This is a genomic window from Priestia sp. 3CA3 (genome assembly GCF_056836725.1).
Genome location: NZ_JBXENJ010000003.1, coordinates 230686 through 288356, shown reverse-complemented (window position 1 = coordinate 288356; position 57671 = coordinate 230686). Strand labels below are relative to the sequence as shown.

Below are 57671 nucleotides of genomic sequence, written 5' to 3'. Positions count from 1 at the left end.
GGCTGCTCGAATACTGGCAATGATTATATCTTTCTCGAGTCCTATACGAAAAGATTTTGATAAAAAAAGAGCAATAAAAACAAAAACGATGGTAAAAATCAGTGAAAGTGAACTCATAGAAAGGCTCCTTCAATAAATTGTTTTGTTTCAGCTTTTACAGGAGCATGAAAAAAGGTCTCCGTCTTCGCTTTTTCTACAATCACTCCGTTCATTAAAAGCCAGACTTCCTCTCCTAAACGTTTGGCTTGTTCTAAATTATGGGTAACCCAAATAATCGTTTTATTCTGTTCTTTATGTAAATGAGAAATCAGCTGTTCAATTTCATGAGCAGAAGTGGCATCCAAAGCGGAAGTGATTTCGTCTAAAAGCAAAAGGTCAGATCCGTTCGACAGCGTGCGCGCTAATGATAACCTTTGTCTTTGACCACCGGATAAATCTCTTGCATCCTGCCCTAACAAGTCAGGGGAAAGACCGGTTAAGGCACAGAGTTCTTCAGGCATAATATCCTGTTTGCCGTGCAGCTTTTGAACAAGCATCATATTATCTCGCACTGTTCCATCAATAACAGGAGCTGATTGAAAAGCGATGCCCACTTTTTTTCGCAAATCAGAAATATTCCATTTGCTAATGTCTTTTCCATATACTTCAATACTTCCTTCATCAGGTGCAGAAAGTAAATTGCACATGGAAAGAAGGGTGCTTTTTCCGGATCCTGATGGTCCTACCATCATGACGAGCGAGCCTTGCATCACTGTACCCGATATGCCTTTTAAAACACTATGTTCTTTATCTTTAAATGTTTTATGAACGTCTGTAAATGTAATGGCAGGTATTGAATTGAACGTGTTCATAGTAACTCCTTTTTCATTCGTTTTGTTTATTGTAGCATAAGCGAAAGTATAAAAAGTTATTGGGCGATATAAAAAAAGCTGTGGAAAACCACAGCTTTTAAACAGTTGTATTCACTTTTTGGCTGGCTTTTAAGGCATAATCTAAATCTTCAAGAAGGTCGTCGATTGCTTCTGTTCCAACCGACAGACGAATGAGTTCTGGCGTCACACCCGAAGCTTTTTGTTCGTCTTCAGATAGCTGTTGATGAGTGGTGCTTGCCGGGTGAATAATGAGTGATTTAGAGTCGCCAATATTGGCTAAATGAGAAAATAACTGAACCGAATCAATTAACTTAGCCGCAGCGTTTTTTCCTCCCCTGACACCAAAGGTTAAAATGGCTCCTTGTCCTTTAGGCAAATATTTTTGTGCCAAAGAATAGGAAGGGTGGGAAGGAAGCCCCGCATAATTTACCCATTCTACTAATTCATGCTGCTCTAAAAATTTCGCTACCTTTAATGCGTTTTCGCTGTGACGCTCTAATCGCAGATGGAGTGTTTCTACTCCTTGAAGAAGTAAAAAGGAATTAAAAGGTGATAAAGCAGCTCCAATATCTCGTAAAAGCTGAACGCGCGCTTTTGTAATATAAGCAGCTTCACCGGCAGCTTCTGTGTATACGAGGCCATGATAACTTGGATCTGGAGTCGTTAAGTCTGGAAATTTTCCGCTCGCTTCCCAATCAAATTTTCCACTGTCTACGATAACACCGCCAATTGCTGTTCCATGCCCTCCAAGAAACTTAGTAGCAGAATGAACGACAATATCTGCTCCAAAATCGATGGGACGAAGAAGGTAAGGGCTTGGAACAGTATTATCAATAATAAGAGGAATTCCATGTTCGTGGGCAATGTCTGCAACTGCCTCGATGTCTAGCACATTTCCCTGTGGATTTCCAACGGATTCAGCATAAATTGCCTTTGTTTTGGAAGTGATTGCACTTCTAAAATTTTCTGGATTATCGGCGTTTACAAATTTGACGGTAATGCCCAGTTTAGGAAGCGTAGACGAAAAGAGGTTATATGTTCCCCCATATAAACTGCTTGCTGATACAATTTCATCTCCTGCGGAAGCGATATTCAAAATGGAAAAGGTAGTAGCTGACTGACCTGAAGCTACTCCTAGAGCACCAACTCCGCCTTCTAACTCAGCAATTCGCTGTTCAAAAACGTCCGTAGTAGGGTTTACAATTCGAGTGTAGATATAGCCTTGTTCACTTAAATTAAATAAAGACGCAGCATGCTCCGTATCTTTAAATCCAAATGAGCTTGTTTGATAAATAGGTACGGCACGTGAAAAAGTAGCTGGGTCAAGCTGTTGACCAGAATGGATGGCTTGTGTTTCAGGACGAAATGGTTTCTTAGCAGACATTGAAACTCCTCCTTGGATATAAAACTTATAAAAAACATAGGAATAATAAACTTTAATCATAATATACGAATTCTATTGAATGATGTCAAATGATAATTAGAATATTTAGAAAATATTAATAATGTAATTTAGCATTAAGACATCTCTTTAATTGTTAAAAATACCATAAAAAATATTAAATGTAAGAAAAATGTAAATTAATTTGTATAATTATGTTAGAATATTAGGTGTTTGAGAGTTTCTTAGAGAGCCAATTTTGCTAGAAGACTTTAAAAAATAGTAAAAGGTGGGTCTTAAGAGCTACTAACGAAACAAAATAAAAGGAGTTTGATTATGAGCACAGAAGTCAATGTATCTTCGGAAGTCCAAGAGAAAGGAAAGCCTTCTATTTTTGGTTTTATTACGAGTCCGGTTGTACACTTTGAGAAAATGAAAAGCAATCCGGTCATCTGGGGACCTCTTTTACTTATCCTCATCTTAACAGCTGCAACAACGATTCTAGCCGTCTATACCCCTCAGGCACAAGAGGCGCTGCAACAGCAAAAAGAAGCTGGTATTGAAGTGAATTCAACATTTAGTATGATTGGCGGAACGGTTGGCGGAGTTATTGCAGTAGTTGCTACACTGGCATTCACAAGTTTGATTCTGTTTTTAATTGCAAAGTTAGGAACTGGAAAAACAACGTACCGCCAAATGTTTAGTTTGAATTTGTTTGTTACGTTCATCACAGTAATCGGTCAGCTAATTAATACGGGAGTCGCTGCATTAGCGCATACTTCAGCGAATGTGACGTCGTTAAATGGGCTAGTTGGTGCTAAAGGTGCTATTGGAGGCGTATTTACTTCAATCGAAATTTTCTCTATATGGGGACTTATTTTGACAGCAGTCGGGCTGCAAAAAGTAGCGAATTTATCAAAAGCTGCTTCAATTATTACCGTAATTGTTTTATTTATCTTAGGAGCTGCTATTTCAGGAGTTGGAGGAGCTGCTTCAGAAGCGCTTAAAGGAGCAGGGTTGTAAATGAAAAAAGGAATAATTATTACAGCCGTAACAGTTGTTATTGTTGCGGTTATTGGGATTAATGTATATCGTGCACAAAGTGTAGGTGGTAAAGCAGTTGATGTTCAAGTAACAACTGTAAAAGAAAAAAAGTTAAGAAATACAGTGATGGTTCCGGGTACGTTAAAGCTTGCTGATGAGCAATATGTCTATTTTGATGCTGAAAAAGGCGAGGTTGAACGATTTCACGTAACAGAAGGCTCCCGTGTACAGCAGGGAACCTCTCTTGTAACGTACGAAAGCGATGCGCTTGATTTAGAGCAAGAACAAAACAAATTAGAAAAAAAATCCAGTCAACTGCAAATTGACTCCGTAAGCAAACAAATCTCAAATTTAAATAAAAAACAAAAAGAATTGGAAAAAGAAATGAGTAAGCAAGAAGCGAAAGATCAAATTGACACAGAGCGTACGCAGCTCAATCTCGATTTAGAGACCGCTAAAATTGATTTAGAACGAAACAAACTAGAAGCCAAATCAATTGCTAAAAAAGAACGTAATTTAGACGTAGCGAGTGATATTAATGGGACGGTGCTAGAAGTAGATAAAGAAGCGGTTAATAACACAAGTGACGTTCAAAAACCGCTTATACATATTGGTAATACCGATGAATACTTGGCTACTGGTGTGCTTTCTGAGTACGACGCTTTAAAAATTAAAACCGGTCAAGCTGTCAAAATTACATCAGATGTTTTGCCTGATAAAGAATGGGCAGGTAGCGTAAAACAAATTGACTATCTACCTCAGCAGCAGGCATCAGCAGAAGCCGGCAATGATGCGGCTAATCAATATCCAGTTGAAGTAAAAGTAGATGACCAAGATATCACGATGATTAAGCCGGGATTTAAGCTGCTGCTCGAGATTGAAACAAGCAGTAAAAAAGCTTCATCACTGCCGATAAAAGCAGTTGTAAATGAAGACGGAGAAAAATTTGTATACGTCGTGAAAGATAAAAAGGCGGTTCGTAAGGAAGTAAAGATTGGAGAAACAACAAATAAATTTATTGAAATTAAAAGCGGCGTATCTTCTAAAGACAAAGTTATTACAAATCCTTCAAAGGACTTAACTGACGGTGCGGAAGTGACTGTTCAATGATTGAGCTTGTAAATATTCATAAAAGCTATCATCTTGGCAAAGAGGAAGTACCGATTTTAAAAGATATTAATTTGAAGATTTATGACGGTGAGTTTGTTGCGATTATGGGTCCTTCAGGCTCCGGAAAATCAACGCTCATGAACATTATCGGATGCTTAGACCGCGCTTCTTCAGGCTCCTATTTATTAAATGAACAAGAAATCTCTACTTACAGCGATGAGCAGCTGGCAAAAGTAAGAAATATCCATATCGGCTTTGTTTTTCAGCAGTTTCAGCTGCTGCCGCGTTTATCAGCTGTCGAAAACGTAGAGCTTCCAATGGTATATGCCGGCGTAACGCGTAAGGAAAGAAGAGCCAGAGCAGAAGCTGCGCTTGCAAAAGTAGGACTGAGTGAGCGGATGAAACATTTACCGAGCGAGCTATCAGGAGGGCAAAAGCAGCGCGTTGCTATTGCTCGCTCTATTGTTAACAATCCGACGCTTATTTTAGCCGATGAACCCACAGGAGCCTTAGATACAAAAACGAGTGCTGATATTATGGAGCAATTTTCTAAGCTAAATGCAGACGGCACAACGGTTGTAGTCATTACTCATGAACCTGAAGTGGCAGAGTACACATCGCGTACAGTTATCGTTCGTGACGGTAAGGTATTAAGTCATAGCGACAAGGAGAACGATAGCTTATGAGTTTAATAGAAAATATTCGTATGGCTTTTTCCTCGGTTCTTGCTCATAAAATGCGCTCTATTTTGACAATGCTTGGTATTATCATTGGCGTAGGGGCGGTTATTATCGTTGTTGCTATCGGCCAAGGCGGAGAACAGATGATTAAGTCAGAAATAACAGGAGCAAGCAATACAGTTGATGTCTACTATCAGCCTCCTGAAGACGAGATGCAAGCTGATGACCTTTCCATGACGGGGGAGCCGATCTTTACAGAGGATGATATTAAAGCTCTTTCGACTATTCCCGGCGTGAAGAATGTGGTGGCTTCTAGCTCAATGGGAATGGGAATAAGATATAGAGACAAAGAATCAGATACAACTGTTAACGCAATTAATGAAGGGTATATTGAGGTTAATCAGCTTGAAGTTTCAAAAGGAAGAATGTTAGACAGCTCTGACTTTTTATCAGGTAATCGAGTAGGTGTGATCACAAGCGATATGAAAAAAGAGCTGTTTGATAAAAAGGAAGCCCTTGGACAAGTAGTATGGGTTCAAGGACAGCCTATCAAAATTATTGGTGTGACAAAAAAGCCAACGGGCTTTTTAGCATTTGAAATGCCAACTATTTATATTCCAGATAATACGTATAAATCAAGCTTCGGTAAGCTTGACTACACAAACCTTAGCGTTCAAGCAAAAAGCTCTGATCAACTGAAAAAAGTAGGCAATGACGCAACGGATTTGTTAAATAATTTGCATGATGCTGAAGATGCTTACCAAGTGCAGAACTTAGAAGAAATAGCAGATAGCATTGGAAATGTAACGCGAATTATGACAACGATTATTGGATCGATTGCAGGCATTTCCCTGCTTGTTGGCGGGATTGGCGTTATGAACATTATGCTGGTTTCTGTAACGGAACGTACAAGAGAAATTGGTATTCGTAAAGCATTAGGAGCCTCTAAAAGACAAATTTTAACTCAGTTTTTAATTGAATCTATTACGCTCACGCTTATTGGTGGTTTGCTTGGCATCGGCCTTGGCGCAGGCGGAGCGTCTCTTGTTTCGCTATTTGCCGGCTGGCCGTCATTAATTTCGTGGCAAGTAGTACTTGGAGGAGTGTTGTTTTCCATGACGATTGGCATTGTATTCGGCATGCTTCCTGCAAACAAAGCGGCGAAGCTAGATCCAATCGAAGCATTAAGATATGAATAAAGACATGCGTTCGCATGTCTTTATTTCAATTTAACGAGAACCAAGAAGATTTCTCGTTTTTCTTATTTATTACTTACTAGGGTTGATACGGGCTACGTTAATAATATCATGTATTTTCTCTACCAAATCGAGCATGAGAAATCCGTTTCCTTCAGAGCTTTTTCGATATCCAAGAGGAAGCGTCCTTCTTACAAGTTGAGCATAGATTTCGGCTTCGATTAGAGAGCGGCCAAATTCCTTCTCACATAAGTTAATTAATAAAGCTAAAGCTCCTGCCACGTGAGGAGTTGCCATTGAAGTTCCTGAAAGAGTCGCATATTTACCTTCTAAAAAAGTAGAGATGATGTTAACTCCCGGTGCCACTAAATCCACTTCTTCATTGACGTTGGTAAAAGGAGCCAAGCTTAAGCTGTTGTCCACTGCTCCTACTTGAATGACTTCGTTGTAACTTCCTGGATATGAATATTCAAAAGTTTCTTCGCGATCATCACCTTCATTTCCAGCCGCAACAACGACAGAAACATCTTTATTCACAGCATTTTGAACAGCTTCGTGCAGTTCTGGAACGTCTTGTGGTCCCCCGAGTGACATGGAAATAACTCGTGCTCGCTCATTGTTAGGACCTCGCCATTCGACGGCGTAGTTAATAGCGTCAATAATCCATTCGTAATTTCCCGATCCTTCACCGGTAAGTACTTTTAAGCTTAGGATTTTTGCTTTGGGTGCCACCCCTACTACCCCTTCATTATTGAGCGCAGCAGCAATGGTACCAGACACGTGAGTGCCGTGCCCATTATTATCTTCAAATACAGAAGAATCTCCGTCATAATCCGAAGTGAAGTTTCTTCCTCCGATAATACAATCTTTTAAGTCAGGATGATTTGTGTCAACACCAGTGTCGATAACTGCAATTACAATGCCTTCTCCTTGATTGCTTTGTTCCCAAATAGCAGGTGCTTGAATTAAGCTTACTCCTTTAGGCGTTTCGTTTGTTGAGTCGATAATCGACTCAATTGTATAAGGAATTAATTTGACTTGTAACGGTTGTTGAGTCATAGTCATCCTCCTTGAAATGAATTCCATAAAAAATGGAAGTTACTTAATTATAAATTCCCAACTATTGCTATAAATTAAACGCTTTTAATGCGAATCCTTTCTTTTTGAATAAAAAGACTCACAAAAGATGTGAGAAGAGGAAAAAAGACCCTGAAGACAAGCCCGATAGAGATTTTTAATGTTATCTGTGTATTCACTTTTAATGTTTATCTCACACTATAGAAGAAAGAAACTCCAAGAAAAATCACATAGGACTGGTGACTTTTGATATAATTACAAACGGTATGACATTCTCAAAATACATGATATTTATAAATATATATTAATTTGCAAATTACGAAGGGGCTGAGGATAGTGTCAACTTTAACGTCTCAATCCGTCATTAAATGCGGAAAGTATGAGCTGAATTATGCGGATCGTACGCTTATTATGGGGATTTTAAACGTAAACCCGGATTCATTTTCAGACGGCGGAAAATACTACGATGTAGATAAAGCAGTTGCTCATGCTGAGGAAATGGTAAAGCAAGGAGCAGATATCATTGATATCGGAGGAGAATCAACTCGTCCTGGTTATACAAGAATTAGCGATGAAGAAGAGATTAAACGGATTGTGCCCGTTATTTCTGAAGTGGCTAAGCGCGTAGAGGTGCCGATTTCCGTAGATACATACAAATCGGAAGTGGCCAAACATGCGCTAGAAGCAGGAGCACATATTATTAATGATATATGGGGTGCAAAAGCCGATCCTAAAATGGCTCAAGTTGCAGCTGATTATAATGTGCCCATTATTTTAATGCACAACCGTCATGAGCCCAACTATACAAATCTGATTACAGATATGATAAGTGATTTAAAAGAAAGCATCTCCATTGCAAAAGCTGCAGGAGTTCGCAATGATCAAATTATTTTAGATCCAGGCGTTGGCTTTGGAAAAACGGCTGCCCATAATGTAGAAGCAATTCAGCATTTAGATCAGCTGACGAATATGGGCTATCCGGTGCTGCTTGCTACTTCTCGTAAAGGATTTATTGGACAAATAGTCGATGCTCCTCCTACGGAAAGAATGGAAGGAACGGCAGCTACTGTATATGCTGGGATTGCACAAGGCGTTCAAATAGTTCGTGTTCATGACGTATTAGAAATCAAGCGCTTTGTAAAGATGGCAGATGTACTGGTAGGAAAACATGTCTTTCAGTTTTAATAATCATCAAGGTAACTGCATTAAAGTCATTTCAAAACCTTAAAGTATCATGTCTATTAGGCAAAGATTCCTGAGCAGTGAAGCTCGGGGATTTTTTATGTATGTAAAGTGGCGGAGGAAAATAATGCACGATTGGATGGTTGATTTTACATAATTTAGCCTTATGATAGAAAGAGAAGATATAGCGCTTTCATATTCTGATTAAATTGTGCTGCTTAAAATGAAATAAATAACATCTTGGTATTTAGTCTTATTCAATCACCGAAATATGGAGGAGAGAATGAATGAAATTAGCATTGCTTCTTGTCATTATTATCGGCGTTGCTGCCCTTGCAGGTACAATCAGTGCTGCCAAGAAAGTAGATGAAGATTACGGGAAATCTAAAAAGAAAAGTATCGTGAATTTATCTATTATTTACGGAGTCGTATTCATAGGGTCCATCGTAGGAGTAGCATGGTATATTGCAGTGAGACCATAAATAAAGAGGTTGAGACATAACTAAATGAACCGAATCTAAAGACGAACAAATGAGATACATGAGTTGGACTGCTTATTACACCGCAGTTGATTTCCGTGCAATGCTTCGCTTTCCGCGGGCGGACGCTGAGCCTCCTCGTCGCTTGCCCTCGAATCAACTACTAGAAAAAACGAAACAGATAAAACGATGTTCACCACAACAAAAAACGAACCATTAATCAAATATGTTGATTAATGGTTCGTTTTGCAATTGAGTTAAAATACTTTTTTCCTAGCCTCTTTATTTTGATTCCAAGGTTAATTCTCCGCTTGAAACAGCTACATCGATAGGGTATTTTCCATTTCCGTATTTTCCTTTTAATACATTCTCTGTTATCGTTGCATTGTTTAACTTAAAATGGTTTTTAATGTCACCGCTGCTTATTTTTCCATTCACTTTAAAACCAGCGCTTTTTGGAAGAACCAGCACGGCATCTCCGGATCCTACATCTACAGAAACGGTCTCTTCTAGCTTTTTAAAATCCATATAGAGATCACCAGCTCCAATGCGCGCCTGAAGTTTTCCTTGATAGTTGGTTCCTTTAATTTCCCCAGAGCCGACAGCAAATTTAGCCGTTTGGGTCTCGACATTACTCAGCTGTAAATCTCCAGAATTAACATCCGTACGAAGAGAGGTGCTCATCAAGTTTGAAATGCTTGCATTTCCAGAACCTACTTTAATCGAAACATCTTTCAGCTGAAGCGCTTGTTCAGGATGTGTAGCAATTTGAAGGTCCCCCGAACCTACGTTAAGCGCAAGGTTATGGTGATAATCTTTAGGAATGTAGATTGTTACTTTTGTGTTTGAAAAAATAGAAAGCCATTGAAAGGGACTTTTTTGATACGCGACAACTAGGGTGTCTCCATTTTGCTTTACATCTACTTTTCCTTTACCTTCTACTTTTGTTTTAATATCTTGACGATCTTGCGGAACGACCGTTGTACTAATGCTTGGAGAGTCGATTTGAATACGCTGAATATCACTTGATAATGCCGCTTCAGACTTGGACGTCTTGAATGAACTTAACGACCAGGAGGAAGGTGCAAACGCAGTAGAAAAAAGGACTGCCGTACCACCTATCACTAAAATAAAAGCCAATATTTTTTTCACGTTATAACCCGCTTTCTACCTATAATTAAATTTGTTTTCTTCTACCATAAAGTGTAAAATGAAAACCGGTTAATTTCAACGAACAGCAGGATTATTTTTTTCTACGTCTCAAGTCGTAAAAATGAAATGTTTTTTGTGAGGAGTTAAATGAAAAGCGAAGTAGAGATTTAAACATACTCATCAAAGAATTAATTTCTTTATTTCAAAAACAGGAAAATAATTGAGTTAAAAGAATGATTAAATTCACTTTTTTTGTGTGGTTTTCCGATGAGTAGTTCAAAAGAAGTAATAAATAAATAGAATTTTCATACCAATTTTATTATTCTGAAAAAATTTTAAAGTGTTGATTATTAAAAAAATAAAGGGTAGAATTTGTTCATATCAATTGAATACAGCTAAGATTACGATCTTGTATATTATCAGTAATATGGTCTGATAGTCTCTACCTAGTAACCGTAAAAAACTAGACTACAAGAAAGTTTGGATATAAGCAGCAAAAAGAAGGGCGTATTATCATAGATACAGCCTTCTTTCAAAGCTCTTACTTTTCATACTTTCTGTTATTGTCAGAATTTATGAAAAGTAAGAGCTTTTTTTGTTTTTCAAATACACACCTGGGAGTGGCTTGCATGTACTTTTTATTAAATTTATTAGGCGTTTTTGTAGTAATGGGCGTCGTCTTCTTATGTTCTCCTAAAAAGAAAGAAATAAAGTGGCGTCCGATTGCTTCACTATTAGTCGTTGAAGTCCTCATTACTTGGTTTATGTTAGGAACTTCAATCGGAACATGGATCATTAATAAGATTGCTTCGTTCTTTACTTGGCTGATTTCCTGTGCCAACGATGGAATTGCCTTTGCGTTTCCATCCGTAATGGGAAATCAAACGGTTGACTTTTTCTTCAGTGCATTACTGCCTATCATCTTTGTCGTGACGTTCTTTGATATTTTATCTTACTTTGGTATTTTAACGTGGATTATTGATAAAGTAGGCTGGGTCATTTCGAAAGTTTCTCGCTTGCCTAAATTAGAAAGCTTTTTCGCTATCCAAATGATGTTCTTAGGAAATACGGAAGCATTAGCAGTTATTCGTAATCAGCTTTCTGTGTTAAAGGACAACCGTTTGCTTACGTTTGGAATTATGAGTATGAGCAGTATTAGCGGATCTATTATCGGTGCTTATTTAACGATGGTTCCCGCTACGTACGTATTTACAGCAATTCCACTGAACTGTTTAAACGCGCTTATTTTAGTGAGCTTATTGAATCCAGTTCATGTTACAGAAGAAGAAGATATGATTTACGTACCGCCAAAGTCAGAGAAAAAAGACTTTTTCTCTACCATTTCAAACAGTATGTTAGTCGGAATGAACATGGTAATTGTTATTTTAGCGATGGTTATTGGATATGTAGCTCTTACATCTGCGCTTAACGGTATTTTAGGCGTTATTGTAGACGGCTTGACTGTACAAAAGATTTTCTCTTACATCTTTAGTCCATTTGCATTCTTACTAGGGCTAACGGGACATGATGCCATGTACGTAGCTCAGCTGATGGGTATCAAGCTAGCAACAAATGAATTCGTGGCGATGATGGATTTGAAGAAAAATCTAGATACACTTCCATCGCATACGATTGCAGTTGCTACAACATTCTTAACATCTTTTGCTAACTTCAGTACGGTGGGTATGATTTATGGTACGTATAATTCTACGTTATCAGAAGGTAAATCAACGATTATTGGAAAAAACGTATGGAAACTGCTTGTGAGCGGTATCGCTGTTTCTTTATTAAGTGCTATGATTGTTGGATTGTTTGTTTGGTAAAAAGTGAAAAAGCTGTGCTTTCGTCTTCGAAAGCACAGCTTTTTTCTTGTTGTATCATCTATTCATTTGAAGAAAAACGCTTATGAATATCAACAGTAAAAGGAAATCACACTATTCAAGAAAAATTCATTTTACTTTTGCAGAAAAACATTTTAAATCTAGTGAGCATTATGTTAAGATTACAAAAGGCTGTTTCATTTAAATTGAGAACACCGCATAAATATGTAAGTAAATATGCATAGAAAACAAAGGTTTATTAATTTTTTTCTAGGTAATATCTCGTAATAAATAGGTTGAAAGGAAATGTCGTTAATATGATAGAAGGACAACAGCAAACAAATGAATTAAAAAAGACGATGAAAAGCAGACATTTGTTTATGATTTCGCTCGGCGGGGTTATCGGTACAGGTTTCTTTTTAGGAACAGGATACACGATTAGCCAAGCAGGGGCGATTGGAGCTATCCTTTCGTTTATCGTAGGTGGCTTCATTATGTACTTAACAATGCTTTGCTTAGGGGAACTTGCAGTAGCAATGCCAGTTTCTGGTTCGTTTCAGACATATACAACAAAATTTATTGGCCCTGGCGTTGGTTTTGCTTTTGGATGGTTATATTGGTTGGGCTGGGCTGTAACGGTTGCATTAGAATTTTTGTCAGCAGGTCAGCTTATGCAAAGATGGTTTCCTGATTCTCCTGTATGGATCTGGTGTGCTATATTTGCGCTTTTATTATTTTCATTAAATGCACTGTCAGCTAAAGCATTTGGTGAAGCGGAGTTTTGGTTCGCCAGCATTAAAGTGTTAGCTATTATTTTATTTATCGTACTTGGTGGAGCTGCTATGTTTGGTTTTCTTCCATTAAGCAATGGAGACAGCGCGCCGCTTTTCTCTAACTATACGGCTCACGGCGTGTTCCCTCACGGAATTAGTGCCGTGCTGATTACGATGATTACAGTTAACTTCTCATTTCAAGGTACGGAGCTTATCGGTGTAGCTGCTGGGGAAAGTGAAAACCCAGACAAGACTGTACCAAGAGCCATTAAACAAACGGTATGGAGAACGCTTGTATTTTTTGTACTAGCTGTAGCTGTCTTAGCGGGGATGATTCCGCTTGAAAAAGCAGGCGTAGTTGAAAGTCCATTTGTTGTTGTATTTGACCAAATTGGTATCCCATACGCAGCGGACATTATGAACTTTGTTATCCTAACGGCACTGTTATCTGTAGCTAACTCAGGTCTTTATGCAGCAACGCGTATGCTGTATTCATTGTCAAAAGATAACATGGCAAGTTCAGCTTTCATGAAAGTAAATAAACGCGGTGTGCCGATGAACGCCTTGCTTTTAACATTAGGCATTGCACTTTTATCTTTGCTTTCAGGATTCTTTGCTCAAGAAACAGTATTTGTATGGCTTATTTCTGCAGCGGGTTTAGGTGCACAAATTGGCTGGATTACAATCGCTGCATCACTGCTTGCATTTAGAAAAAGATATATAAATCAAGGAGGGCAAATCGAGGATTTAAAATTCAAAGTCCCTCTTTACCCGGTATTACCTTTAATCGCATTAGTATTAAATACGATTGTACTTGGAAGCATGGCATTTGATGCAGAGCAGCGAATGGCACTGTATGTCGGTATTCCACTAGCGCTGCTGTTTTATGCTTATTATCATGCACGTGTAAAAAAGAAAGTTGATTTATCTATCAGTCGTCAAGAAGTGCAGCTTAAAGACGACAAAAAGGTAATTTTATAAAAATCAAAAAGACGCAAAAGCCCAGGTTTTTGCGTCTTTTTTTATATTTTATTTGTAAACTTAAATTAAAATTAAGTTGACAAATAAAAAGAGATTATTGCAAACTTAAAGCAGCGAACAGAGAAAGGAGGGTGAACATGAAAACGAGAACAATGGCGTATGTTTCTTTATTTGCTGCTTTAACGGCGATTGGTGCATTTATAAAAATTCCTATTCCCTACATACCGTTTACTCTTCAAATTGTTCCTGTCTATTTAGCCGGGGCGCTGTTAGGACCGCGTTTAGGTTTGTATAGTCAGCTATGCTACATAGGTATTGGATTAATCGGTGTTCCGGTTTTTGCAGAAGGAGGAGGTTTAGGGTATATCTTCAAACCAACGTTTGGCTATTTAATTGGCTATGCTGCAGGGTCATTTATGAACGGCTACCTTATTCAAAAATATGACTTAAAGAAACCTTTTTCTATCTTTTTAGCCAACTTATCTACATTGGTTATTGTGTACGTATTCGGGTGCGTTTGGCTTTACGGAGCAATGAAATGGATAATTGAAAAGCCACTTTCACTGAGTGATACACTTCTTTTTGGAGCTGTTTTGCCAATGCCTGGAGATCTTTTATTGTGCATTTTATGTTCAGTGCTGATTCACCGAATGAAGCCTCAATTTAGCCGTTTATCATCAAAGCGGGCTAAAGCGGGGTAATGAAGACATAGAAAAAAGAGGAGGAAAGAAAGTGGGCAAAGCGTATTTTATTACGGGAACTGGAACAGATATTGGTAAAACGCTGGTGACAAGCATTTTGTATAAAGTACTTAGCGGTCTAGGAATAAAAACGACAATTTGCAAACCGTTTCAAACCGGCTACCAAGATGAAATCGGAGGTTATCCAGATATTTACTGGTTTGAAACAAGGCTCGGAGTAGCAAATACAGGTGTTTATCAGTTAAAGCCAGAGACGTCTCCTCACTTGGCTATTAAACTGAGCAATAGGCAAGTAGAGCCTTCAATCGTCTTAAAGCGCATTAATGAATTAAAAAAGGCATTTGACGTAGTACTCGTGGAAGGAGCGGGAGGACTTGCCGTACCTTTAATTGAAGAGGAAACAACGTTTTATATGACAAAAGATTTGATCCTAGATGCACAAATGCCGGTTATTGCTGTTGGAACAACGGAATTAGGAGCTATTCACGATGCGCTTTCTACCTTTTCATATGCAAGTGAGCATCATCTTAAAATCAACGGACTCATTTTTAATCGTTTTAATCACAGCAGTATCATTCATAAAGACAATGTTCGAACGATTGAAAAGCTGCTTCAAGTCTCTTCTTTAATGACTGTACCTGTATTTACTCATATCGATGAAGAGTTAGAAGCATATATTGAGAAATTGGTGAGGCAAAAAAGTGTGATTCAACATATTCAGGAGGTGTTTGACTGTGTCGTATCAAAAAGCTGAGCTGGAAAAATGGGATAAAGAATATGTATGGCATCCCTTTACACAAATGAAAGCTTACCGTGAATCGAATCCCCTTATCATTGAAAGAGGAGAGGGAAGCTATTTGTATGACGTAGCGGGAAACAAATATTTAGATGGATACGCTTCTCTATGGGTGAACGTGCATGGACATAATGATCCGGAATTAAATACAGCTTTACATATACAAGTGGAGAAATTAGCGCATTCTACACTGCTTGGATCGGCAAACGTTCCATCCATTTTGTTAGCTAAAAAGCTAGCGGAAATTACTCCTGGCAGCTTATCGAAAGTATTCTATTCTGATACAGGCTCTGCCGCTGTTGAAATTGCGTTGAAAATTGCCTATCAATATTGGCAAAATCTCGACTCTGCAAAGTACAAAAACAAAAGTAAATTTATCTCATTGAATGAGGCATATCACGGAGATACAATTGGGGCAGTCAGTGTAGGAGGCATGGATTTATTTCATCGCATCTTTAAGCCTTTACTGTTTGAACGCATTCCCACACCTTCTCCTTACATCTACCGTATGGACGGGTTCGAAACCGAAGAGCAAGCTTCAGCTTACTGTATTCACCAGCTGGAGAAGCTCTTGCAGAACAACGGAGAAGAAGTAGCCGGCTTGATTATTGAACCGCTTGTGCAAGGAGCAGCGGGTATTATTACTCATCCTCCCGGTTTTTTAAAACAAGTAGAGCGTCTGTGCAAAGCGTACGGGGTATTGCTCATTTGTGATGAAGTAGCTGTCGGATTCGGGCGAACAGGAACGATGTTTGCATGTGAACAAGAAGACGTAGTACCAGACATTATGTGTGTAGGAAAAGGGATCACAGGAGGATATATGCCGCTTGCTGCTACGTTAACAAGCGAACAGATATTTAATGCTTTTTTAGCTCATCCAGATGAAAATAAAACGTTCTTTCATGGACATACGTATACGGGAAATCAATTGGCCTGTACAGTAGCGCTTAGAAATATTGAACTGATAGAAGAAAGAGAGTTAATCCGTAGTGTAAAAGAAAGGTCGAAAGTTTTTAAACGTTATCTATTAAAGCTTTATGAACTGCCTAACGTGGGAGACATTAGACAAAGAGGATTAATGGCAGGAATCGAGGTTGTCAAAGACCGCCAAACAAAGTCTATTTTTGAAGATAAAAAAGTGATGGGAGATATTATTTTAGCGGCTCGCCAAAAAGGTTTAATTATCAGAGAGCTAGGTCCTGTAATTACGATGATGCCTATTCTTTCAATGACGGACGAAGAATTAAAAACAATGGTTGAAATTGTATATGAATCAATTAAAGAAGTAATCGCACGCTATACAGTGAGTTAAATAAAAAGAGACTAAGACAAAAATATTTTATTTAATTGAAAAAAGATCCGAACGATTTATCGTTCGGATCTTTTTTCAATCAATAAATGTTTTTAATACTTGATAGTCGCAGTGATCGCACATGCTGATTTTCATCTTTTAATAGAAGAGTTTGTTCGAGCAAGTTTAAGTTTTGAATATAACCTTTGACCGTTTGAACAAAACCGTTGTTTTGATAGTTAATAGTTAGTAATTTATTCGTTTTTAATGCTTTTAAAATCATACCTGTTTTCTCCCTTCTTATATCGCAGTTGACGAAAAACTACAAAATAATGAAGAAGCATTGGAGGCTTGTATTATTTATAAAAATTACTCTATTTTTTATAAATGCTCTCCTGCTACTAATAGTAGAGAATGATGGTGAAAAACAGATGAAAGATAAAGAATAAGGTTTGATTTATTGTAATGAACTGACTTTTCCTTTACAAATACCTATTTCAAATTTCTTTTTAGTGATAAAATACTGTTAGTGAAATAACTACTTCTTTTCATTAAAGGGTAAGAACGGGTTATATTGATAGAGTTTTAGTTCTCTATTTCTAGTAATGAAATAAGAGATAGAGAAATAGACTAATAAAAATCAATCAAGGAGTTTTTGTATGGATCAGAGTTTTATTTTAAATCTTTTAGAAATTTTACTCATTAACATTGTACTAAGTGGCGATAACGCAGTCGTGATTGCTTTAGCTTGTCGGAATCTTCCGGACGAGCATCGAAACAAAGCGGTTGTTTTCGGTACATTAGGAGCGGTTGTATTACGTGTAGGGCTAACGTTTGTCGCTGTATATTTATTAACAATCCCATTTTTAAATTTCATCGGAGGCCTGCTGCTTCTATGGATTGCGATTAGTCTTTTAAAAGGGGAAGATGACGGAGATATTAAAGCGAATTCAACTCTAGCAGGTGCTATTAAAACAATTATTATAGCGGATCTTGTTATGAGTTTAGATAACGTAGTAGCGGTTGCGGGTGCGGCCAACGGCAGTATTCTACTCATTATCCTTGGTCTTGTTATCAGCATTCCGTTAATCATTTGGGGAAGTCAGCTTTTAATGAAAATCATGGAAAAATTCCCGATTATCATCATTGCCGGAGCAGCGCTTCTTGGCTATACTGCTGGTGAAATGATCTTTAAAGACAAAGCGGTAGGACATGTATTAGAAGGGTTAAATCCGCATTTGCATACAATTGTTCCTATTTTGTTAGCTATTTTAGTTGTTGTTGTTGGGAAACTTAGCGGACGTTCTAAAAAAGAAACTCATTAATCCTAAAAAAGAGGCTGGGACAAAAGTATTTAAGATGAAATGAAAAACGAACCACTAATCAATTTTGATTGGTGGTTCGTTTTTTTGTTGTGGTGAACGTAGGCTTCATTTGTTTAGATCCTTCTAGCAGTTGATTGGAGGACAAGGCGAAGACTCCTGCGGGAAAAGCGGAACAGATGAGACCCCGCAGGAGCGTACGCGACGAGGAGGCTCATCGGCCGCCCGCGGAAAGCGAAGTCTTGTACGGAAATCAACTGCGGTGTCATAAGCGGTTCAGCTCATGTATCCCATTTATTCGTCTTTAGATTGGATTCATTTGGCTATGTCTCAACTTCTTTTTTATTATTTAGCTAATGGAGGTGCGGAATTAACGTCTTGTATCGTCTCTACAGGAGGATGAAATTCATTTTCCATTTTCGATACAACTACAGTTGCTACACCATTTCCAATTAAGTTTGTAATGGCACGAGCTTCCGACATGAAGCGGTCTACCCCGATTAACAGCGCGATTCCTTCAACTGGAATCATTGGGAATGCAGCAAGCGTAGCTGCTAGTGTAATAAATCCAGAGCCAGTAACTCCGGCCGCTCCTTTAGACGTTAGCATTAAAATACCAAGTAGCGTAATCTCTTGCATTAACGACAGGTCGACTCCATACGCTTGAGCGATAAAGATAGCAGCCATGGATAAGTAGATTGCTGTTCCATCTAGGTTAAATGAGTAACCAGTTGGAATGACAAGTCCTACTACAGATTTTGAACATCCGTACTTCTCCATTTTGTCCATCATTTTTGGCAGTGCAGATTCCGAAGAAGATGTACCTAATACAAGAAGAATTTCTTCTTTAATAAAAGCAATGAATTTAAAAATATTAAATCCATAAATCTTAGCAATGGTTCCAAGTACAAATACAATAAATAAGAACATAGTAATGTAAACAGATCCCATTAAGAAACCGAGTTTTTGAAGAGAGCCTATTCCAAAGTTACCGATCGTATAAGCCATCGCTCCGAACGCCGCAATAGGTGAAAGTTTCATAATCATATTAACAATGCCAAAGAAAATATCTGTACAGCGTTCAAAGAATGTAATGACAGGAGCCGCTTTTTCGCCGAGTGTAGCTGTAGCCATCCCAAATAGTACGGCAAAGAATAAGATTGGCAATAATTCACCATTTGCCATTGCGCCAAATACGCTGTCTGGAATAATTCCCATGATAAACTCCATAAAGCCATGCTCCGCTTCAGCTGCTTGCTGCGTATATTGAGTAACATCAGCTCCGCTTGCGCCATTGATATTAAAGCCAGCCCCAGGCTTGATAAAGTTTACAACGATAATTCCAATTGCTAAGGCAAAAGTAGTGACAATCTCAAAGTATAAAAGAGCTTTACCTCCAATTCGTCCCACTTTCTTTAAATCTCCCATGCTTCCGATACCGATGACCACTGTTAAGAAAATAATTGGGGCAATCACCATCTTAATTAATTTAATGAAGATATCAGCCAATACTTTTAATTTAGCTCCAAATTCAGGAAACATAAAGCCAATTGCAATACCAAGAAGGATACCAATGACAACTTGAACGGTTAGGTTTTTAAAACTTAATTTCATATGTAATGCTCCTTTCGAGAATGTTTTTGTTAACGCTTACATTATTCTTATCCTTATATTAACTGATAATTTTAACTATTTATATTTCTGGTGATAATGTTCTTTTTGGTCATTTTGGTCAAAAAAAGTGATGAACATATAGTCATCACTTTTTGCTTTCGATATTTTTTATTTGCTGAATGATATCAAGCGTTTGTTTTGTTGCATTGGCTTCAAACGATTGATAAAGAGAGTTAAACTGCTTTTTCCATTCGGCTTTCTGTGTATCATTTAAGTAATAAACGCGCATGCCAGATTTATTTTTTATTTGCTGCAGCTGTTCATCGTTCATCATTTTTGATTGAGTCCAAATCCAGTTCGTTGTTTCTACCATGGCATCACTTAATAGTTGTTTTACATCTTCAGGGAGGCTGTCCCAATATTTTTGATCCATTAAAACAGCATAGCCCAAGTATCCATGGTTGCTGATGGTCATATATTTTTGCAGCTCGTACAAACGTTTTGAATAAATATTAGAAATCGTATTTTCCTGTCCATCAAATTCCTGTCGTTCAAGGGATTGATATACTTTATTAAACGAGACAGCCTGAGGCTTAGCGCCAAGAAGTTCGAATTGTTTTTTGATTACTTCACTTGGCATAATGCGAAATGTTTGACCTTGAAAATCTGCTGGATGGAGCAAAGGTTTTGTATTGCTGGTCATTTGTTTAAAGCCGTTGCTCCATAAAGCAAGCCCTTTAATGTTTTTCTCTTGCAGCGTACTCAACAAATCCTGTCCGATTTTCCCGGTAAACACTTGTTTTGCCTCGCTGTAATCATCGAAAATGAAGGGGAGATCAAAAAGTTGCCACGTAGGGGAAAGGTCGGTTAGCTTTGAAATAGAAGGCGCAATCATTTGTACATCGTTTCGGCGCAGAGCGGCAAGTTCTTCGTCGTCTGAATACAACACACCGTTTGAATATACTTCAATTTTAACTTTACCATCCGATTTTTGATTAACGATTTCAGCGAATTTTTGAGCGGCTAAGCCTTTTGGAGTGTTCTCAGCTACAACGTGGCTAAAATTAATCACAATTTGCTTATTTAATCCTTTTTGCTCATCGTCATGATACACATTATCCTGATTTATAACCGTATACTGCAAAAAAACATAGATCATCAAGAAAACGCTAACAATGATACTTGCCCCTATAAACATCTTCAAAATGTCCAACCCCGCGATTCAATAATTTTTCTCTACAAATATTCTAACACGCAATTTCTCAACGTGGTAAAATTAAAATAAACTTCAATCAGCAGTAGGTGTTCCGCTATGATGCGCTTATCGATGCAAACGAAAATGACGGGGTTAATCTTTTTTATCGTGGTCTTTTCGTTGTTTTTAGCAAGTATTGTCGTGATTAATAATTTTGTGCAGTCAAAAGAAAATGATTTAGAGCAAAGGGCTTTGATCACTTCGAGAACAGTTGCTGAAATGCCTGAAATTCGAGAAAAAATTGAAAAAGATAGCAAGAACATTAATCAAATTGTAGAGCCGATTCGCATTATTCACGGTGCTTATTATGTAGTGGTGATGAATATGAATCACGAACGTTTGTCTCATCCTTTGCAAAGCATGATTGGGAAAATTTCTAAAGGAGAGGACGAGGGCCAGGCGTTTGCAGAACATACTTATACTGATAAAGCAAAAGGAGAAGGCGGGATGGTCATTCGTTCTTTTGTTCCCGTTGTAAACGATCAGCATGAACAAGTAGGAGTCGTTGTCTCAGGCTACCTTCTTCCGAAATTTACAGAGGTTATTTTAAGTTTGAAAAAAGAAATTTTTCTCATCTCAGGTCTCGCTCTTTTTTTTGGAGGATGGGGAGCGTGGGCGCTTGCATCTCGTATTAAAAAAGAGATGTTTGAGCTTGAGCCTCATGAAATTGCTCGTTTGTTTGTAGAACGAACGGAGACTTTTAATGCCATGCATGAAGGAGTCATTGCCATTGATAAAGAGGAGAACATCACTATTTTTAATCATAAAGCGAAAATTATGATGGATGTACCTGATGAGGTAATTGGGAAAAAGATCTATGATGTGATTCCAGATACAAGACTGCCAGAAATTCTGCAGCTTAATCAGCCTGTTTATAATCGAGAGCTTCAAGTTCGCAATTTAAATATTTTAAGCAATCGTGTGCCGATTAAGGTTAATAATCACACAGTCGGTGCGGTCGCTATTTTTCAAGACAGAACAGAAGTTAAAAAATTAGCTGAAGAGTTAACAGGGGTTAAATCATTTGTAAGCGCTCTTAGAGTTCAAAACCATGAATACATGAATAAACTTCATACCATTGCAGGGCTTATCCAACTTGGAAATAAAGACAAGGCTCTTCAGTACGTTTTTCAAGTGTCTGAACAGCAAGAAGAGCTCACCCAATTTCTTCATAAACATATTAAAGATGAAAGTATATCGGGATTGCTGTTAAGCAAAGTCAGCCGTGCCAAAGAACTTGGAATTGAGTTAGCTATCGATCGCCACAGCGAGCTTCATTCATTTCCTCCTTACTTAGATCATCATGATTTTGTAATTATTATTGGTAACTTAATTGAGAATGCTTTTGATTCGTATCAGCATATGGAGCGTCGTGAACGGAAGATCTATATAAGTATGGAACAAAGTGACGGCATTCTTTCTATATTAGTTGAAGATAACGGATGCGGCATGAATAAGAATCAAATAGAGAGAATCTTTGATGAAGGTTTTTCAACTAAAGCAAAGGAAAATAGAGGAATTGGTTTGCATTTAGTAAAACAAATTGTTGAAAAAGGAAACGGTCAGATCGAAGTAGAGTCAGAATTAGATGTTGGAACCACTTTTATCATTACATTCTTTTTATAGGGGGAGTGGGAAATGAATAAAAAAGAATGGACAGTGCTTCTCATAGAAGACGATCCTATGGTACAAGAAGTGAACCGCCAATTTATTGAACAAGTTGAAGGGTTCATCGTTATCGCGGCAGCTTCGGATGGTTTAGAGGGTATACAGCTCATTAAACAGCATCAGCCTGATTTAACAATCATTGATATGTATATGCCTAGTCAAGATGGCTTAACCACCTTACAGCAAATTCGAGCAAATGGCTATAAAACAGACGTGATAGCAGTTACGGCTGCAAGTGATATTGAAACGGTACGGAAAGTTCTTCAATACGGCGCGGTGGATTATATTATGAAGCCGTTCAAGTTTGAGCGAATGAAGCAAGCGCTTGAACAGTATCGTTCTTTTCAAGTTAAAATAAGTCAAAAAGAACATATTACTCAGTCTGAATTAGATTCTATGCTGTTTCAACAATTCGAAGAAAAACCCGATTTGCTTCCAAAAGGGCTAAATGCGGTTACGTTAAGGAGGATACAACAATATCTTTCCGAACAAAATCATCCGATTTCTGCTGAAGAAGTGGCGGACGGGGTAGGAATTGCGCGTGTTACAGCAAGAAGGTATTTAGAGTTTTTAGAACAGGAAAACGAGCTGAAATTATCAGTTGAATACGGCAGAGTGGGGAGACCTATTAATCGCTATATGTTAAAAATAAATTAAATCATACAGAACAGCTTTTATTTGGAAAAGCTGTTTTTTTGCGTTAGAAAGTATATCTTTTTCTCTCCTAGAACAAATTAAGGTATACAGTTTTCGCTATCCAAAGAATATTTCGTGCGGTCATTAATCCATGAAATGTCCCTGAAAAAGGATTAATGGCGGAAAAATTGGGGAATATGCACTTTGACATTTAATTTTAGCACAGGAAGGTTTTGAAACATGGACATATTTTTAGCCGTCTTACCAGCCATATTTTGGGGAAGCATTGTGCTTTTCAATGTGAAATTAGGCGGAGGACCTTATAGTCAAACGCTTGGAACCACATTGGGAGCTTTGATTTTCTCCATCGGTATTTATATTTTTGTACACCCTACGCTTACACCTTTAATCTTTGGTGTTGGAGTTGTATCCGGGTTATTTTGGGCAGTTGGACAAAGTAATCAGCTGAAAAGTATTGATTTAATTGGAGTTTCTAAAACGATGCCTATTTCAACGGGGCTTCAGTTAGTTTCCACTTCATTATTTGGAGTAATTGTGTTTCACGAGTGGTCTACAAAAACGTCAATCATTCTTGGTGTGCTCGCTCTTATCTTTATTATTGTAGGGATTGTTTTAGCATCACTTCAAAGCAAAGAAGAGAAAGAGGCTGAAGAAGGAAAAGGAAACTTCAAAAAAGGAATTGTTATTTTATTAATTTCAACCGTTGGTTATTTAGTTTATGTTGTAGTAGCCCGTCTATTTAATGTAGACGGATGGTCGGCTTTATTGCCTCAAGCAATTGGTATGGTTATTGGAGGAGTATTGCTGACGTTTAAGCATAAGCCATTTAATAAATATGCAATTCGCAACATTATCCCAGGTCTTATTTGGGCCGCTGGTAATATGTTTTTATTCATCTCACAACCTAAAGTAGGCGTAGCGACAAGCTTCTCGCTTTCCCAAATGGGAATCGTCATTTCAACTTTAGGCGGAATCATCATTTTAGGTGAGAAGAAAACGAAGCGTCAGTTAGTTGGGATTATTATTGGAATTATACTGATCATCATAGCAGGAGTCATGTTAGGGCTCGCCAAAAGCTAACTAGGAGGGTATTAACAATGTATAAAGATTTAGAAGGAAAAGTAGTGGTCATAACAGGTTCATCTACAGGTTTGGGAAAATCAATGGCGATTCGTTTTGCGACAGAAAAAGCTAAAGTAGTTGTGAATTATCGTTCTAAGGAAGACGAAGCTAACAGCGTTTTAGAAGAAATTAAAAAAGTTGGCGGAGAGGCTATTGCCGTTAAAGGTGACGTAACAGTTGAGTCTGATGTAATCAATTTAGTTCAATCTGCAATTAAAGAATTTGGAAAGTTAGACGTTATGATTAATAACGCAGGACTAGAAAATCCGGTTTCATCTCATGAAATGTCTTTAAGCGATTGGAATAAAGTAATTGATACGAACTTAACGGGAGCTTTCTTAGGTAGCCGTGAAGCGATTAAATATTTTGTTGAAAATGATATTAAGGGAACAGTTATTAACATGTCGAGTGTTCACGAGAAAATTCCTTGGCCATTATTTGTTCATTATGCAGCAAGTAAAGGCGGTATGAAGCTTATGACTGAAACACTGGCATTAGAATACGCTCCAAAAGGTATTCGTGTAAATAACATTGGACCGGGAGCGATTAATACACCGATTAACGCTGAGAAATTTGCTGATCCTGAGCAGCGTGCAGATGTAGAAAGCATGATTCCAATGGGATACATCGGAGAGCCGGAAGAAATTGCAGCAGTTGCTGCATGGCTAGCTTCTTCAGAGGCGAGTTATGTAACAGGAATTACGCTCTTTGCTGACGGCGGTATGACACAGTACCCATCATTCCAAGCAGGACGCGGATAAGAAAAAACGCACTCTATGATAGAGTGCGTTTTTTAGTTTTCCTGAGCTTTTTTTTGGTTCTTAGGAGCTGACTGGTGTTGAATGCGTAAGAAAAGCAAGATTAAAACGATAACGCCAGTGATGCTGTACATCCCAAGAATAAGGGGCTGCTGTGTATCTGTTCCGGAAGTAATGCCGTGATACAGTGCTAGCAAATAGCCTGGAAAAGCAAGAAAATGAATGGCTTTCCAGGCTTTTCTCCCAAGCTGTTTTATAAAGTCGGATGTAATAATTAGTACCAATAAAATGTAGAGTGAAATAGTACCAAGACCTGTGCTAATCGGTTTGTAATCGGAAGTGAACGGAATTAAAATGTCAGAAAGTGAAAAATGAACAGATTGATCAAATGATAAAACAAGTCCGTGAATCATGCCAAACAATAACCCAAACCACCCTGATGATTGATGGACCAGCAAAAGCTGTTTTTTTCGTTTTGGTTTAAAAAACGAAAAGCTGTGAGAAATGCCAGCGGCAACCGATACAAACATTAGTAAATAAGAAGTTAAGCCGGCTGCCCGAATGGTGTTCCATACGGGAAAATGAGCACTAAATTGCGCGAGGAGAGTAGCCATAATGGTATACCTGACCTTTCACATGTTTTTCGATTAGTACGTTGCCTTCTTTTGTAACCGCAATTACTTCTAAAGAAGGGTGATGCATTTTAGCTAACCTTAATCCAGCGTCCCAGCCGAGAATAAGTATGCACTTTGCATAGACTTCAGAAATGGTTAAGTCTTCTGAAACGACCGTTACTTGCAGAAGCTCTGATGAACTAGGCTTGCTGATTCTGCCGTCAATAATATGATGGTGAGTGTGTCCGTTCACTTTCCACGAACGCTTGCCTACACTGCTTGTGGCAATACCGCTGTTGCTTTTTACTTTAATGGTCGTGAGATTTTTTGATGCATCAAATGGATAAGAGAGAGAAATGGACCAGTGCTTGCTAGCGGGCCCCCACGTTACAATATCTCCGCCTCCATCGATTGCTCCAAGTGAAGTTCCTTTTTTCTTTAATTGATTCGCCATTTGCTGAATGCTCCAACCTTTTGCGATTCCTCCTAAATCCAGACCGATATTAGAAGCAAGCTGAATACTTCTCATTCCTTTATGAATCATAATAGGGTTAACAGCATCAAAAGCTGCTACTTCTTGAGGTAGCTGATTGTTAGGCAGTTGTTCAAAGCTTTGGTCATATCCTAGAGTTTGAATAGAATGATACAGAAATGGGTTGAAAATTCCGTTTGTCTCATTGTAATAGTAATAGGCTGCTTTTACAGCTTCATACAGCATTTTTGACGGTAGAAATAATCTTCCGTTCAGCGAATTAAGCTGTGAAAGCTCGCTTGTTGGAAGAAAGCGGCTTAGGGTTTCTTCTACAAGATAACACCAGCTCTCTACTTTTTGGCTGACAGGTGTTTCAAGCTGATATACATTAAATGTGGTATTCATCGCTTTAAATGAGTAGCTCATTTCATCACATCCTTAAGAAGGTCTTGTTTGCATAGAAGAATCATTATTGTTGCCCCAATTATCCTGACCACTTGTGGAATCATCATTTGACCACTGATCTTGCTGATTACTCGAATCATCGTCTGACCACTGATCATCTTCACTGCTTGAATTATCGTCTGACCATTGATCACTTTGTTTGCTAGAACTGTCATTTGACCATTGATCTTGCCCGTTAGTTCCATTGTCCGTATTGGATTCAGATCCTGAATCTGGAAATAGATCCGTCTCATCTTCCGTTTGAGTTTGCGATGAATTATTGGCGGATGTATCGTTATTTAGTGCTGTAGATGTTGAATTTGTTTGATCATATTTTTGAGAAAGCCCTACAAATGTTGTAAATGCAGCAACGCTCGATAAACCAACCATCCATTTTGTCCATTTATTAGCTGCCATTGATATGCTCCTTTTATCTTTCCTATTTTGCAACTGAACACTGAAGAAAAACTGAAGTGGAAGGTAACATACATCGTTCAATTGTTATAGTTCAATATAGACAGAAAAAATGAAAAAATAGTGAAATAGGCTGGTGGAATTTAAATTGACGAATTTTTTTATGAGAGGAATAGAAAGAAGCCTTATTCCATGCAGAATAAGGCTTCTAACTAATTAATAAATGGTAGAAAGTTCACATGTGTTAACAATGGTATGTAAAAACTGCTGAAATGTTTTTAACGATCGTTCGATTAAAGCTGTGTCTATATCTCGCACAATAAAAATTAAGTAAGATTCTCGATTGTGTGATGGCCATTGCTTCAAATGCTGCGGAGGATGAATAATATGTTGAACGCCATTTAACACAACGGGTCCTTCTTCTCCAACGTCCAGCATGCCTTTTACCCTCATTACCTTTTCACCGTTCGCGTGAAGTAACATGCTCAGCCATAGCCCGAATGCTGTCCAGTCCAGAGGCTGTGAAAACGAAAACGAAATAGAAGATACATTTGAATTGGGATGTGTAACAGGTGAAGGTAAAGAATGAATAACTTTTAAGCGATCTACATTAGATGCTTCTTGGATAATAAAAGGATCTACCTTTCCATGTACAGCAGGTATGATTACACACGATGGATTTAGAGACTGAATATGTGTCAATATAGCATCGTGCTCTTCGGGTGAACAAATGTCTGTTTTGGTTAAAATAATTTTATCAGCAACGGTAATTTGTTTAATTATTTCTGGATTGTTCTGAAGCTGCAGTATACCATTTTTTGCATCTACTGTAGTGATCACACAATCAACTATGTACCGATGCTGTAAAAGAGGGTTGGTTAAAATCGTAAATAAAATAGGAGAAGGATCTGCCATTCCCGTGGTTTCGATCACGACACGCTCAAAATGAGATTCTCCGCTTTCGTCTGCATATAACAGCTCTTTCAGCTCTTCTTCTAGGTCTGCTCGCGAATTGCAGCATATGCAGCCTCCTTTAAGTAAAATCGTTCGTTCCTCAGCCTGACGCAAGAGGTGATGGTCGAGACCAATTTTTCCGTATTCGTTAACAATAACTGCTGTATTGTTATTAATAGAGGGTTCTTTTAAAATATGCTGTAACAAGGTTGTTTTACCGGATCCTAAGCATCCTGTTACAATTGTTATCGCTTTTTTTCCATGAGCTTTCATTGAGCGGAACTCCTTTCTGCTATTTTATCCAATAAACTTCCATCTAGTGGATCAATAGGGTATCCGATCATTGCTTCTACATGATGCCAAATTGTTCCGAGGTCATGAACAATTTCAGCATTGCCTTTTGCATCTCGTAAAATAAACTTGCTGCCGTTCCATTCCTCTAACGTCAGGCGATAATGGCTCAGAAGTTGATTACAAAGGTTGGCGCGGTGAAGGCGGCTACGCTGTCTAATCCGCTGTTGATTTCCAACTGTTATTTCTGTATCTGTGGAATCTGTGTAATCGGTCCAATGGACTTGCATAATAAATTCGCCGCATAAGATGCACATGTTTATTCCTCCCTGTAAAGTAGGAGATCCGTTCAATATGAACGGATCCGGCTTTTTATAATTGTTTAGCTTCAACCGCTTTTTTGCGAGGGTTTCGTTTTGCGAAATCATCTGCAATTTCATCGAATGTCACCCATCTAACACCTTCATGAGAACTGATATGTTGAATTAAACGTTCATGCATTTTTAGTACCTGAGGACGTCCGCTCACATCAGGGTGAATAGTCATCGTGAAGACTCCATAGTCCATATTCTCATATACCCAATCAAACTGATCTCTCCACATTTCCTCTAAATCGCGCGGATTTACAAAGCCATGGCTGTTAGGTGACTTTTTAATAAACATCATTGGAGGAAGATCGTCTAAATACCAGTTAGCAGGAATCTCTATTAAATCCGTTTCTTCTCCTCTTATGAGCGGTTTCATCCATTCATTTGCTTTTTTTGCATAATCAATTTTTGTCCAGCTGTCACCAATCCTTACATAATAAGGAGAAAAGTCATTATGCATTAAGCTGTGGTCGTACTTAATGCCATGTTTGTGCAGCAGTTCATTTGTTACATTAGAAAATTCCCACCAAGGTGCTACATAGCCTGTCGGCTTTTTACCCGAAAGTTTTTCAATTAATTTAATCGATTTTAATAAGACTTCTTCCTCTTGTTGAGGAGTCATTGCAATAGGGTTTTCATGAGAATAGCCATGTGCTCCTACTTCATGTCCTCGTTTGACAACTTCTTTCATTTGTTCGGGAAACGTTTCGATAGAGTGACCCGGAATGAACCAAGTGGTTTTTAGCTGATACTTATCAAATAAATCCAATAATCGAGGTGCTCCCACTTCTCCTGCAAATAACCCCCGAGATATATCATCTGGAGAATCTTCGCCTCCGTATGATCCCAACCAACCAGCGACAGCATCTACATCTACTCCATAAGCTACTAAAATTTCTTTTTTGCCCACAGTGAACCACTCCTTCTTCTTTATGATTTCTTATTAAGAGTTGTTGCAAAAAGTGTGCCAAGTATAAAAAAGGAACAATCAGCGTTTTAATAAGAAGCTATGGTAGAAAAACAGGAGGAAATATGCGTAAAAGCATAAAAAATATGTTTTTTTGCATAGATTTCAGAAGATTCTTAATGATATGATATTATTTTTAAGAGTAATTGAAAAATCTGATGGTTGGGGTGAGTGTAATTTGTCGAATTCAAATCTTCATATGGTACAGCATACATCTATACGAGCAATAGAAGAGTTAATTGAGGAATTTCCCTTTTCTATTGTTATTTATCAAAAGGATTTACAAATTAGAATTGCAAATAAAAGTGCAGAGTCACTTCCAAATGTTTTCTATCAGAGTGAAGAGACAAAGCAACAAGTCCGAAGGTGCTTCAATCAAGAGAACAACGCCGAAGAGCATATTCAAGTAATAGAAGGTCACAAATATATACAATTTTTCTATATGAGCGAACTAGAGTTAGTTTCGGTCTTAATAATGGATGACTACATAACTGAATATGAAAAGTACAAATCGGAAAGTATGGACTTAAAAGCTATTTTTGAAACTTCTTATGACGTAATGTACGTGTCAGATGGCGAGGGAAATACGATTAGAGCAAGTTCAGCTTGTTTGGAACTATGGGGAAAAAAAGAGAACGAATTAATAGGAAGAAACGTTATTGATCTGGAGAAAGAAGGAATCTATACACCGTCTATTACACGATTAGTATTAGAACAAAAGAAAAAAGTTTCTGCTATTCAGACTACTAAAGAAGGCAGAAGACTTATGGTTGTAGGAACGCCTATAAAGAATGAACAAGGAGAAGTTATCCGGGTTATTAATGCCTCAAGAGATATCACTGAAGTGAGTCAAATGCAGTCAGAAATCAGTGAGATGAAGCGGTTAATTGCAGGTTACAAACAAGAACTTATGGAACTGAAAAAAGATAAAACAGAAAAGGTAAAACTGATTTCTTACAGCAAAAAAATGGAGAAGACTCTAGAATTAGCTAGACGAGTTGCCAATGTAGATTCTACTGTGCTTATTCTAGGTGAATCAGGGGTTGGAAAAGAAATGGTCGCCAACCTCATTCATGAAACGAGTGATCGAAAAAACAGTCCATTTATAAAAGTCAACTGTGGAGCTATTCCTGAGAACTTGTTAGAATCAGAGCTTTTTGGCTACGAAGGAGGAGCTTTTACAGGAGCAAAAAAGGAAGGGAAAATGGGACTTTTTGAGTTAGCTAACAAAGGAACGTTATTTTTAGATGAAATTGCGGAGATGCCTCTAGCCCTTCAAGTGAAATTACTAAGAGTTCTTCAAGAACGAGAAGTGATGAGGGTGGGAGGAGTGAAGCCAGTTGCAGTTAATGTGCGAATCATTGCAGCCACCAATCGAAACTTGCATGAAGACGTTCAAAAAGGGAATTTTCGTGAAGATTTATACTACCGACTAAACGTTATACCACTGTCGATTTTACCGCTTCGCGAGCGCAGAGAAGATATTTTGCCTTTAGCTTCTTATTTTATTGAACAGTTTAATCAAAAATATTTAACGAAAAAGACGCTGTCAGCTGAAACGGCCGAAGCGTTTGAACTATATAACTGGCCAGGAAATGTAAGGGAGCTTCAAAATATTGTGGAAAGACTCATTGTGATGTCAGATGGAGATGAAATTCAGCATTTGCATTTGCCAGAAGAAATTACAAACTTATCATCTAATAGAGATAAGGTACAGGTGCTAGACATCCTTCCTCTGAAAGAATGCATGGAAATGGCTGAAAAACAGCTCTTGCGTCTAGCTAAACAAAAATATTCCTCTACAGTAAAAATTGCCGATGCACTGCAAGTAAATCAATCAACCATTAGTCGAAAGCTTCAAAAGTTAAACGAATAGTAAGGGTTCAAAAGAAGTCTATCTTTTCCTTTTAAGGAGGTAGACTTCTTTTTTATTATGCAACGCCGCATATATTGCAGAATTTTATATGTTCCTCTGCATACAAAACAAGTTCTTAACGAATATAAAACAGCTACGCCGCTCTTTTTCTAAATTGGCATGCATCTTGCAATTAGGAAAATAAGCTAGCTAATTGATAAAGGAGAGGATAGGATATGGTTGCTATTAAAAAAGAAGTTGAAAAAGGTAAACAAGCTCCTGCTGGTTTTATGAAGGCAGTTGTTTATCAAGGTCATAAACAGGTTGGGCTTCAATACAAAGAAATTCCAAAGGCAGAAGCGGGAGAAGTAGTCATTAAAACAACGTCTACTACTATTTGCGGAACAGATATTCATATTTTACACGACGAACATAAAGTAGAAAAAAATCGAACGTTAGGACATGAGCATGTAGGAGTTGTTCATGAGGTAGGGGAAGGAGTAACAGGAATAAAAGTAGGAGAACGCGCTATGTGCGGATCTTGTACACCTTGTGGTTCGTGTTATTATTGTCAAAAAAATTTATCTTCTCAGTGCATAGGGCCAGAAGGGGATTTTAAAACTCCAGGAGGATGGCGCTTAGGAAATACGATAGATGGAACGCATGCAGAGTATTTTAAGATGCCTTTTCCACAGTACAACTTAACTAAAATTCCGGATGAATTATCCGATGAAGATGTACTGCTGTTAACGGATATCGCTTCAACTGGAATTGCTGCAGCTGAAAACGCACAAATTCAAATAGGAGATATAGTGGCAGTCTTTGCGTGTGGCCCTGTAGGGCTTTGTTCTATTGCAGGGGCCAGATTAAAAGGAGCTAGCCTCATTATTGGAATAGATGGGAATTACCAGCGCCTAGGCTTGGCTAAAAAGATGGGAGCAGACGTGACGTTAAACTTTAACGAAGTGAACGTAGTGGAAGAAATAATGAAGCTATCAGGAAATAAAGGAATAGAAGTTGCTATTGAAGCTCTAGGAAAAGAAGAAACGTTTCAACAGTGTTTAAAAGTAATTAGACGCGGAGGCTGTATTTCAAGCGTAGGCGTATATTCGGGGCATGTTGAGATTCCAATTGAACATTTTGCAAGCGGAATGGGAGATCACCGAATTGTAACGACTTTGTGTCCCGGCGGAAGAGAACGTATGCAGCAGCTTATGAGCCTAGTTATTCAAGAGCGTATGGATTTAAAGCCGATGATTACACATCGATTTACTATTGATGAAGCAATTGAAGCTTATAGATTATTTGAACATGCGGAAGACCAAATTATTAAACCGATTATTACGTTTTGAATGTAGGAGGAGTAATAAAATGAAACATCAAACATTTATCGCAGCTGCTGTTCAAATGAATTGTGAGCTTGGAAATCCAGGCAGTAATTTGGAAAAAGCATATCATTTAATTGAACAAGCAGTTTTAAAAGGTGCTTCATTTATTGTATTGCCAGAACTATTTAATACAGGATATCGAGTAGAGGAAAAAGACTGGCAATATGCTGAGTATATTCCGGGTTATACGAGTGAATGGCTTGTTCAGACTGCACAGAAGTTCAATGTGACAATAGCCGGGTGCATTTTAGAAAAAAAGAATGATCGTATATACGATACATGTCTAGTAGTAGACAGAGACGGAATTCAAGGAACATATAGAAAAATTTACTTATGGGATCAAGAAAAGCAAAGGTTTCAAAAAGGGGACAGATACGAGGTCACTCAATTAGGTGAAGTAACATTGGGCATGCAAATATGCTATGAAGTAGGATTTCCAGAAGGTGCGCGCGTGCTCACGTTAAAAGGAGCAAACGTGTTGATTTATTCTTCTGCATTTGGCTCCTTAAGAAGGTATGCGTGGGATATAGCGACTAAAGCAAGGGCTTTAGAGAACGGCTGCTTTGTTATTGCATCAAACCGTACGGGCACAGAAAAGAATGAAACAGTGTTTGGAGGAGGAAGTCGAATTATAAACCCTCAAGGAAAAGTATTAACAGAAGCTACAAAAGAAGATGAAGTCATTGTGGCAGAAATTGATTTAGTACAAGTAGAAGAACAGAGGAAAGCAATTCCCTATCTTTTAGATTTACAGAATGACATGTATAAAGAACCGTCAAAGTAATGTCTGTAGAAAACTAACTATTTTATTAATAGGAGGAGTGCTAGTTGAAAAACTCATTGATTTCGAAAGATATTGTACCAACATTAGCAAAACAGCGTGTCATTTCAGGGTTTGGTTTCTTTAATATTTGGGTGGGGATGGCTGTTATTATTGCAACGTTTCAAATTGGTGCAAATGGAATTGACTCTATGTCTTTATGGAAGTTAGCAGGAGCAATCTTACTTGCTAATATTATCATTGCCATTATTGGAAGCTTAAGTGGGGATATTGGAGTAGAGCACGGTCTTTCATTTGCTGCTTATTTACGCGCTCCTTTTGGAATTAAAGGTGTTCATATTCCGGCAGTTAGTAAAGGGATTATCGCGTCAATCTGGTTTGGCATTCAAACCTATTTAGGAGCTACAGCAATCAATTACATTTTTCATAGTTTAACAGGATTTGATTCTTGGTTCTTTTGGTATGTAGCATTTGCTGTTGTACAAATTATTAACACAGCAATGGGAATCAAAGCAATTGATCGTTTTGCAGTTGTTGCTGCACCTTCTATTATTTTAATTTCAGTGTGGATTTTCTTTAAAGTGGCAGGAATGGCAGACGATAAAGGAATTGATGTGTACAGCTATGTTGGGACAAAAGATACCACCACTTGGTTTTTAGTGATGGCTGCTAATATGGGATTTTGGTCAGCACTCGCGGTAGATATTCCCAATATTACAAGGTATGTAAAAGCACCTAAAAATGAACGAAGCTGGCTGAAGCGAAATAAAAATAATTATATTCCGCATCTTACAGCTCTTCCTATCGTACAAACTTTTATGGGTGTAATTGGAGCCGTTAGTTTTCTCGGGACGGGTCTTTGGAATCCGATTGAAGTTATTCAACAAACTTCTACAGGATGGGTAATGGCTGTTGTGCTTATTATGGTGGTGTTAGCTCAGTGGTCTACTAACTCTGCTGCTAATCTTATCCCAGCTTCTTTAACATTTGTTAATGCAGGTTCTCGCTTTAAGGTGTCATACACAGTGGGCATTATTCTAGCTGGAGTGGTAGGAACACTGTTTCAGCCTTGGGCAATTTTAGATCAATTATTTATCTTTTTAGGGTATTACGGGGCTGTTTTATCTGCGCTTGCAGGAATTATGTTATGTGATTATTACATTATCAGAAGGCGCCGTTTGAATGTAGAAGAACTATATGCAGAGGAAGGTCAATATAAATTTGATGGTGGCGTAAACTGGGCAGGTATGATTTCATGGATCATAGCTGGAGGAGCGGCTATCTACTTTTTAGATTATATGTATATTGTTGGTTTTCCACTAGGAATAGCTTGTTACTTTGTATTAATGAAAGCATGGTATTTAAAACGTCACCCTCAAAAAGAAATTGATAGTCGTTTCTCTGACGACTATTTAGGTACAACAGTAGGAAGAGATTGGCATATTGAAGTGCTGGAAGAAGCGATCCAGCCTTCTTTAAATGAAGTTGGAGTAAAGAAAGGGGATTTAGCATGAAGCTGCAAGGGAAAACAGCAATCATTACGGGAAGCGCAAGAGGAATTGGAAAAGGTATTGCCCTTGCTTATGCCAAAGAAGGAGCAAACTTAGTGTTAAACGTCTATGGCGTAGATCAACAAGAAATCGAAGAGCTCAGTAGGGACGTAAGTTCTTATGGCGGACAAGTTGTCATTATTGAAGGAGATATTACAAAGAAAGAGATCGTTGAAGAAATGGTTCAAACAGCCCTTTCACGTTTTCAGACCATTGATGTTTTAGTAAATAATGCAGGGATTTTAACTCAAAGTCTATTGAAAGATATGGAAGAGGCTCAGTGGGACCAAATGATAAATATTGATTTAAAATCAGTATTTCTAACCACAAGAGCAGCTGTTCCGTATATGATAGCGCAAAAATCAGGAAGAATTATTAATATCGCGTCTCAAATTGGTCAAAAAGGCGGCGTAGAATTAAGCCACTATGCTGCTGCAAAAGCAGGAGTGATTGCTTTTACAAAATCCATTGCGCTCGAACTTGGAAAATATAATATTACAGCTAATTGTATAGCGCCTGGACCAATACAAACACAGCTCGTAGACGATATTAATGAAGAGTGGAAATTGCAAAAGCAAAAGGAATTAGCTGTTCCTCGATTTGGCACAGTGGAAGAAGTGGCGCCAACAGCTGTTTTGTTAGCGAGTTCTCCAGATGGAAATATCTATACAGGGCAAACGTTGGGACCAAATAGTGGAGATGTTATGCTGTAATAAAAAAATGGTGCTGTCGCTACAGCACCATTTTTTAAATTAGCGATAAATCTTACTAATCGATACGTAATAAACCGTTAACTGTACAAGAGAAAGAAGCAAAAGAACGGCAATGGGATAGAAGCTAAAAGAATTAGGTAACAGCGGATAAAAAGCGATTAAGATAGCGCCTATAGGAATAGAAAATAGAAGAAAAACAAAGGCTTTTTTACAAGCTTCTGCTGTTATCATCTTTTCACGTTCATCTTCCTCTGCAAATTCAAAAGGAAATAATAAAGGCGAAACGTTCTTCGTCTTTTTACGCGCTCGGTAGTAAAAAAAGGACACGATTAAAAGCACAATTAAAGAAGCGAAAGAGCCTATAGACATGGTAATTTCCCACGGGGGTTCAGGGTGGTTCATAACTTCACTAAATTGAATATTTAGGCTTAAAAAATCATATAAAAACCAACCTACGCATAGCAGAGACACTACATTCAACAAATAAGATTTAATAACATTACTCAACATTTTTCTCCTCCTTTTGAAGTGTAAAAACATCTTCCATTTTTAATTGAAAGACATCACAAATTGTTAAACCAAGTAGTAGGGAAGGAACGTAATTTCCCTTTTCAATAGCTGCAATGGTTTGGCGAGTGGCTCCAACTTTTTCAGCTAAATCTCCTTGCGTATATCCATGTTTAGCTCTAAGCTCTTTTACGTGATTAATAAGAGTCAATATGATCACCCGCTGCCTTTTTAATAAATTTGTTAAGTTGATTTAACATTATGTAAAGTTAATTTAACATCAATTGGATGATTTTTCAATATATAATGGATAAAAAATACAAAAAAGATCCTAGAAGAATTCTTCAGGATCTTTTTTGTTAATAAATTTCTTTAATGCCAGACAAACGAATGGAAAAAATGTTTTGTTTTTCATCTCGTAGGGAGAGGGTTTGGTCGGTTAGGTTTAAATTTTGGATTTTTCCTTTGAAGGTTTGAAGCAGGCCATTTTCGTAATAATTCACGGTTACATGTTTGTTTTTCTTTAACGCTTTTAAAATCATTTATTCATCTCCTTTCATGTGTGCATCTGTTATGAAAAGAAAGCTGTGGCTTAAGCATAAGAATTTGGAGAATGCTCAAGGCAGAATTATTATTATACAGCAAGATGAGAATAGTTTGTAGATAAATTGTGAAAAAATGCACAAGTTTGCAGTGCGGGTGTTGCAACAGAATACAGTATATGAGGAGAGGAGGGGTTTTATGATAAAAAAGGTGATTTTAGTTTATTTATTTGTGGGTATTAGGTAAACTAGTAGATGAATTTAAAGAATCTATCTATAGTTGTGAAGGCTAGGATTTCATTTAATTTTCATTTTCTATGAGTATAATGATAAAGGTTTTCTATATGTTCTTTGTGAATCTACTCATAAACTAATCGAGAAAGGAAAATCAAAATGAAGCGAATCGTTTCTAAGCCGCTGCACTATTTCATATTAGCCGCTGTTTTAATGTGGATAAAGTCGTATGTGGCTTATAAAACTGAATTTAACTTAGGCGTAAGCGGCGTAATGCAGCAAATGCTGCTGTTTATAAACCCTGTAAGTTCAGTGCTGATTTTTTTAGGAATCGGCTTATTTTTTAAAGGAAAGAAAGCAGGAGCTTGGATTCTTGCAGGCAGTTTCATCATGACGCTGCTGTTGTACAGCAACATTCTCTATTATCGTTTTTTTAACGATTTTGTAACTCTTCCCACACTGTTGCAGACAAGTAATGCAGGAAGTATGGGCGGAAGCATTATGGATTTATTAAAAGCACATGATGTTTTTTATTTTGTTGATTTTATTATTTATCTTTTCTTCTTTTTTAGTAAAAAAATTGACTGGCATAATGAAAAAGTATCGGTTAAGAATGCTGTAACCATTCTTTCTTTAGGATTCATGGTTTTTTCTGTCAACTTAACATTAGCAGAAATTGATCGCCCGCAGCTTCTATCTCGAACTTTTGACCGCAATTATCTAGTAAAGTATTTAGGCGCCTATAATTATACGATGTATGACGGTGTTCAGACTGCTCAAAACTCTAAACAGCGAGCTTTTGCAAGCAGCAATGACTTAACGAACGTCGTTAATTTTAAAAACAGTCACTATGCGGAGCCTAATTCCGTTTACTTCGGAAAAGCTAAAGGGAAAAATATTATTAAAATTCATTTGGAATCATTTCAGTCTTTTTTAATTGATTACAAATTAAATGGCCAGGAAGTGACACCGTTCTTAAATTCGTTGGCCCATGGAAATGACTTTACGTATTTTGATAACTTCTTTCATCAAACAGGACAAGGAAAAACATCAGATGCTGAGCTGATGATGGACAACTCTCTATACGGCCTTCCTCAAGGTTCTGCCTTTGTACTAAAAGGAAGCAATACGTATCAGGCAGCACCAGCTATTTTAGATCAAAAAGCTGGCTATACGAGCGCTGTACTGCACGGAGACTATAAGACGTTTTGGAACCGTAACGAAATTTACAAGCAGTTCGGTGTGGATAAGTTTTTTGATGCAAGTTATTACAATATGACGGGTGAAAATAAAATTAATTATGGCTTAAAAGACAAACCGTTCTTTAAAGAATCTGTTCCAATGCTGCAGTCTTTACCACAGCCGTTTTATGCGCATTTAATTACGTTAACAAACCATTTTCCATTTTTACTTGGAAACAATGAGGCAAGCATACAGCCAGCTAACACGGGCGATGCGACAGTTGACCGCTATTTCCAAACGGCTCGTTATTTAGACGAATCATTGCAATCTTTCTTCCAAGAACTGAAAGCTTCTGGGCTTTATGATAATTCTGTGATTATGATTTATGGAGATCACTACGGTATTTCTGAAAATCATAATGCGGCAATGGAAAAAGTAATGGGAAAAGAAATTACACCTTATGAAAATGCTCAGCTGCAGCGTGTACCTCTATTCATTCACGTTCCTGGAGTAAAAGGCGGAATTAATCATACGTACGGTGGAGAAATTGATGTTGTGCCAACTCTTCTTCATTTAGTAGGGATTGACAGCAAAGAGTTTATCCAATTTGGTACAGATTTATTTTCTAAAGGTCATGATGATGTAGTAGCGTTCCGCAATGGCAACTACGTATCTCCGAAATATACACTAGTGGATGGAACGTATTATGATTCTAAGACAGGCCAAGCGCTTAAAGAAAATAATCAAATGAAAGCTTATAAACAGAAGGTAGCGAAAGAACTGGAGTTATCTGATCAAGTGCTTTATGGAGACTTACTTCGTTTCCACAAGCTAAAGGATTTCCAAACAGTCGACCCTTCGAAATATATGTACGGGAAAGAAGAAACATCAGCTAAATAAAGCTAAAATCAAAAGAACATGATGACTTCTGCAAAGCAGAATGAGCATCATGTTCTTTTTTACTGTAAACTATTCATCAATAAATTTCTTTAATTCCCGATAAGCGAATAGAGAAAGTATTTTGCTGTTCATCTTTTAATGAAAGCGTTTGGTCTGTTAAATCTAGGCGCTGTACTTTTCCTTTAAACGTTTGAAGCAAACCGTTTTTATAATAGTTAATTGTAACGGCCCCGTTTTTTCTTAATGCTTTTAAAATCATTTTCAAAACTCCTTCCATATTTAAAATGTGTATGATTAACGAGCTGTAACATTCATTTTCATTTGCATATTTTTATTATACACAAAAATAGAAAGCGTTTTCACTAAAAGTTTGAACACTTTGTGAAAACTTTAACAGAGAATGTGACAAATACATACAGAAACTGATTTATTTGTCGTATTCATCATAAAACACATTTATGAAAGGAGTGTTAAGAACGTGTTAAAACTTTATGGATGGAAAAATATTATAAGATGTCGTTTGAAATGTCGTAGTGAATCCATTCACCGTGCGTTACATTTCCTCCCATTTTTCTGTAAAGCGTTTGAGCTCTTGTATTATCATAAGCCGTTTCCCAAGACATGGCTGCATACTGATGTTCTTTTGTATACTGGTGACTAATCGAAAATAACTTTTCCCCAATTTTTTGACCTCTTGCTTTTTCAGTAACGTACAAGTCATTTAAAATCGCTACAGGCTTTACACGCGTGGTGCTAAATGTAAAATAAAGCGTTGAAAAACCTACTGCCTCGTCATTTTGAGTCGCGATAAACTGGACGCCAGTATCGGGACGTTGAAACAAATGATCAATTAAATTTCTCAGCTGTTTTTTGGCAGGCTGAGGGCGCTTGTAAAAATCAACAATGTATTCGTTCATTAATGAAATAAGTGCTTCCATGTCAGCAGCATTAGCTTGACGAATTGTAATAGTAGTAGTCATTAAATCTTCTCCTTTTTAATTAGATGATCTACAATTATAGTAAAAGAAATGTATCCCCTCTAAAAGAGCCAGATTTAAAAAATAAGATAGGGACAGATGAAAGGAGCTAGCGTGAAGTTCACACCTTTATTAAACCGAAGGAATGATATGCCTTTATATCACCAGCTATATGAATATATAAAAAAAGAAATTGTATCCGGCAGGGTGAAAGTAAATGACAAACTGCCTTCTATCCGGTCTCTTGCTGATTACTTAAACGTAAGTCGAAATACTGTAGATATGGCCTATCAGCAGCTTTTAGCTGAAGGATATGTAGAAAGCAAGCCCAAAAGTGGACTGTACGTAACGAATACACAGTTTGATTTACTGCAAACAGATAGAAAGCCGACTGTATTTTTACAACCTCACTCAGAAACAAAGTCGTGTACCTATGATTTTCGGTATGGAAAAGTTGATAGCCGTTTGTTTCCCTTGAATGAGTGGAAAAAACGATACAATGAAAGTCTTCAAACTTATAAAGAAGCGCTGTTCACGTACCAAGAAACTCAAGGAGAAGAATCACTGCGAGAAGAAATTGCGACGTACCTTTATCAGTCAAGAGGAGTGGTTTGTTCGAAACATCAAATTATTATCGGAACAGGTACTCAGCAATCACTCAGTTTGCTAGCGCAGCTGTTAAAGCCAAGCATCAGAGATATTGCCTTTGAAAATCCTTGCTATGACGGGGCTAGCTTTGTATTTAAACAGCATGGATTCTCCTTAAAACCTGTGTCACTTAATAACAGAGGCATAAACATCCAAGAGCTTTATGATAGCCAAGCACGCGCTGTTTATGTCACACCATCTCATCAGTTTCCATACGGAATGATCATGCCTGTTTCAAGAAGAATAGAGCTTCTTACATGGGCGAATGACTGCAATGGATTTGTTATTGAAGATGATTATGACGGAGAATTTCGTTATAAAGGAAGTCCCATTCCTTCATTGCAAAGCTTGGATACTAAAGGGCGCGTCATTTATACAGGGACATTTTCAAAATCTTTTATGCCTTCTTTAAGAATCAGCTACCTTGTATTACCGGAAGTGCTTCTAAAGGAATATCATGAACGTTTCTCTTTATACGAGCAAGCTGTTCCAGCCCTTCATCAGTGGACGCTCGGACTGATGATGAAAAACGGAGAGTGGAGTAAGCATTTAAGAAGAGTGAGAACTGCTTATCAACTCAAACACGGTACTCTTTTAGCAGCTTTACAGAAGGAGTTTAACAAAAACATCACGGTGTCAGGAGAATATGCAGGTTTGCATATCCTTGTCCGCGTGCACAACGATATGAACGAACAGCAGTTAATTAACGCAGCTCAAAAGCAAGATGTCTCTGTCTACGGCACTTCTCGTTATTGGCTTACGGAATCACCTCAACAAAAGACTCATCTATTATTAGGTTTTGGAAGTTTGGAGAGAGAAGAAATAGAAGAAGGAATAAGGAGGTTGAAAAATGCTTGGTTATAAGCCTCTCCTCATTTCTTCGATTTCTTGACAAAAGCTGCCTAGTCCTTTAGACTTTTTTGCATATATTTTAAATTATCTGAAAGGAGGATAGGGTAATCGAAGCTAACTGCTAGTGGACAACCCTAGATTAAACAATGAATCCTATCCAACAAATTTTACATACATTTCCTGTGATTGTACTAGATGGTGCAATGGCAACTGAACTGGAGAGATATGGCTGTGATTTGAACGACAGCTTATGGTCTGCAAAAGTGCTTATGGAGCAGCCGGAATTGATTAAGAGAGTGCATCAAGATTACTTTGCAGCAGGAGCTGACTGTGCAATTACTGCAAGCTATCAAAGCACGTTTGAAGGTTTTGCAAAACGTGGTTTAAGTGAAGCAGAGGCGCGCGAGTTAATTCAAGCATCTGTAAAAATTGCGGCTGAAGCAAGAGATGAATTTTGGCAGCAAGAAGAGAATTGTCTTAATCGCCCAAAACCAATTGTCGCCGCTTCGGTAGGTCCTTACGGAGCATTTTTAGCAAACGGATCGGAATATACTGGACAGTATGACGTAACAGAAGAAGAGTTAATGGAATTTCATCGTCCTCGTATGAAAGCATTAATTGAAGCAGGAGCAGATGTGTTAGCTTGTGAAACCATTCCTAATCTAATGGAAGCAAGAGCCATTGCGAGGCTGCTAGAAGAATTTGAAGGAGCGTACGCATGGATTACGTTCAGCGCAAAAGATGACCTGCACATTAGCAGCGGAACATTAATCTCGGAGTGTGCACGCTATCTGGATTCCTATAAGCAAGTAGCAGCTATTGGAGTTAACTGTACGCCGCCTCAATATATTTCTTCACTTATTAAAGAAATTAAATCTCAAACGGATAAGCCAGTCATTGTGTATCCAAATTCAGGAGAGCATTATGATGCTGAATCTAAAACATGGAACGGGACATCTGCAGGCGAAACGTATGGCTGCAGCGCTCACAGCTGGTATGAAGCAGGTGCTCAGTTAATCGGAGGGTGCTGTCGCACAACTCCAGATGATATCAAAGGCATCACAAAATGGGCTAGAAAATAACGGATTGAAAAAAAGAGAATGTGAGAAAAGCTGTTTCGCTAACCTTAAACACGAACGATCTATCAAAAATAGATAGTTCGTGTTTTTTTATGGTCATGGTGAACGTAGGTTTCGTGTGCGCAGTTCCTTCTAGCTGTTGGCTGGAGGGCAAGGCGAAGACTCTCGCGGAAAGCGGAGCCTTGCACGGAAATCCACAGAGGTGTCATAAGCAGTCCAGCTCATTTATTCCCTTTTTCCATCTTTAGATTGAATTCATTTTGTTATGTCTCAATTTCTTTTTTCTTGTAAAATAAAAGAATACAAGTTGAAAAATCTTTATTAGAACGAAAGAAGGGATGATGAAAGTGAAAGATATTAAAAATATTTATTGTGTGGGCCGAAACTACGCACTGCATGCAAAAGAATTACATAATGATATTCCAACATCACCTTTTTTATTTTCCAAACCTACTCACGCTCTTGTTGAAGCAGCTGGACAATCAATCACTCTTCCTCGCGACCAAGGAGAGGTGCACTTTGAAACCGAACTGATTCTTCATATTGGACAACTTTACAAAGAAGGCATAACAGTGGATGAACTTGTTGACGAGATGACGATTGGATTAGATTTGACGCTTCGGGATGTGCAGAGCGAATTAAAACAAAAAAAGCACCCTTGGCTGCTTGCAAAAGGATTCAAACATTCAGCGGTCGTGGGAAACTTTATTCCGTTTGAAGGAGTAGAAGCATCTAAGCAGAAAGACTTTTCGTTAGTGAAAAACAATGAACGCGTTCAGCTGGGAAATATCAAAGATTTGATTTTTGACTTACAAACGATTATTGATTTTACAGGAAAACATTTTGGTCTTGATAAAGGAGATCTTATTTTTACAGGTACACCTGAAGGAGTAGGTCCGCTTTCACATCAGGATCATCTTTCACTTAAATGGGGGCAGCAAGAGCTTGGTTCTTGCATCGTTTCCCTTCGTTAACAAAAAGAGCTTGAAACAAAGGTAGTTTAGTTGAAGGAAGATCCGAACGGTGAATCGAGATTCTTGATAGAGAATCCAACCCGTTCGGATTTTTTATTGCGATGGTAAATGTAGGCTTCGGAATGAATTTAATAACCAATGGGAAAGCTGTTTTTATCTCCTATAGGAAACGAGGTCCTCATTATGGTGCTCTTAATCCTTACAACGGTGATTTCTATTCTGAGTGTACTAGTTATGCCAAAGCGCATCAGCTGGATAGAAATATACACAACGTCTTTGTTTGTTATGTTTTTAGGATCGGTAGCAGATATATATCTTGATGTTAAATATGATCTTTATGGATTTTTTACAAAAGGAGTAGATTTTGAATATCTTTTAGTCTTTATTTTTATTTATCCTGCGACGAATAGTGTATTTTTAAATTTTTATCCTGGGAGCAAGAGCTTGGCTAAAAAAGCTTTATACATTACAGTGTGGGTAATTCTTACAACACTGTTTGAATACATTTCTGCCCAAACAGAAGTGTTTTATTATAACGAATGGAAGACGCTATACTCGTTTTTTTGCTATCCTTTTCTTTATATAGCAATGGCTTTAAATTTAAAAATGATACGCAGGCTCCAGGTTATCGATAAGCAAAAATAGAAATAAAAAAAAGTAATGATAAATCATAAAAAAATGATATTTTATTAATGGCTACATATGTAATATAGTAAAAATAGAAAATAAACGAGGCAGCATATAAGCAGGGTTAAAAAACATCAAAACGGGAATCTTGACATTAACTTCATGTTTTTAACCATGTATTGTGAATGAATATACTTAATGCTAAATAATATGTTGTAGAAGGAATTTAGTAAAGGAGGCAAGAAGATGTTTAAGCGTAGTGAAAAAATCCAAATTCATGGCGTAACGTTTCATGGAGTCATGAGTGCGAAGCAAAAAGCGGCCCTGCACGAAATTGCTAATGTAACAGACGAAAAAGACTGGGATGGGCTAAAAGGTGTGTACTGCTTAGGCAGTGTAAAGGTGCAAGGAAAAGATGTGTTAGGTGTGTACTATGGCCAATTTAATGATAACCTTCCAAAGGAGAAGCGCAAACTTCAGTTTGAAATTGACTATATTAAATATACAGTAACGGAATGTCCCATTGTCTTTATCGATACAACAAAAAACAAAAAGCCTCATCAATTTGCTTTTATCATTCTGCATGAATTAGGCCATCATGTGGATCGTATGACAAATGGAACGCTTTTAAAAGAAGGAAATAGAACGCAAGAAATGTTTGCTAATACGTATGCCTTAGAAAAATATTCAAAAATAGAAAAGTTCCAAACAAAGAAGTTAAAAAAGATTCCATTTTTAGAGGAATCTCTTACTCAGTGGAATAAAACTCCTCATCCTGGAGCGTATTCTCTTAGAGTTCAAATTGAATAATTCACGAGAATAGTTCCTCTCTCTCCGTTTTTTATTTTCCTACCTTTTTCCTCTTCCTGTCTTTTATCCTCCCAATGAACAAAAAGGATTTAATTACCCATAAAGTTTTAAAAGTTTTTATAGTACGAATTATTTACACTATACCCTCCTGTAAATTATGATTATTTTAAGAAAAAACAGAAAATTTTAAAGTTTTAAGGTACAACTTAATAGTGAACAAGCGATGTTGTAATCGTATAGACGAACTGGCATACATATGCGAGTCATACATACAAACGAATCGCTTCCACTGTTATGAAAGCGGATTCAAAAATAGGAGGGGTAATAATGTTAGCTATTCTTGGGTTTTTGATGGTTTGTACATTTATGTTTCTGATTATGACAAAACGATTAACGCCGCTTATTGCTTTAATGGTTATTCCAGTATTGTTTGCAATCATAGGGGGATTCACAAGCGGTATTGGAGAAATGGCTTTAAATGGTGTAAAAGAATTAGCACCTACAGGCGTTATGTTAATGTTTGCTATTTTATATTTTGGGATTATGATTGATGCTGGTTTGTTTGATCCAGTTGTAGGAAGAATTTTGAAAATCGTAAAAGGTGATCCACTAAAAATCACAATTGGTACAGCTATTTTAGTTCTTATTATCTCATTAGACGGAGACGGAACAACAACATACATGATTACGCTTTCAGCGATGCTTCCGCTTTATAAAAAGCTAAACATGAAGCCAATGATTTTAGCCTGTATCGCCATTATGGGTAGTGGAGTTATGAACTTAACACCTTGGGGTGGACCTACTGCTCGTGTGATGAGTGCATTGAAGTTAGATGCTTCACAGGTGTTTACACCACTGATTCCAGCCATGATTGGCGGAGCTGTTTGGTTGTTATTCACGGCTTACTATTTCGGGAAAAAAGAGCGCCAGCGCTTAGGTGTTATTGATATTCAAGACGTTACAAATGCTCAAGTAGCTTTTGCAGAAGCAGCAGCCGCTGAAGGAATCGAGTACAAGCGTCCGAAGCTTTTATGGGTAAACTTTGCTTTAACAGCTCTATTATTAGTAGGACTTATCACAGCAGTTATGCCGCTTCAAATTCTATTTATGATTGGATTTGCAATCGCTATCATGATTAACTATCCAAATTTAGAAGTTCAAAAAGAGCGTATTACTGCACATGCTGGTAACGTACTTGCTGTTGTGTCTCTTGTATTCGCAGCAGGCGTATTCACGGGTATTTTATCAGGTACCAAAATGGTAGATGCAATGGGTAATAGCTTAGTAGGATTAATTCCAGATGCGTTAGGGCCTTACATGTCTGTGATTACTGCCATCACAAGTATGCCATTTACATTCTTTATGTCAAATGATGCTTACTACTATGGGATTTTACCAATTATTGCTCAAGCAGCTTCAGCATACGGTATTGATGCTGCAGAAATTGGCCGTGCTTCATTGATTGGTCAACCTGTTCACTTACTAAGTCCTTTAGTTGCTTCTACGTATCTATTGGTCGGTATGGCAAAAGTCGAGCTTGGTGAATTTCAGCGCTTTACTTTAAAGTGGACGATTGGAACAGCTATGGTGATGCTTTTAGTAGCTATTATTACAGGAGTTATTACGCTGTAAAGATCAGGAAACTAAAAACTTATCAATTCCGCTTTTGGGATTGATAAGTTTTTTTGTCTAAAAAGCTTTTGGAATAAGGAGCGGATATACAAAAAATTTTGATAAAATAAAAGAAGAATAGAACTATAAGGTAAAGGCTGAAGGTGCGATGAAATGAAAAAATGGTTTCAAGTATCGCTGCAAACAAAAATCGTAGGTTTATCCGCAGCATTAATCATAACTGTTATTGTTCTTTTAGCGAGTATTTTCTCTTACATGCAGTTTGTAGAATCTAAAAGGCAAGCCGAGCAGCTGGCTCTTCAAGCAGCCAAATCAGTATCATTTATGCCGGAAGTCAAAGCTGCTTTTCAAAAAAAACAGCCGAGTCGATATATTCAGCCGCTTGCCGAGCAAGTGAGGGAACAAATCGGAGCAGCAAGTATTGTGGTTCAAAACCGTGAGCAAATCATCTATTCTCATTCTAATCAAAAATGGATAGGAAAGAAAAACAAAGAGGCGGTTAACGATAGAGCACTATTATTCGGCGGATATTATACGCTGGACGGAGAGGGAACCACAGGTCCTGCTATTATGGGGAAAGCGCCTATTGTCATCAGTCACGGAAAGTATACGGAAGTCGTGGGAGTGGTGACGGTTGAGTTTTTAAAATCTCATGTTCATGCTCAGCTCATTACGCGTATTCAGCAAATTATCCTATTTTCACTAGCTGTTTTATTGCTTGGTATGATCGGGGGTATTTTTTTAGCTAAAAGTATTAAAAAAGATACTCTTGGTCTTGAACCCCATGAAATCGCTTCTTTGTACCGTGAACGAAATGCAATTTTACTTTCGATAAAAGAAGGAATTATTGCTATTGATCATCAAGGCTTTATTACGATGATGAATACATCAGCTAAAAATATGCTGGGGTTACAGACGGAATATTTACATCATCATATCGTTGAAGTATTTCCTTATACGAATATGATTGAAGTGCTAGATACGGGAATAGCCCGAAGCGACCAAGAAATTTTTTTGAATGAAAAAACGTTTATCTTAAACTTAACACCCATTATTGAACATCAGCGAATTGTAGGAGTGGTCGCTAGTTTTCGTGATAAGACAGAATTAAAAAGCTTAATCAATACGATTTCAGAAGTACGAAAGTATTCAGAGGATTTACGAGCTCAAACGCATGAGTTTACGAATAAGCTGTATGTTTTGTCGGGTTTGCTGCAGTTAGGGCAGTACAAAGATGCATTGGAGTTTATTCAAAAAGAATCAGCCGTACACCAAACGCAAAATCGTATTCTATTTGATCAGATATTAGATTCCAAAGTTCAAGCAATATTGCTTGGGAAGATTGGAAAAGCATCTGAAAAGAAAATTCATTTTTCGGTTGATTCGGAGAGTACACTCGATACGCTCCCAGAACATATTGAAATTTCTCATCTCATTATCATTATTGGGAACTTAATTGATAATGCATTTGAAGCCGTGAGTCAGCGGTCTAAAAAAGAAGTGTCGTTTTTTATTACCGATATTGGTCATGATTTAATTATTGAAGTGATGGATAACGGACCCGGTATATCAGAAGAAGTACTAAATCAAATTTTCACAAAAGGGTTTTCAACGAAAGGTACAGACAGAGGGTACGGACTGGCAAATATAAAGAAAATGGTAGATGAACTTGGAGGATCTATTGAAGTGTATAATCAGCCAGAAGGAGGAGCCATTTTTTCAGTTTACCTTCCAAAAAACTGAATCATGAGAAGTAAGGGGAGAGTCGAAATGTTACGAGTCGCAATTGCAGAAGACGATTTTCGAATTGCTCAAGTTCAAGAGCGATTTTTATTAGAAGTAGATGGTGTAGAAGTCGTAGGCAAAGCGTTGAATGCAAAAGAGACGCTTGAAATGCTAAAGGAGAAGAAAGTTGATTTACTTCTTTTAGACATCTATATGCCAGATGAAATGGGAACAGATTTACTCCCAAAAATCAGAGCCCAGTTTCCACAAGTTGATGTTATCGTGGTAACGGCTGCAACAGAAAAAAACATTGTAGAAATCTGTTTGAGAAACGGCGTCGTTAATTATTTGATTAAGCCGGTTATGATGGAATCCTTCATTAATGCTATTAAACAGTATCAAGAGAAAAAGGAACTGTTTAGTACGCATGAAGAAGTTGATCAATCATTTATTGATGCGTACTTTGGACATGTCAGAACAAAGCCAAAAGCGGATAAATCTCTTCCTTCAGGTATTGATGGTATCACATTACAAAAGTCAAAAGACATTTTAAAAAGCATCAAAGGAATTACGATCGAAGAGATGGGGCAACACATGGGAGTATCTAGAACGACAGCTAGACGATATTTAGAGTATCTAGTATCAACCGGTGAATGTCACGTTGAATATGATTATGGGATTATTGGAAGACCGGAGCGCAAGTACTATTTAGCGTAGCATTAGCCTTGAAGGATGGTATATATGATCAAAAAGCTCATGATAGTGTTTATAAGTGCATTGCTTGTTAGCTGTTCTACTCCCTCTAAAAAAGACCGCATTAGTATGGAAAAAATTGAAATTGTGGCAGCCGGTGCAAAAGGCGGAGGAGCAGATGCAACAGTAAGAGCCATTCAACAAGTGCTAACGGAAAAGAAGATTGTGAAGGTACCCGTTTCTGTTAGTAATAAAATAGGTGGGCAAGGTGAAGAAGGATGGAAATATATTAAACAGAGAAAAGAAGGAAATATTGTTTCCGGGAATTCCAGTTTGCTGATTACAAATAATTTGCTAGGGCAAAGTCAATTAACCTATAAAGACTTTACTCCGCTCGCTATTTTAACATCTGAATGGGAGGTCATCGTAGTTCCTGTTAACTCTCCTATATACAATTTAAAACAGCTCATACGCACGTTAAATCAAAGTGAATCCAGTATGAAAGTGGGAATATCACCTCGATTAGGAAACGACGATCATTTATCGTTCATGCAGCTAAATAAAAAAGCAGGCGTAGACTCTTCCAAGCTTGAGTTTTTCGTTTATAACAGCAGTCATAAAGTAATTGATGCGCTCGTTCATCATCAGCTAGATGTAGCACCCATGTCATTATCAGAAGTAAAAAAGCAGTATGAACAAGGGCAGGTAAGGATACTCGCCGTTTCTTCTCCTAAAAGGCTAGAAGAGCTAAAAGAGATACCGACGTGGAAAGAAGCGGGAATTGACGTAACGTTTAGCCATTGGAGAGGTCTAATGGGACCGCCTAATATGACCAAAGAACAGGTAGCATATTGGAATAAGGCCGTGTATGAAATGGTTCATACAAAAGAATGGGAACAGCTTCTTAAAGATAATGATTTAACCTCTTTTTATAAAAATAGCAGCGGTGCTAAAGTCTTTCTTGAGCAGCAAAGCAAGCTGTATTCTGACTTAATGGGCGGAGCAAATGATGAATAAATACAATAGAAAAAGGTTGGGACAAAAGGATTTTAGATGGAGTGAAAAACGAACCATTGATTAAAGTTTTTAATTCTTGGTTCGTTTTTTTGTTGTGGTAAGTGTAGTTTCATCTGTTTCGTTCCTTCTAGCAGTTGATTGGAGAGCAAGACGAAGACTCCTGCGGGAAAAGCGGAACAGGCGAGACCCCACAGGAGCGTGAGCGACGAGGAGGCTCACCGGCCGCCCGCGGAAAGCGAAGTCTTGCACGGAAATCAACTGCGGTGTCTTAAGCAGTTCCGCTCATATATCCCATTTGTTCGTCTTTAGAATTAGATTCATTTCGGTATGTCTCAACCTTTTTCTGTCAGTGTACATCTTTTAAATTCAAGTTTTGAATGAACTCAATAAAAGCTTTTACAATGTTAATTTTTAAGGAGTCCTCATGATAAAACATCCATGTGCTGCGCGTTAAAGGTACTTGATCTTTAGTTTTTAACGTGTATCTGTAAATCTCTGCAGCATCGTCAAGCAGCATACTCGGCAAAATCGCATAGCCCAGTCCGTTTACAACCATCTTTTTACATGTTTCTGCTTTATCTACTTCAATGCTGACAAGGGGAGGCTGAGAGTAATTTTCAGCCCACCAGTTATCAACGGATGTTTTTAAAAAACGATCTTGATGATAATCAATTCGAGGTAGATTGGGAAGATTGTTTATGTCGACAGGCTGTGCAGACGCAATGCAAATTGTTTCTTTAAAAAGCAGCTCTTTTTGATCTTGCCAGTTATAATCACCTTTTACAAACGCAATATGAACATCGTGCTTATAAAGCAGATGAGCCATGTCGCTGCTCCATCCGGTTGTGACTTTGAATTCAACATCAGGAAATCGCTCTTTAAATAAACGCAATAGCCCAGGGAGCTTGTAGTCAGTGAAAAAGTTAGACACGCCTAGACGTAAAGTTCCGGTTAATTGATCATCCATGTTTAACACATTTTCTTTTATTTTTTGAACCGTAAGCAGCATTTCTTCTGCGCACTTCACTAAATATTCTCCCTGCGGTGTAAACTGAACTCCGCGGCGCCCTCTATTTACAATCTGAACATGAAATTCCTTCTCCATCTGCTGCAGTCTATGCGTAAGCGCAGGCTGAGATATAAATAGCTCCTTGGCTGCTTTTGTAATATTTTTCTCACGGTACAATACTTGTAGAATAAGCCAATCTCGATCGTCCATACTATCCCTCCAGGAATAAAAAAAATGAATGGTTTATAATAAAATTTCGATATTTTAATTATTTCTAAAATTATACTATAGTTAAGAAGAGAAATGTTCGGTGTAAGAAAGAAAAGCCTTGTAGAAGGAAGGAAGTAGGTATGAACGCAAGAGTTGTTTTTTTACAATCTATATTTTTTATTCTATTAACAAGCGTGGGAGGATTTCTTTTATCGTTAACAGGCTTATCCATTGGCTGGATGCTTGGGACTCTCATTTTAGCTGCTATTCTAGCTTTTCGAAAGCCGCGTTTTTTATCTCAAACAAGCAAAAAAGGCATTCCAAAATATTGGCTGTACGCTGGACAGTGCATTTTAGGGATTGAATTAGGTCAAAAGATTAACTTATCTGTGGTGACTACGTTTCAATCTCACTGGTCCACCATTACGATTATGCTTTTGCTGTCCGTTGTTTTTTCTCTTTTATCCGGTTATTTGCTATGGAAGTTCAGTTCCACAGACTTATTAACAAGCTTTTTCGGTACGACTCCGGGTGGAATGAGCGCCATGCCAGGCATGGCTGAAGAAGTAGGAGCCAATACGGCAGTTGTAAGCATCATTCAAACGATGCGCGTGTTTTTAGTTGTGCTTGCTGTTCCTTTATTTGTAGTCTATTGGGGAAGTAATACAGGACGGCATGCAGTGTCCGTTACCCCGAGTGTTTTTGAGTGGGGATCACTGTTGTGGACAGGCGTTTTAATTGTTACAGCAGTAGTCGGCTATTATATAGGGAAAAAACTAAAATTTCCTGCTCCTTGGTTAGTAGGAGGAATGCTTACTGTTGCAATTGTTCAAACAGCTGCCTCATCGTACGTGGGGTATAATCTTCAAGCATACTGGCCTCATTCTGTGATGATTTTATCGCAAATTTTTATTGCTTCAAGCATTGGTTCTCGCTTTCATAAGGAAATGTTCATTGGCGTAAAAAAAATTATGGTTGTGGCGCTTATTAATACAATTGGTTTAATCGCCGCCATGTTTGTATGTGCACTATTCGTTTCCAAAATAACTGGAATTGAGCTTATCACGTCTATTTTAGCGTTTGCTCCTGGAGGCATTGCAGAAATGGCGACTACATCCATTGTACTGCAGGCTGATTCGACGTTAGTAGTAGCGGTCCAAGTGCTTCGTATTTTAACAATTTGGCTGCTTCTGCCTCCGCTGTTTCGCATGTTTCATCAGTGGGGAGAAAGAAAAAGAATACATTCACACGTTTCATAATAAATATGTGAATGCACTAGGTAGAGTAAGAGAGAGTTTTAAAGAGGGAAATGGGGGGAGAATAGATGAGTAATAAAGAAATGGTGGTCAGTCAGTTCGGGGGGAATGCCGGAAAGTATGTCAAAAGTAAAGGTCATGCAAAAGGCAAAGATTTAGCGGTTTTAGCGGAAATTGCTGAAGAAAATAGAGGAGGAAAGCTGCTTGATGTAGCGACAGGAGGAGGACACGTGGCAAATAAGCTAGCACCTGTCTTTCAAGAAGTAACGGCTTTTGACTTAACTCCTCAAATGTTGCAAAGTGCTGAAGGCTTCATTAAAGAAAATGGTCATGAAAATGTATCGTTTGTTCAAGGAGATGCTGAGGATATGCCATTTCAAGATGACGAGTTTGATACGGTAACGTGCAGAATTGCACCGCACCATTTTCCTAATATTAAACAGTTCATCAAAGAGGTATACCGAGTGTTAAAGCCAGGAGGACAGTTCTTGCTCATTGATAATGTAGCACCGGAAGTGAATGCGTATGACGAGTTTTATAATCGAGTTGAAAAGACAAGAGATCCAAGCCATTATCGTGCTTATAAAAAAACAGAGTGGCTTTCTATGCTTGAAATGCAAGGATTCCGTACAGAAGTGCTGACAACTTTTCCAAAGCGCTTTTTATTTGATGACTGGTGTGCGATGATGAATGTTCCCCAAGAGACAAAGCGTGAGCTTACTCAATATATGCTGAATGTACCAAGCGGATTTAAACAGTTTTTCGAAATCAAAACGAATCAACAGGGAATTGAATCGTTTCAAGGAGAAGCAATCTTTGTAGCGTGCTACAAACATAAATAAAAAGAAGCCAACTCCGGTGAGTTGGCTTCTTTTTTTACTTATGCTCGTTGGTTTGAACGATTTCCAAAATATTGCGTAATACGGTCTAAAATAATTGCTAAAATAACGATTGAAATTCCAGCTTCAAAGCCCGTGCCGACTTCAAGTCGAGAAACTGCACGATATACTTCTGCACCAAGTCCCGGAGCACCTACAAGAGAGGCAATAACGACCATTGAAAGAGATAGCATGATGCTTTGGTTAATTCCTGCCATAATTGTTTTTGTAGCTAATGGAAGCTGTACTTTAAATAATTTTTGTTTTGTTGTTGAACCGTAGGCATTTGCTGCTTCTACTAAGTCAGCGGGTACTTCACGAATACCTAGGTTCGTTAAGCGAATCGTTGGAGGCATTGCAAAGATAACAGATGAGATAACACCTGGCACCACACCAATTCCAAAGAAGAAAAGTGCTGGAATCAAATACACAAATGCCGGCATCGTTTGCATAAAGTCTAAGATTGGCGTAATAATCCGAGCTGTCTTTTCGCTTTGAGATGCCCAAATGCCTAGCGGGATTCCTACTATAATTGAAATTAATACGCTTGTTAAAACGAGGGCTAGTGTGTCCATTGTTTCTTGCCAGTAGCCAAGATTAAGAATAAATAATAGACCAATCATCGATAAAATAGTAAATGACCATTTTTTACTTGAAAACCAAGCAATGATTCCGACAATTAAGATTAAAATTAATGCTGGTGGAAAGGTTAGCACTAGTACAATAAAACTTACAATACCATCGACAATAGCTGAAATAACATCAAAAAACCCTTTGATATTATCATTTAAAAACGTGACAAAATGGTCAATCCAATTGCCAACGGGAATTTTAGGAATACTATTCATTTACGTTCACCTCATTACTATCAGTACCGGCAAGTGCTTCAATCACTCGCTCTTTTTTAATGATGCCGCGCAGACGATGGTTTTCATCTACAACCGGTAGCGGGAAACGGCTGATAACCATTTTGTCGTACAAGTTTTCTAGTAGCGTATCTGTCGTAACAGTCGGAATATCCGTATCTAATACGTCTGCTGTCAGTTTATCTTGTTTAATGGCGCGGCTGATATCATCTGCCGTTACAACTCCTAGAAGAGTTTTTTTCTTGTCTACGACGTAGATGCTTGAATAACCAGCTTCTTGCATAATTTTAAGAGCCACGCGCGGACCACGGTCTACGGTAATGGATTCGGCACGATTCATCACGCTTTCAGCTGTGTATACTTTAGCTACATTAACGTCTTCGACAAAGCGCTCTACATAATCATTGGCAGGGTTTGTCATAATTTCTTCAGGTGTTCCTACTTGAACAACACTGCCGTCTTTCATTAAAACGATGCGATCTCCGATTCGAAGAGCTTCATCAAGATCATGGGTAATAAAAATGATTGTTCGCTCCATTTTTTCTTGAAGCTCCAGCAAAAAATCTTGCATGTCTTTACGAATAAGCGGATCTAGTGCACTGAATGCCTCATCCATTAATAAAATGTCAGGGTCATTGGCAAGTGCTCGAGCTAGTCCGACGCGCTGCTGCATACCGCCGCTCAGTTCACCGGGATATTGATTTTCGTATCCTTTTAAACCTACTAATTCAAGCGCTTCTTTTGCTTTCTTTTCGCGTTCGGCTTTTGGTGTACCTTGAACTTCTAATCCGTATTCTGTGTTATCAAGAACCGTACGGTGAGGGAATAAAGCAAAGTTTTGGAAAACCATGCTCATTTTTTTTCGGCGCATGTCGCGAAGTTCCTCTTTGTTCATTTTTACTACATCGTCACCGTCTAAAATAAGAGATCCAGATGTTGGTTCAACAAGGCGGTTAAACATGCGAACTAAAGTGGATTTACCGCTTCCAGACAGGCCCATAATGACGAAGATTTCACCGGATTTGATTTCGAAGTTTGCTTGATTAACTCCAATTGTCATTCCTGTTTCTTCTAGAATTTCTTTTTTTGTTTTTCCTTTTTGAAGTAAATCAATCGCTTTTGACGGATTCTTACCAAACACTTTGGTTATATTTTGTACTTTTAATTTTACGTGTTCCATATGTCCACCTCAATTGTTGTTTTCTTTTACGTTCATTACTTTTTCGTCCAACTATCGATTAACTTTTTATGTTTTTTTACCCATTTCTGTGCTGCTTCTTCAGGGTTTGAAGATTTTTCAACTTGTGACAGAAGAGGACTGATTAATTTATCGTTCATCTGTGCATTATTCATCCATTTTATGACTTGAGGATTTGTCTTTTTAAATTCCTTGCTTGTCATTGTGTAAATGTTGTCAGGGTCTCCAAACGAGTTTTTAGGATCTTCTAAATATTTGATGTCAAAGTCTGCAAAAGCCCAGTGAGGATTCCACATAGTAACAACAATTGGTTTTTTTGCCTCATAGGCTTTGCGCAGTTCACTTAGCATAGCTGCCTCAGACGATTTTACAAGCGTATAGCTTTTAAGGTTATAATCTTTTAACGCTTGTTCGGCTAATCCGTTAATGCTGGAGCCTGGGTCAATTCCAATAACTTTGTTATCGACATCAGAAGCAACCTTAGCAAGGTCTTCTGTTGTGTTCACGTCTTTCATATAGGCGGGAACCGCAAATCCTAAGCGCGCATTTTTAAGCCAAGGGTCTTCAATGTTTACTTGATCTTTATACTTTTTGTAAAAAGGCGCATCTGTTGTAGGAAGCCATGGTGCAAACGAAATATCAATGTCGTTATTAGCTGTTCCTACCCAAACACCGGCTTTCTCTAAGAAAACAGTTCTAACCTTATAACCTCGATCTTCTAAAATCTGTTTCCATACGTACGTGTAGGCAATGTTTTCAGTATAGTTATTCATGCCGATGGTAATGGTTTTTTTATCTTTAAAGGCGCCATTACCGTTGCCGCAAGCTGAAGTAATAACTAGAAGAAAACAAATCATGCTGATTAAAAATAGTTTCTTCATGCAATGTAACTCCTTTATAAAGTTTTAAATCAATATGACTGATATGTAGAACGGATGCTAAACACAACGAAGTGTATACCCGGTTTTTTTAGGTGGTAAACATAAAAAATATAAAATGTGAAATAGAGTGGGTGATTTTTCGGCGTTATAAAGTTATTTTTAGCTAAAAATGTACATCGTAGTTAAGAGAAAATATGGGAAATAAATGGATAAAATAAGTGACTGTAGAATCAGTCTTACATGTTATCACTCTTTTTTTTACTCCGTCAACTTCAAGTCAAGAGTAATTCGGCAATTGAGCCGTATAAACCGATACGAAAAAATATCTTTTTAATAAAGTTATTTTTTAGGAAGAATAGGTGATTAAAGAGCTTTGCATCAGCTTTTACCTTGAATTGTAAAAGGAAGAAAGATAACAGTGAGACATATAAGAAACGTGAGAGGAAATTGATAAAATAAAAAAATATTTTTGAAGCCAGCATACGGATAAATTTTTGATTGAATTTAAAGATTCAGAAAATTTTATCTTGCATAATTTCAACTTCTTATAGTAAAATGAATGAAAGTCATTCATTTTATAGGTGGAGGGAAAAAGTTGGTTACAAGCACAAGTGAAAAATACGATAAGATTTTACAGGCAGCGATTGAAGTCATATCTGAAAAAGGACTTGATAAAACATCAATTTCAGACATTGTAAAGCGTGCAGGCGTAGCACAAGGGACTTTTTATCTTTATTTCAGATCTAAAAATGCTCTTGTTCCGGCTATTGCAGAAAACTTACTTTCTTTGTCACTTGAAAAAATCAAAGAACGAGCTAAAACAGCAACGGATTTTTTAAGTACATTAGAGGTAATGATTGACGAAACGTATAAAACAACAGATGAATATAGGGATGTTCTTGTTTTATGCTATTCAGGGCTCGCTTTTGACTATTCATTAGAAACATGGGAAGCTATTTATTTACCTTATTACAACTGGTTTGAAGAGGTATTAAATCAGGCTGTTAGAAAGGAAGAAGTCATCAAGCAGCTTAACGTTAAATGGACAGCTAAGACGATGATTAATTTGATTGAAAATGCTGCTGAACTTTTTTATATCGGGCGAGAGCAAGATGTCACACTTGAGCAATCAAAGGAAGAACTTTTTCAATTCTTAAAGCGTTCTCTTGTGCCATCCGTGTAATATTAGCACTGCTGATATTACAGCTACTAAAATGACTGACATTCATTCA

General features: G+C 37.8%; 59 protein-coding genes and 1 riboswitch (1 of these 60 running past the window's edge). Of the genes, 36 read left to right on the top strand and 23 right to left on the bottom strand.

Features of this window, described 5'->3' with window-relative positions:
* The 3 genes from AC1VNJ_RS10835 to AC1VNJ_RS10825 all read right to left on the bottom strand — a co-directional run.
* Positions 1-117, bottom strand: partial view of an ABC transporter permease gene (locus AC1VNJ_RS10835; protein ID WP_482640792.1) — the 5' end (the start) only. 639 nt of this gene lie to the left of the window's left edge; 117 of the gene's 756 nt are visible here — the first part of the coding sequence; the start codon lies at positions 115-117; its stop codon lies beyond the left edge, outside the window.
* Positions 114-851, bottom strand: a complete 738-nt coding sequence (locus AC1VNJ_RS10830; protein ID WP_048020062.1) for an ABC transporter ATP-binding protein — start codon at positions 849-851, stop codon at positions 114-116. Before AC1VNJ_RS10830 ends, AC1VNJ_RS10835 begins: the two co-directional genes overlap by 4 nt.
* Before the next feature lie 97 nt (positions 852-948).
* On the bottom strand, positions 949-2256 hold the full coding sequence (locus AC1VNJ_RS10825; RefSeq protein WP_482640791.1) for a homocysteine synthase: 1308 nt from the start codon (positions 2254-2256) through the stop codon (positions 949-951).
* 333 nt (positions 2257-2589) lie between these two features.
* On the opposite strand from AC1VNJ_RS10825, the gene yknW reads away from it, so the two are divergent.
* The 4 genes from yknW to AC1VNJ_RS10805 are packed head-to-tail and all read left to right on the top strand — an operon-like array spanning position 2590 to position 6286.
* On the top strand, positions 2590-3276 hold the full coding sequence (yknW, locus tag AC1VNJ_RS10820; protein WP_482640790.1) for a YknW family membrane protein: 687 nt from the start codon (positions 2590-2592) through the stop codon (positions 3274-3276).
* Complete coding sequence (locus AC1VNJ_RS10815) at positions 3277-4407, top strand: efflux RND transporter periplasmic adaptor subunit (RefSeq protein ID WP_482640789.1); 1131 nt, start codon at positions 3277-3279, stop codon at positions 4405-4407.
* Complete coding sequence (locus AC1VNJ_RS10810; RefSeq protein ID WP_482640788.1) at positions 4404-5093, top strand: ABC transporter ATP-binding protein; 690 nt, start codon at positions 4404-4406, stop codon at positions 5091-5093. The genes AC1VNJ_RS10815 and AC1VNJ_RS10810 overlap by 4 nt, the downstream gene beginning before the upstream one ends.
* A complete protein-coding gene (locus AC1VNJ_RS10805) occupies positions 5090-6286 on the top strand; it encodes an ABC transporter permease (RefSeq protein WP_028412099.1) in 1197 nt (398 codons plus the stop codon). The genes AC1VNJ_RS10810 and AC1VNJ_RS10805 overlap by 4 nt, the downstream gene beginning before the upstream one ends.
* A gap of 69 nt (positions 6287-6355) precedes the next feature.
* On the opposite strand, the gene AC1VNJ_RS10800 is transcribed toward AC1VNJ_RS10805, so the two are convergent.
* Entirely contained in the window at positions 6356-7342 is a 987-nt protein-coding gene (locus AC1VNJ_RS10800; RefSeq protein WP_080754379.1) for a S8 family peptidase, read from the bottom strand.
* A gap of 354 nt (positions 7343-7696) precedes the next feature.
* Here AC1VNJ_RS10800 and folP point away from each other — a divergent pair, with 354 nt between their 5' ends.
* Both folP and AC1VNJ_RS10790 read left to right on the top strand, forming a co-directional pair.
* Positions 7697-8545, top strand: a complete 849-nt coding sequence (gene folP / locus AC1VNJ_RS10795) for a dihydropteroate synthase (RefSeq protein ID WP_098625977.1) — start codon at positions 7697-7699, stop codon at positions 8543-8545.
* 284 nt (positions 8546-8829) lie between these two features.
* Positions 8830-9024 carry a hypothetical protein gene (locus AC1VNJ_RS10790; RefSeq protein ID WP_013055532.1) on the top strand — a complete coding sequence of 65 codons (195 nt, stop codon included), beginning with the start codon at positions 8830-8832 and terminating at the stop codon, positions 9022-9024.
* A gap of 279 nt (positions 9025-9303) precedes the next feature.
* On the opposite strand, the gene liaG is transcribed toward AC1VNJ_RS10790, so the two are convergent.
* Positions 9304-10173: a LiaG family protein gene (gene liaG / locus AC1VNJ_RS10785; protein ID WP_482640787.1), complete on the bottom strand. Its 870-nt coding sequence runs from the start codon at positions 10171-10173 to the stop codon at positions 9304-9306.
* Between the two features lie 389 nt (positions 10174-10562).
* Positions 10563-10664: riboswitch (purine riboswitch) on the top strand.
* A gap of 138 nt (positions 10665-10802) precedes the next feature.
* Between liaG and AC1VNJ_RS10780 the strand changes: the two genes are divergently transcribed.
* From AC1VNJ_RS10780 to bioA, 5 genes are all read left to right on the top strand, one after another.
* Positions 10803-11996 (top strand): NupC/NupG family nucleoside CNT transporter, encoded by a 1194-nt coding sequence (locus tag AC1VNJ_RS10780; RefSeq protein WP_482640786.1) that lies wholly within the window; start codon positions 10803-10805, stop codon positions 11994-11996.
* Between the two features lie 314 nt (positions 11997-12310).
* Positions 12311-13747: an amino acid permease gene (locus AC1VNJ_RS10775; RefSeq protein WP_013055535.1), complete on the top strand. Its 1437-nt coding sequence runs from the start codon at positions 12311-12313 to the stop codon at positions 13745-13747.
* A gap of 137 nt (positions 13748-13884) precedes the next feature.
* Positions 13885-14448 (top strand): biotin transporter BioY, encoded by a 564-nt coding sequence (locus tag AC1VNJ_RS10770; RefSeq protein WP_033578115.1) that lies wholly within the window; start codon positions 13885-13887, stop codon positions 14446-14448.
* A gap of 31 nt (positions 14449-14479) precedes the next feature.
* Positions 14480-15202, top strand: coding sequence for a dethiobiotin synthase (bioD, locus tag AC1VNJ_RS10765; RefSeq protein WP_482640785.1), 723 nt, complete (start codon positions 14480-14482; stop codon positions 15200-15202).
* Entirely contained in the window at positions 15183-16556 is a 1374-nt protein-coding gene (gene bioA / locus AC1VNJ_RS10760; RefSeq protein ID WP_028412105.1) for an adenosylmethionine--8-amino-7-oxononanoate transaminase, read from the top strand. The genes bioD and bioA overlap by 20 nt, the downstream gene beginning before the upstream one ends.
* A gap of 79 nt (positions 16557-16635) precedes the next feature.
* On the opposite strand, the gene AC1VNJ_RS10755 is transcribed toward bioA, so the two are convergent.
* Complete coding sequence (locus AC1VNJ_RS10755; protein WP_013081858.1) at positions 16636-16818, bottom strand: YolD-like family protein; 183 nt, start codon at positions 16816-16818, stop codon at positions 16636-16638.
* A 376-nt stretch (positions 16819-17194) separates the two neighbouring features.
* Here AC1VNJ_RS10755 and AC1VNJ_RS10750 point away from each other — a divergent pair, with 376 nt between their 5' ends.
* Together AC1VNJ_RS10750 and AC1VNJ_RS10745 are read left to right on the top strand one after the other, a co-directional pair.
* The gene (locus AC1VNJ_RS10750; RefSeq protein WP_028412106.1) at positions 17195-17860 is read left to right on the top strand and encodes a TerC family protein; all 666 of its coding nucleotides are present in this window, start codon (positions 17195-17197) and stop codon (positions 17858-17860) included.
* Positions 17861-17990: 130 nt separating this feature from the next.
* A complete protein-coding gene (locus AC1VNJ_RS10745; protein ID WP_165802478.1) occupies positions 17991-18128 on the top strand; it encodes a hypothetical protein in 138 nt (45 codons plus the stop codon).
* Positions 18129-18202: 74 nt separating this feature from the next.
* On the opposite strand, the gene AC1VNJ_RS10740 is transcribed toward AC1VNJ_RS10745, so the two are convergent.
* Positions 18203-19471: a dicarboxylate/amino acid:cation symporter gene (locus tag AC1VNJ_RS10740; RefSeq protein WP_013055541.1), complete on the bottom strand. Its 1269-nt coding sequence runs from the start codon at positions 19469-19471 to the stop codon at positions 18203-18205.
* A gap of 145 nt (positions 19472-19616) precedes the next feature.
* The gene (locus AC1VNJ_RS10735) at positions 19617-20675 is read right to left on the bottom strand and encodes a DctP family TRAP transporter solute-binding subunit (protein ID WP_033578117.1); all 1059 of its coding nucleotides are present in this window, start codon (positions 20673-20675) and stop codon (positions 19617-19619) included.
* 108 nt (positions 20676-20783) lie between these two features.
* On the opposite strand from AC1VNJ_RS10735, the gene AC1VNJ_RS10730 reads away from it, so the two are divergent.
* From AC1VNJ_RS10730 to gdh, 4 genes are all read left to right on the top strand, one after another.
* A complete protein-coding gene (locus AC1VNJ_RS10730) occupies positions 20784-22352 on the top strand; it encodes an ATP-binding protein (protein ID WP_034269535.1) in 1569 nt (522 codons plus the stop codon).
* A gap of 12 nt (positions 22353-22364) precedes the next feature.
* Positions 22365-23051: a response regulator gene (locus tag AC1VNJ_RS10725; protein WP_063248281.1), complete on the top strand. Its 687-nt coding sequence runs from the start codon at positions 22365-22367 to the stop codon at positions 23049-23051.
* 219 nt (positions 23052-23270) lie between these two features.
* Complete coding sequence (locus AC1VNJ_RS10720) at positions 23271-24131, top strand: RhaT/GlcU family sugar-proton symporter (protein ID WP_028407570.1); 861 nt, start codon at positions 23271-23273, stop codon at positions 24129-24131.
* 17 nt (positions 24132-24148) lie between these two features.
* Positions 24149-24934 carry a glucose 1-dehydrogenase gene (gene gdh, locus AC1VNJ_RS10715; RefSeq protein WP_033578120.1) on the top strand — a complete coding sequence of 262 codons (786 nt, stop codon included), beginning with the start codon at positions 24149-24151 and terminating at the stop codon, positions 24932-24934.
* 32 nt (positions 24935-24966) lie between these two features.
* On the opposite strand, the gene AC1VNJ_RS10710 is transcribed toward gdh, so the two are convergent.
* The 6 genes from AC1VNJ_RS10710 to AC1VNJ_RS10685 form a co-directional block, all read right to left on the bottom strand.
* Complete coding sequence (locus AC1VNJ_RS10710) at positions 24967-25545, bottom strand: ferric reductase-like transmembrane domain-containing protein (protein WP_033578121.1); 579 nt, start codon at positions 25543-25545, stop codon at positions 24967-24969.
* A complete protein-coding gene (locus tag AC1VNJ_RS10705) occupies positions 25520-26443 on the bottom strand; it encodes an FAD:protein FMN transferase (RefSeq protein WP_482640784.1) in 924 nt (307 codons plus the stop codon). Before AC1VNJ_RS10705 ends, AC1VNJ_RS10710 begins: the two co-directional genes overlap by 26 nt.
* A 12-nt stretch (positions 26444-26455) precedes the next feature.
* Entirely contained in the window at positions 26456-26878 is a 423-nt protein-coding gene (locus AC1VNJ_RS10700) for a hypothetical protein (RefSeq protein ID WP_033578123.1), read from the bottom strand.
* Between the two features lie 213 nt (positions 26879-27091).
* Positions 27092-28102 carry a CobW family GTP-binding protein gene (locus AC1VNJ_RS10695; RefSeq protein WP_482640783.1) on the bottom strand — a complete coding sequence of 337 codons (1011 nt, stop codon included), beginning with the start codon at positions 28100-28102 and terminating at the stop codon, positions 27092-27094.
* A complete protein-coding gene (locus AC1VNJ_RS10690; RefSeq protein WP_049162977.1) occupies positions 28099-28437 on the bottom strand; it encodes a hypothetical protein in 339 nt (112 codons plus the stop codon). The genes AC1VNJ_RS10695 and AC1VNJ_RS10690 overlap by 4 nt, the downstream gene beginning before the upstream one ends.
* A 55-nt stretch (positions 28438-28492) precedes the next feature.
* A complete protein-coding gene (locus AC1VNJ_RS10685) occupies positions 28493-29398 on the bottom strand; it encodes a polysaccharide deacetylase family protein (protein ID WP_049162979.1) in 906 nt (301 codons plus the stop codon).
* Positions 29399-29633: 235 nt separating this feature from the next.
* On the opposite strand from AC1VNJ_RS10685, the gene AC1VNJ_RS10680 reads away from it, so the two are divergent.
* From AC1VNJ_RS10680 to AC1VNJ_RS10660, 5 genes are all read left to right on the top strand, one after another.
* The gene (locus AC1VNJ_RS10680) at positions 29634-31331 is read left to right on the top strand and encodes a sigma-54 interaction domain-containing protein (protein ID WP_482640782.1); all 1698 of its coding nucleotides are present in this window, start codon (positions 29634-29636) and stop codon (positions 31329-31331) included.
* Positions 31332-31546: 215 nt separating this feature from the next.
* A complete protein-coding gene (locus AC1VNJ_RS10675; RefSeq protein WP_482640781.1) occupies positions 31547-32662 on the top strand; it encodes a zinc-binding dehydrogenase in 1116 nt (371 codons plus the stop codon).
* A 19-nt stretch (positions 32663-32681) separates the two neighbouring features.
* The gene (locus AC1VNJ_RS10670) at positions 32682-33482 is read left to right on the top strand and encodes a carbon-nitrogen hydrolase family protein (RefSeq protein WP_049162981.1); all 801 of its coding nucleotides are present in this window, start codon (positions 32682-32684) and stop codon (positions 33480-33482) included.
* A gap of 44 nt (positions 33483-33526) precedes the next feature.
* Positions 33527-34993, top strand: a complete 1467-nt coding sequence (locus AC1VNJ_RS10665) for an NCS1 family transporter (protein WP_033578128.1) — start codon at positions 33527-33529, stop codon at positions 34991-34993.
* Positions 34990-35742, top strand: a complete 753-nt coding sequence (locus AC1VNJ_RS10660; RefSeq protein WP_033578129.1) for an SDR family NAD(P)-dependent oxidoreductase — start codon at positions 34990-34992, stop codon at positions 35740-35742. Before AC1VNJ_RS10665 ends, AC1VNJ_RS10660 begins: the two co-directional genes overlap by 4 nt.
* A 39-nt stretch (positions 35743-35781) precedes the next feature.
* On the opposite strand, the gene AC1VNJ_RS10655 is transcribed toward AC1VNJ_RS10660, so the two are convergent.
* The 3 genes from AC1VNJ_RS10655 to AC1VNJ_RS10645 all read right to left on the bottom strand — a co-directional run bounded on the left by AC1VNJ_RS10655 (position 35782) and on the right by AC1VNJ_RS10645 (position 36791).
* Complete coding sequence (locus AC1VNJ_RS10655) at positions 35782-36252, bottom strand: DUF2178 domain-containing protein (RefSeq protein WP_033578130.1); 471 nt, start codon at positions 36250-36252, stop codon at positions 35782-35784.
* Positions 36242-36460 carry a helix-turn-helix transcriptional regulator gene (locus tag AC1VNJ_RS10650; protein WP_013081870.1) on the bottom strand — a complete coding sequence of 73 codons (219 nt, stop codon included), beginning with the start codon at positions 36458-36460 and terminating at the stop codon, positions 36242-36244. Before AC1VNJ_RS10650 ends, AC1VNJ_RS10655 begins: the two co-directional genes overlap by 11 nt.
* Positions 36461-36608: 148 nt before the next feature.
* Positions 36609-36791 (bottom strand): YolD-like family protein, encoded by a 183-nt coding sequence (locus AC1VNJ_RS10645; RefSeq protein ID WP_013081871.1) that lies wholly within the window; start codon positions 36789-36791, stop codon positions 36609-36611.
* 393 nt (positions 36792-37184) lie between these two features.
* On the opposite strand from AC1VNJ_RS10645, the gene ltaS reads away from it, so the two are divergent.
* Positions 37185-39107 (top strand): lipoteichoic acid synthase, encoded by a 1923-nt coding sequence (gene ltaS / locus AC1VNJ_RS10640; protein ID WP_098625989.1) that lies wholly within the window; start codon positions 37185-37187, stop codon positions 39105-39107.
* Positions 39108-39183: 76 nt separating this feature from the next.
* Here ltaS and AC1VNJ_RS10635 read toward each other — a convergent pair whose 3' ends face one another.
* Entirely contained in the window at positions 39184-39384 is a 201-nt protein-coding gene (locus AC1VNJ_RS10635) for a YolD-like family protein (protein ID WP_074893948.1), read from the bottom strand.
* A 229-nt stretch (positions 39385-39613) separates the two neighbouring features.
* Positions 39614-40087, bottom strand: a complete 474-nt coding sequence (locus tag AC1VNJ_RS10630) for a GNAT family N-acetyltransferase (protein WP_482640780.1) — start codon at positions 40085-40087, stop codon at positions 39614-39616.
* 111 nt (positions 40088-40198) lie between these two features.
* Between AC1VNJ_RS10630 and pdxR the strand changes: the two genes are divergently transcribed.
* The 10 genes from pdxR (at position 40199) to AC1VNJ_RS10580 (ending at position 50413) form a co-directional block, all read left to right on the top strand.
* A complete protein-coding gene (gene pdxR / locus AC1VNJ_RS10625; RefSeq protein WP_482640779.1) occupies positions 40199-41596 on the top strand; it encodes a MocR-like pyridoxine biosynthesis transcription factor PdxR in 1398 nt (465 codons plus the stop codon).
* Between the two features lie 134 nt (positions 41597-41730).
* On the top strand, positions 41731-42666 hold the full coding sequence (gene mmuM / locus AC1VNJ_RS10620; protein WP_033578133.1) for a homocysteine S-methyltransferase: 936 nt from the start codon (positions 41731-41733) through the stop codon (positions 42664-42666).
* A gap of 338 nt (positions 42667-43004) precedes the next feature.
* Positions 43005-43637 (top strand): fumarylacetoacetate hydrolase family protein, encoded by a 633-nt coding sequence (locus AC1VNJ_RS10615; RefSeq protein ID WP_033578134.1) that lies wholly within the window; start codon positions 43005-43007, stop codon positions 43635-43637.
* A 183-nt stretch (positions 43638-43820) separates the two neighbouring features.
* Positions 43821-44282, top strand: coding sequence for a CBO0543 family protein (locus AC1VNJ_RS10610; protein ID WP_482640778.1), 462 nt, complete (start codon positions 43821-43823; stop codon positions 44280-44282).
* A 228-nt stretch (positions 44283-44510) separates the two neighbouring features.
* Positions 44511-45074 carry an ImmA/IrrE family metallo-endopeptidase gene (locus tag AC1VNJ_RS10605; protein WP_028412123.1) on the top strand — a complete coding sequence of 188 codons (564 nt, stop codon included), beginning with the start codon at positions 44511-44513 and terminating at the stop codon, positions 45072-45074.
* 327 nt (positions 45075-45401) lie between these two features.
* Positions 45402-46706 (top strand): CitMHS family transporter, encoded by a 1305-nt coding sequence (locus AC1VNJ_RS10600; RefSeq protein ID WP_028412124.1) that lies wholly within the window; start codon positions 45402-45404, stop codon positions 46704-46706.
* A gap of 153 nt (positions 46707-46859) precedes the next feature.
* Positions 46860-48449, top strand: coding sequence for an ATP-binding protein (locus AC1VNJ_RS10595; protein ID WP_482640777.1), 1590 nt, complete (start codon positions 46860-46862; stop codon positions 48447-48449).
* A 27-nt stretch (positions 48450-48476) separates the two neighbouring features.
* Positions 48477-49148, top strand: coding sequence for a response regulator (locus tag AC1VNJ_RS10590; protein WP_028412126.1), 672 nt, complete (start codon positions 48477-48479; stop codon positions 49146-49148).
* Positions 49149-49172: 24 nt separating this feature from the next.
* On the top strand, positions 49173-50141 hold the full coding sequence (locus AC1VNJ_RS10585; RefSeq protein ID WP_028412127.1) for a tripartite tricarboxylate transporter substrate binding protein: 969 nt from the start codon (positions 49173-49175) through the stop codon (positions 50139-50141).
* Positions 50142-50275: 134 nt separating this feature from the next.
* Positions 50276-50413 (top strand): hypothetical protein, encoded by a 138-nt coding sequence (locus tag AC1VNJ_RS10580; RefSeq protein ID WP_165573233.1) that lies wholly within the window; start codon positions 50276-50278, stop codon positions 50411-50413.
* 74 nt (positions 50414-50487) lie between these two features.
* On the opposite strand, the gene AC1VNJ_RS10575 is transcribed toward AC1VNJ_RS10580, so the two are convergent.
* On the bottom strand, positions 50488-51360 hold the full coding sequence (locus AC1VNJ_RS10575; RefSeq protein WP_482640776.1) for a LysR family transcriptional regulator: 873 nt from the start codon (positions 51358-51360) through the stop codon (positions 50488-50490).
* Positions 51361-51500: 140 nt separating this feature from the next.
* Here AC1VNJ_RS10575 and AC1VNJ_RS10570 point away from each other — a divergent pair, with 140 nt between their 5' ends.
* Both AC1VNJ_RS10570 and AC1VNJ_RS10565 read left to right on the top strand, forming a co-directional pair.
* A complete protein-coding gene (locus tag AC1VNJ_RS10570) occupies positions 51501-52619 on the top strand; it encodes an AbrB family transcriptional regulator (protein ID WP_028412129.1) in 1119 nt (372 codons plus the stop codon).
* Between the two features lie 65 nt (positions 52620-52684).
* The gene (locus AC1VNJ_RS10565; RefSeq protein ID WP_028412130.1) at positions 52685-53458 is read left to right on the top strand and encodes a class I SAM-dependent methyltransferase; all 774 of its coding nucleotides are present in this window, start codon (positions 52685-52687) and stop codon (positions 53456-53458) included.
* Between the two features lie 38 nt (positions 53459-53496).
* On the opposite strand, the gene AC1VNJ_RS10560 is transcribed toward AC1VNJ_RS10565, so the two are convergent.
* Genes AC1VNJ_RS10560 through AC1VNJ_RS10550 form a run of 3 tightly spaced genes read right to left on the bottom strand, consistent with a single transcriptional unit; the run spans position 53497 to position 56439 of the window.
* The gene (locus AC1VNJ_RS10560; protein ID WP_013081885.1) at positions 53497-54342 is read right to left on the bottom strand and encodes an ABC transporter permease; all 846 of its coding nucleotides are present in this window, start codon (positions 54340-54342) and stop codon (positions 53497-53499) included.
* Positions 54335-55540: a quaternary amine ABC transporter ATP-binding protein gene (locus AC1VNJ_RS10555; RefSeq protein WP_013081886.1), complete on the bottom strand. Its 1206-nt coding sequence runs from the start codon at positions 55538-55540 to the stop codon at positions 54335-54337. Before AC1VNJ_RS10555 ends, AC1VNJ_RS10560 begins: the two co-directional genes overlap by 8 nt.
* Positions 55541-55575: 35 nt before the next feature.
* Positions 55576-56439: a glycine betaine ABC transporter substrate-binding protein gene (locus tag AC1VNJ_RS10550; protein WP_028412131.1), complete on the bottom strand. Its 864-nt coding sequence runs from the start codon at positions 56437-56439 to the stop codon at positions 55576-55578.
* A gap of 595 nt (positions 56440-57034) precedes the next feature.
* On the opposite strand from AC1VNJ_RS10550, the gene AC1VNJ_RS10545 reads away from it, so the two are divergent.
* On the top strand, positions 57035-57622 hold the full coding sequence (locus AC1VNJ_RS10545) for a TetR/AcrR family transcriptional regulator (RefSeq protein WP_028412132.1): 588 nt from the start codon (positions 57035-57037) through the stop codon (positions 57620-57622).
* Positions 57623-57671: the final 49 nt, after the last annotated feature.

Excerpts from the sequence above, each read along its gene's own strand:
- AC1VNJ_RS10830 (WP_048020062.1), bottom strand. The coding sequence starts at position 851 with ATGAACACGTTCAATTCAATACCTGCCATTACATTTACAGACGTTCAT.
- AC1VNJ_RS10825 (WP_482640791.1), bottom strand. The coding sequence starts at position 2,256 with ATGTCTGCTAAGAAACCATTTCGTCCTGAAACACAAGCCATCCATTCT.
- yknW (WP_482640790.1), top strand. The coding sequence starts at position 2,590 with ATGAGCACAGAAGTCAATGTATCTTCGGAAGTCCAAGAGAAAGGAAAG.
- AC1VNJ_RS10815 (WP_482640789.1), top strand. The coding sequence starts at position 3,277 with ATGAAAAAAGGAATAATTATTACAGCCGTAACAGTTGTTATTGTTGCG.
- AC1VNJ_RS10810 (WP_482640788.1), top strand. The coding sequence starts at position 4,404 with ATGATTGAGCTTGTAAATATTCATAAAAGCTATCATCTTGGCAAAGAG.
- AC1VNJ_RS10805 (WP_028412099.1), top strand. The coding sequence starts at position 5,090 with ATGAGTTTAATAGAAAATATTCGTATGGCTTTTTCCTCGGTTCTTGCT.
- AC1VNJ_RS10800 (WP_080754379.1), bottom strand. The coding sequence starts at position 7,342 with ATGACTCAACAACCGTTACAAGTCAAATTAATTCCTTATACAATTGAG.
- AC1VNJ_RS10790 (WP_013055532.1), top strand. The coding sequence starts at position 8,830 with ATGAAATTAGCATTGCTTCTTGTCATTATTATCGGCGTTGCTGCCCTT.
- AC1VNJ_RS10780 (WP_482640786.1), top strand. The coding sequence starts at position 10,803 with ATGTACTTTTTATTAAATTTATTAGGCGTTTTTGTAGTAATGGGCGTC.
- AC1VNJ_RS10775 (WP_013055535.1), top strand. The coding sequence starts at position 12,311 with ATGATAGAAGGACAACAGCAAACAAATGAATTAAAAAAGACGATGAAA.
- AC1VNJ_RS10770 (WP_033578115.1), top strand. The coding sequence starts at position 13,885 with ATGAAAACGAGAACAATGGCGTATGTTTCTTTATTTGCTGCTTTAACG.
- AC1VNJ_RS10755 (WP_013081858.1), bottom strand. The coding sequence starts at position 16,818 with ATGATTTTAAAAGCATTAAAAACGAATAAATTACTAACTATTAACTAT.
- AC1VNJ_RS10750 (WP_028412106.1), top strand. The coding sequence starts at position 17,195 with ATGGATCAGAGTTTTATTTTAAATCTTTTAGAAATTTTACTCATTAAC.
- AC1VNJ_RS10740 (WP_013055541.1), bottom strand. The coding sequence starts at position 19,471 with ATGAAATTAAGTTTTAAAAACCTAACCGTTCAAGTTGTCATTGGTATC.
- AC1VNJ_RS10730 (WP_034269535.1), top strand. The coding sequence starts at position 20,784 with ATGATGCGCTTATCGATGCAAACGAAAATGACGGGGTTAATCTTTTTT.
- AC1VNJ_RS10725 (WP_063248281.1), top strand. The coding sequence starts at position 22,365 with ATGAATAAAAAAGAATGGACAGTGCTTCTCATAGAAGACGATCCTATG.
- AC1VNJ_RS10720 (WP_028407570.1), top strand. The coding sequence starts at position 23,271 with ATGGACATATTTTTAGCCGTCTTACCAGCCATATTTTGGGGAAGCATT.
- gdh (WP_033578120.1), top strand. The coding sequence starts at position 24,149 with ATGTATAAAGATTTAGAAGGAAAAGTAGTGGTCATAACAGGTTCATCT.
- AC1VNJ_RS10710 (WP_033578121.1), bottom strand. The coding sequence starts at position 25,545 with ATGGCTACTCTCCTCGCGCAATTTAGTGCTCATTTTCCCGTATGGAAC.
- AC1VNJ_RS10705 (WP_482640784.1), bottom strand. The coding sequence starts at position 26,443 with ATGAGCTACTCATTTAAAGCGATGAATACCACATTTAATGTATATCAG.
- AC1VNJ_RS10700 (WP_033578123.1), bottom strand. The coding sequence starts at position 26,878 with ATGGCAGCTAATAAATGGACAAAATGGATGGTTGGTTTATCGAGCGTT.
- AC1VNJ_RS10695 (WP_482640783.1), bottom strand. The coding sequence starts at position 28,102 with ATGAAAGCTCATGGAAAAAAAGCGATAACAATTGTAACAGGATGCTTA.
- AC1VNJ_RS10690 (WP_049162977.1), bottom strand. The coding sequence starts at position 28,437 with ATGTGCATCTTATGCGGCGAATTTATTATGCAAGTCCATTGGACCGAT.
- AC1VNJ_RS10675 (WP_482640781.1), top strand. The coding sequence starts at position 31,547 with ATGGTTGCTATTAAAAAAGAAGTTGAAAAAGGTAAACAAGCTCCTGCT.
- AC1VNJ_RS10670 (WP_049162981.1), top strand. The coding sequence starts at position 32,682 with ATGAAACATCAAACATTTATCGCAGCTGCTGTTCAAATGAATTGTGAG.
- AC1VNJ_RS10660 (WP_033578129.1), top strand. The coding sequence starts at position 34,990 with ATGAAGCTGCAAGGGAAAACAGCAATCATTACGGGAAGCGCAAGAGGA.
- AC1VNJ_RS10655 (WP_033578130.1), bottom strand. The coding sequence starts at position 36,252 with ATGTTGAGTAATGTTATTAAATCTTATTTGTTGAATGTAGTGTCTCTG.
- AC1VNJ_RS10645 (WP_013081871.1), bottom strand. The coding sequence starts at position 36,791 with ATGATTTTAAAAGCGTTAAAGAAAAACAAACATGTAACCGTGAATTAT.
- ltaS (WP_098625989.1), top strand. The coding sequence starts at position 37,185 with ATGAAGCGAATCGTTTCTAAGCCGCTGCACTATTTCATATTAGCCGCT.
- AC1VNJ_RS10635 (WP_074893948.1), bottom strand. The coding sequence starts at position 39,384 with ATGGAAGGAGTTTTGAAAATGATTTTAAAAGCATTAAGAAAAAACGGG.
- AC1VNJ_RS10630 (WP_482640780.1), bottom strand. The coding sequence starts at position 40,087 with ATGACTACTACTATTACAATTCGTCAAGCTAATGCTGCTGACATGGAA.
- mmuM (WP_033578133.1), top strand. The coding sequence starts at position 41,731 with ATGAATCCTATCCAACAAATTTTACATACATTTCCTGTGATTGTACTA.
- AC1VNJ_RS10615 (WP_033578134.1), top strand. The coding sequence starts at position 43,005 with ATGAAAGTGAAAGATATTAAAAATATTTATTGTGTGGGCCGAAACTAC.
- AC1VNJ_RS10610 (WP_482640778.1), top strand. The coding sequence starts at position 43,821 with ATGGTGCTCTTAATCCTTACAACGGTGATTTCTATTCTGAGTGTACTA.
- AC1VNJ_RS10605 (WP_028412123.1), top strand. The coding sequence starts at position 44,511 with ATGTTTAAGCGTAGTGAAAAAATCCAAATTCATGGCGTAACGTTTCAT.
- AC1VNJ_RS10600 (WP_028412124.1), top strand. The coding sequence starts at position 45,402 with ATGTTAGCTATTCTTGGGTTTTTGATGGTTTGTACATTTATGTTTCTG.
- AC1VNJ_RS10595 (WP_482640777.1), top strand. The coding sequence starts at position 46,860 with ATGAAAAAATGGTTTCAAGTATCGCTGCAAACAAAAATCGTAGGTTTA.
- AC1VNJ_RS10590 (WP_028412126.1), top strand. The coding sequence starts at position 48,477 with ATGTTACGAGTCGCAATTGCAGAAGACGATTTTCGAATTGCTCAAGTT.
- AC1VNJ_RS10585 (WP_028412127.1), top strand. The coding sequence starts at position 49,173 with ATGATCAAAAAGCTCATGATAGTGTTTATAAGTGCATTGCTTGTTAGC.
- AC1VNJ_RS10575 (WP_482640776.1), bottom strand. The coding sequence starts at position 51,360 with ATGGACGATCGAGATTGGCTTATTCTACAAGTATTGTACCGTGAGAAA.
- AC1VNJ_RS10570 (WP_028412129.1), top strand. The coding sequence starts at position 51,501 with ATGAACGCAAGAGTTGTTTTTTTACAATCTATATTTTTTATTCTATTA.
- AC1VNJ_RS10565 (WP_028412130.1), top strand. The coding sequence starts at position 52,685 with ATGAGTAATAAAGAAATGGTGGTCAGTCAGTTCGGGGGGAATGCCGGA.
- AC1VNJ_RS10560 (WP_013081885.1), bottom strand. The coding sequence starts at position 54,342 with ATGAATAGTATTCCTAAAATTCCCGTTGGCAATTGGATTGACCATTTT.
- AC1VNJ_RS10555 (WP_013081886.1), bottom strand. The coding sequence starts at position 55,540 with ATGGAACACGTAAAATTAAAAGTACAAAATATAACCAAAGTGTTTGGT.
- AC1VNJ_RS10550 (WP_028412131.1), bottom strand. The coding sequence starts at position 56,439 with ATGAAGAAACTATTTTTAATCAGCATGATTTGTTTTCTTCTAGTTATT.